The sequence below is a fragment of the Aeromonas molluscorum genome (assembly GCF_051376105.1).
Lineage (GTDB): Bacteria > Pseudomonadota > Gammaproteobacteria > Enterobacterales > Aeromonadaceae > Aeromonas > Aeromonas molluscorum.
Genome location: NZ_JBPQCY010000003.1, coordinates 252501 through 308684, shown reverse-complemented (window position 1 = coordinate 308684; position 56184 = coordinate 252501). Strand labels below are relative to the sequence as shown.

At 57.5% G+C, this 56184-nt stretch carries 56 protein-coding genes and 2 pseudogenes (2 of these 58 running past the window's edge); 37 read left to right on the top strand and 21 right to left on the bottom strand.

Translation table 11 applies throughout. The features are described 5' to 3' along the window. A pseudogene (locus ACSMDR_RS20735) lies at positions 1-472 on the bottom strand (MFS transporter); its annotated part reaches 11 nt to the left of the window's first position; the annotation flags it as partial. A 19-nt stretch (positions 473-491) separates the two neighbouring features. Here ACSMDR_RS20735 and ACSMDR_RS20730 point away from each other — a divergent pair. Next, positions 492-1070: pseudogene (locus ACSMDR_RS20730) on the top strand (AraC family transcriptional regulator); the annotation flags it as partial. Here the strand turns inward: ACSMDR_RS20730 and ACSMDR_RS20725 are convergent. Beyond that, positions 1036-1269 carry a hypothetical protein gene (locus ACSMDR_RS20725; protein ID WP_005906984.1) on the bottom strand — a complete coding sequence of 78 codons (234 nt, stop codon included), beginning with the start codon at positions 1267-1269 and terminating at the stop codon, positions 1036-1038. The pseudogene ACSMDR_RS20730 and the gene ACSMDR_RS20725 sit on opposite strands and share 35 nt — an antisense overlap. Positions 1270-1550: 281 nt before the next feature. Between ACSMDR_RS20725 and ACSMDR_RS20720 the strand changes: the two genes are divergently transcribed. After that, the gene (locus tag ACSMDR_RS20720) at positions 1551-2822 is read left to right on the top strand and encodes a valine--pyruvate transaminase (protein WP_005906983.1); all 1272 of its coding nucleotides are present in this window, start codon (positions 1551-1553) and stop codon (positions 2820-2822) included. A 62-nt stretch (positions 2823-2884) separates the two neighbouring features. Here ACSMDR_RS20720 and ACSMDR_RS20715 read toward each other — a convergent pair whose 3' ends face one another. Then, entirely contained in the window at positions 2885-3325 is a 441-nt protein-coding gene (locus ACSMDR_RS20715; RefSeq protein WP_436469540.1) for an Hsp20 family protein, read from the bottom strand. Positions 3326-3399: 74 nt separating this feature from the next. After that, complete coding sequence (locus ACSMDR_RS20710) at positions 3400-3813, bottom strand: Hsp20 family protein (RefSeq protein ID WP_436469538.1); 414 nt, start codon at positions 3811-3813, stop codon at positions 3400-3402. A gap of 278 nt (positions 3814-4091) precedes the next feature. Here ACSMDR_RS20710 and ACSMDR_RS20705 point away from each other — a divergent pair, with 278 nt between their 5' ends. Together ACSMDR_RS20705 and ACSMDR_RS20700 are read left to right on the top strand one after the other, a co-directional pair. Then, positions 4092-4796, top strand: a complete 705-nt coding sequence (locus tag ACSMDR_RS20705; RefSeq protein WP_436469536.1) for a helix-turn-helix transcriptional regulator — start codon at positions 4092-4094, stop codon at positions 4794-4796. 70 nt (positions 4797-4866) lie between these two features. Continuing rightward, positions 4867-5244 (top strand): VOC family protein, encoded by a 378-nt coding sequence (locus ACSMDR_RS20700; RefSeq protein ID WP_436469604.1) that lies wholly within the window; start codon positions 4867-4869, stop codon positions 5242-5244. 190 nt (positions 5245-5434) lie between these two features. On the opposite strand, the gene gyrB is transcribed toward ACSMDR_RS20700, so the two are convergent. Genes gyrB through dnaA form a run of 4 tightly spaced genes read right to left on the bottom strand, consistent with a single transcriptional unit; the run spans position 5435 to position 11441 of the window. Further along, the gene (gene gyrB, locus ACSMDR_RS20695; RefSeq protein WP_005893126.1) at positions 5435-7849 is read right to left on the bottom strand and encodes a DNA topoisomerase (ATP-hydrolyzing) subunit B; all 2415 of its coding nucleotides are present in this window, start codon (positions 7847-7849) and stop codon (positions 5435-5437) included. Then, positions 7846-8949: a DNA replication/repair protein RecF gene (recF, locus tag ACSMDR_RS20690; RefSeq protein ID WP_005893129.1), complete on the bottom strand. Its 1104-nt coding sequence runs from the start codon at positions 8947-8949 to the stop codon at positions 7846-7848. Before recF ends, gyrB begins: the two co-directional genes overlap by 4 nt. A 2-nt stretch (positions 8950-8951) precedes the next feature. Beyond that, positions 8952-10055, bottom strand: coding sequence for a DNA polymerase III subunit beta (gene dnaN / locus ACSMDR_RS20685; RefSeq protein WP_005893132.1), 1104 nt, complete (start codon positions 10053-10055; stop codon positions 8952-8954). A 15-nt stretch (positions 10056-10070) separates the two neighbouring features. After that, a complete protein-coding gene (gene dnaA, locus ACSMDR_RS20680) occupies positions 10071-11441 on the bottom strand; it encodes a chromosomal replication initiator protein DnaA (protein ID WP_005893135.1) in 1371 nt (456 codons plus the stop codon). Positions 11442-11741: 300 nt separating this feature from the next. Between dnaA and ACSMDR_RS20675 the strand changes: the two genes are divergently transcribed. The 9 genes from ACSMDR_RS20675 (at position 11742) to ACSMDR_RS20635 (ending at position 18470) form a co-directional block, all read left to right on the top strand. After that, positions 11742-12500 carry an amino acid ABC transporter substrate-binding protein gene (locus tag ACSMDR_RS20675; protein WP_005893137.1) on the top strand — a complete coding sequence of 253 codons (759 nt, stop codon included), beginning with the start codon at positions 11742-11744 and terminating at the stop codon, positions 12498-12500. Further along, complete coding sequence (locus tag ACSMDR_RS20670; RefSeq protein ID WP_152435930.1) at positions 12501-13169, top strand: amino acid ABC transporter permease; 669 nt, start codon at positions 12501-12503, stop codon at positions 13167-13169. It begins immediately after the preceding gene. A 14-nt stretch (positions 13170-13183) separates the two neighbouring features. Continuing rightward, a complete protein-coding gene (locus tag ACSMDR_RS20665; RefSeq protein WP_005893141.1) occupies positions 13184-13918 on the top strand; it encodes an amino acid ABC transporter ATP-binding protein in 735 nt (244 codons plus the stop codon). Positions 13919-14185: 267 nt separating this feature from the next. Further along, positions 14186-14323, top strand: a complete 138-nt coding sequence (gene rpmH, locus ACSMDR_RS20660) for a 50S ribosomal protein L34 (RefSeq protein WP_005893143.1) — start codon at positions 14186-14188, stop codon at positions 14321-14323. Then, on the top strand, positions 14323-14682 hold the full coding sequence (gene rnpA, locus ACSMDR_RS20655; protein ID WP_005893145.1) for a ribonuclease P protein component: 360 nt from the start codon (positions 14323-14325) through the stop codon (positions 14680-14682). The genes rpmH and rnpA overlap by 1 nt, the downstream gene beginning before the upstream one ends. Next, positions 14649-14897 (top strand): membrane protein insertion efficiency factor YidD, encoded by a 249-nt coding sequence (yidD, locus tag ACSMDR_RS20650; RefSeq protein WP_005893148.1) that lies wholly within the window; start codon positions 14649-14651, stop codon positions 14895-14897. The genes rnpA and yidD overlap by 34 nt, the downstream gene beginning before the upstream one ends. 5 nt (positions 14898-14902) lie before the next feature. Further along, a complete protein-coding gene (gene yidC, locus ACSMDR_RS20645) occupies positions 14903-16546 on the top strand; it encodes a membrane protein insertase YidC (RefSeq protein ID WP_005893151.1) in 1644 nt (547 codons plus the stop codon). Positions 16547-16645: 99 nt separating this feature from the next. Beyond that, complete coding sequence (gene mnmE, locus ACSMDR_RS20640) at positions 16646-18007, top strand: tRNA uridine-5-carboxymethylaminomethyl(34) synthesis GTPase MnmE (RefSeq protein ID WP_436469535.1); 1362 nt, start codon at positions 16646-16648, stop codon at positions 18005-18007. Between the two features lie 163 nt (positions 18008-18170). Next, the gene (locus ACSMDR_RS20635) at positions 18171-18470 is read left to right on the top strand and encodes a hypothetical protein (RefSeq protein WP_436469534.1); all 300 of its coding nucleotides are present in this window, start codon (positions 18171-18173) and stop codon (positions 18468-18470) included. A 144-nt stretch (positions 18471-18614) separates the two neighbouring features. On the opposite strand, the gene ACSMDR_RS20630 is transcribed toward ACSMDR_RS20635, so the two are convergent. Together ACSMDR_RS20630 and ACSMDR_RS20625 are read right to left on the bottom strand one after the other, a co-directional pair. Next, entirely contained in the window at positions 18615-18860 is a 246-nt protein-coding gene (locus ACSMDR_RS20630; protein WP_436469533.1) for a DUF4124 domain-containing protein, read from the bottom strand. Positions 18861-18941: 81 nt separating this feature from the next. Further along, a complete protein-coding gene (locus ACSMDR_RS20625) occupies positions 18942-20387 on the bottom strand; it encodes an OmpA family protein (protein WP_436469532.1) in 1446 nt (481 codons plus the stop codon). A 671-nt stretch (positions 20388-21058) separates the two neighbouring features. On the opposite strand from ACSMDR_RS20625, the gene ACSMDR_RS20620 reads away from it, so the two are divergent. The 3 genes from ACSMDR_RS20620 to ACSMDR_RS20610 all read left to right on the top strand — a co-directional run bounded on the left by ACSMDR_RS20620 (position 21059) and on the right by ACSMDR_RS20610 (position 22317). Continuing rightward, complete coding sequence (locus ACSMDR_RS20620; protein ID WP_436469531.1) at positions 21059-21631, top strand: hypothetical protein; 573 nt, start codon at positions 21059-21061, stop codon at positions 21629-21631. Positions 21632-21642: 11 nt separating this feature from the next. Then, the gene (locus ACSMDR_RS20615) at positions 21643-21789 is read left to right on the top strand and encodes a hypothetical protein (RefSeq protein WP_436469530.1); all 147 of its coding nucleotides are present in this window, start codon (positions 21643-21645) and stop codon (positions 21787-21789) included. Between the two features lie 69 nt (positions 21790-21858). Further along, positions 21859-22317, top strand: coding sequence for a hypothetical protein (locus tag ACSMDR_RS20610; RefSeq protein ID WP_436469529.1), 459 nt, complete (start codon positions 21859-21861; stop codon positions 22315-22317). A 407-nt stretch (positions 22318-22724) separates the two neighbouring features. Here the strand turns inward: ACSMDR_RS20610 and ACSMDR_RS20605 are convergent, their stop codons facing one another. From ACSMDR_RS20605 to ACSMDR_RS20580, 6 genes are all read right to left on the bottom strand, one after another. Then, on the bottom strand, positions 22725-23009 hold the full coding sequence (locus tag ACSMDR_RS20605) for a hypothetical protein (protein ID WP_436469528.1): 285 nt from the start codon (positions 23007-23009) through the stop codon (positions 22725-22727). A gap of 61 nt (positions 23010-23070) precedes the next feature. Then, positions 23071-25077: a Fe(3+)-hydroxamate ABC transporter permease FhuB gene (fhuB, locus tag ACSMDR_RS20600; RefSeq protein ID WP_436469527.1), complete on the bottom strand. Its 2007-nt coding sequence runs from the start codon at positions 25075-25077 to the stop codon at positions 23071-23073. Further along, positions 25070-25921, bottom strand: coding sequence for an ABC transporter substrate-binding protein (locus tag ACSMDR_RS20595; RefSeq protein ID WP_436469603.1), 852 nt, complete (start codon positions 25919-25921; stop codon positions 25070-25072). Before ACSMDR_RS20595 ends, fhuB begins: the two co-directional genes overlap by 8 nt. A 37-nt stretch (positions 25922-25958) precedes the next feature. Beyond that, positions 25959-26723, bottom strand: a complete 765-nt coding sequence (locus tag ACSMDR_RS20590) for an ATP-binding cassette domain-containing protein (protein ID WP_436469526.1) — start codon at positions 26721-26723, stop codon at positions 25959-25961. Positions 26724-26841: 118 nt separating this feature from the next. Further along, positions 26842-28521, bottom strand: coding sequence for a multidrug ABC transporter permease/ATP-binding protein (locus ACSMDR_RS20585; RefSeq protein ID WP_436469525.1), 1680 nt, complete (start codon positions 28519-28521; stop codon positions 26842-26844). Positions 28522-28581: 60 nt separating this feature from the next. Next, the gene (locus tag ACSMDR_RS20580) at positions 28582-30675 is read right to left on the bottom strand and encodes a TonB-dependent siderophore receptor (RefSeq protein ID WP_040318847.1); all 2094 of its coding nucleotides are present in this window, start codon (positions 30673-30675) and stop codon (positions 28582-28584) included. Between the two features lie 382 nt (positions 30676-31057). Here ACSMDR_RS20580 and mioC point away from each other — a divergent pair, with 382 nt between their 5' ends. The 15 genes from mioC to glmU all read left to right on the top strand — a co-directional run bounded on the left by mioC (position 31058) and on the right by glmU (position 44834). Continuing rightward, the gene (gene mioC / locus ACSMDR_RS20575) at positions 31058-31507 is read left to right on the top strand and encodes an FMN-binding protein MioC (protein ID WP_005893164.1); all 450 of its coding nucleotides are present in this window, start codon (positions 31058-31060) and stop codon (positions 31505-31507) included. Positions 31508-32025: 518 nt separating this feature from the next. Next, positions 32026-33915, top strand: coding sequence for a tRNA uridine-5-carboxymethylaminomethyl(34) synthesis enzyme MnmG (mnmG, locus tag ACSMDR_RS20570; RefSeq protein ID WP_005893167.1), 1890 nt, complete (start codon positions 32026-32028; stop codon positions 33913-33915). Positions 33916-33924: 9 nt separating this feature from the next. Then, complete coding sequence (gene rsmG / locus ACSMDR_RS20565) at positions 33925-34542, top strand: 16S rRNA (guanine(527)-N(7))-methyltransferase RsmG (RefSeq protein WP_436469524.1); 618 nt, start codon at positions 33925-33927, stop codon at positions 34540-34542. A gap of 35 nt (positions 34543-34577) precedes the next feature. Beyond that, on the top strand, positions 34578-35381 hold the full coding sequence (locus ACSMDR_RS20560) for a ParA family protein (protein WP_436469523.1): 804 nt from the start codon (positions 34578-34580) through the stop codon (positions 35379-35381). Beyond that, positions 35378-36283 (top strand): ParB/RepB/Spo0J family partition protein, encoded by a 906-nt coding sequence (locus ACSMDR_RS20555; RefSeq protein ID WP_005893174.1) that lies wholly within the window; start codon positions 35378-35380, stop codon positions 36281-36283. The genes ACSMDR_RS20560 and ACSMDR_RS20555 overlap by 4 nt, the downstream gene beginning before the upstream one ends. A gap of 193 nt (positions 36284-36476) precedes the next feature. Then, entirely contained in the window at positions 36477-36887 is a 411-nt protein-coding gene (locus ACSMDR_RS20550; RefSeq protein WP_005893175.1) for an ATP synthase subunit I, read from the top strand. 8 nt (positions 36888-36895) lie between these two features. Next, positions 36896-37675, top strand: a complete 780-nt coding sequence (gene atpB / locus ACSMDR_RS20545) for a F0F1 ATP synthase subunit A (RefSeq protein ID WP_005893177.1) — start codon at positions 36896-36898, stop codon at positions 37673-37675. 62 nt (positions 37676-37737) lie between these two features. Further along, complete coding sequence (gene atpE, locus ACSMDR_RS20540; RefSeq protein WP_005893179.1) at positions 37738-37977, top strand: F0F1 ATP synthase subunit C; 240 nt, start codon at positions 37738-37740, stop codon at positions 37975-37977. 51 nt (positions 37978-38028) lie between these two features. Beyond that, positions 38029-38499: a F0F1 ATP synthase subunit B gene (gene atpF / locus ACSMDR_RS20535; RefSeq protein ID WP_005893182.1), complete on the top strand. Its 471-nt coding sequence runs from the start codon at positions 38029-38031 to the stop codon at positions 38497-38499. Between the two features lie 13 nt (positions 38500-38512). Beyond that, the gene (atpH, locus tag ACSMDR_RS20530; RefSeq protein ID WP_005893184.1) at positions 38513-39046 is read left to right on the top strand and encodes a F0F1 ATP synthase subunit delta; all 534 of its coding nucleotides are present in this window, start codon (positions 38513-38515) and stop codon (positions 39044-39046) included. Positions 39047-39061: 15 nt separating this feature from the next. Beyond that, complete coding sequence (atpA, locus tag ACSMDR_RS20525; protein ID WP_005893188.1) at positions 39062-40603, top strand: F0F1 ATP synthase subunit alpha; 1542 nt, start codon at positions 39062-39064, stop codon at positions 40601-40603. 43 nt (positions 40604-40646) lie between these two features. Next, positions 40647-41513 (top strand): F0F1 ATP synthase subunit gamma, encoded by an 867-nt coding sequence (gene atpG, locus ACSMDR_RS20520; protein WP_005893190.1) that lies wholly within the window; start codon positions 40647-40649, stop codon positions 41511-41513. A gap of 33 nt (positions 41514-41546) precedes the next feature. Further along, positions 41547-42935: a F0F1 ATP synthase subunit beta gene (gene atpD, locus ACSMDR_RS20515; protein WP_005893192.1), complete on the top strand. Its 1389-nt coding sequence runs from the start codon at positions 41547-41549 to the stop codon at positions 42933-42935. An 18-nt stretch (positions 42936-42953) separates the two neighbouring features. Beyond that, positions 42954-43379, top strand: coding sequence for a F0F1 ATP synthase subunit epsilon (locus ACSMDR_RS20510; RefSeq protein ID WP_005893194.1), 426 nt, complete (start codon positions 42954-42956; stop codon positions 43377-43379). Between the two features lie 93 nt (positions 43380-43472). After that, positions 43473-44834 (top strand): bifunctional UDP-N-acetylglucosamine diphosphorylase/glucosamine-1-phosphate N-acetyltransferase GlmU, encoded by a 1362-nt coding sequence (gene glmU / locus ACSMDR_RS20505; RefSeq protein WP_436469522.1) that lies wholly within the window; start codon positions 43473-43475, stop codon positions 44832-44834. A 60-nt stretch (positions 44835-44894) separates the two neighbouring features. Here glmU and creD read toward each other — a convergent pair whose 3' ends face one another. The 4 genes from creD to blrA all read right to left on the bottom strand — a co-directional run bounded on the left by creD (position 44895) and on the right by blrA (position 49505). Beyond that, the gene (gene creD / locus ACSMDR_RS20500; protein ID WP_436469521.1) at positions 44895-46238 is read right to left on the bottom strand and encodes a cell envelope integrity protein CreD; all 1344 of its coding nucleotides are present in this window, start codon (positions 46236-46238) and stop codon (positions 44895-44897) included. A 179-nt stretch (positions 46239-46417) separates the two neighbouring features. Further along, positions 46418-47206 (bottom strand): class D beta-lactamase, encoded by a 789-nt coding sequence (gene blaOXA / locus ACSMDR_RS20495; protein WP_005893202.1) that lies wholly within the window; start codon positions 47204-47206, stop codon positions 46418-46420. Positions 47207-47313: 107 nt separating this feature from the next. Next, positions 47314-48744 carry a beta-lactam sensor histidine kinase BlrB gene (gene blrB, locus ACSMDR_RS20490; RefSeq protein WP_436469519.1) on the bottom strand — a complete coding sequence of 477 codons (1431 nt, stop codon included), beginning with the start codon at positions 48742-48744 and terminating at the stop codon, positions 47314-47316. Positions 48745-48830: 86 nt separating this feature from the next. Continuing rightward, positions 48831-49505 (bottom strand): beta-lactam response regulator transcription factor BlrA, encoded by a 675-nt coding sequence (blrA, locus tag ACSMDR_RS20485; RefSeq protein ID WP_436469518.1) that lies wholly within the window; start codon positions 49503-49505, stop codon positions 48831-48833. 123 nt (positions 49506-49628) lie between these two features. Between blrA and ACSMDR_RS20480 the strand changes: the two genes are divergently transcribed. Together ACSMDR_RS20480 and glmS are read left to right on the top strand one after the other, a co-directional pair. Further along, on the top strand, positions 49629-50402 hold the full coding sequence (locus tag ACSMDR_RS20480) for a DeoR/GlpR family DNA-binding transcription regulator (protein ID WP_005893207.1): 774 nt from the start codon (positions 49629-49631) through the stop codon (positions 50400-50402). 50 nt (positions 50403-50452) lie between these two features. After that, a complete protein-coding gene (glmS, locus tag ACSMDR_RS20475) occupies positions 50453-52285 on the top strand; it encodes a glutamine--fructose-6-phosphate transaminase (isomerizing) (protein WP_436469517.1) in 1833 nt (610 codons plus the stop codon). Positions 52286-52342: 57 nt separating this feature from the next. On the opposite strand, the gene ACSMDR_RS20470 is transcribed toward glmS, so the two are convergent. Further along, a complete protein-coding gene (locus ACSMDR_RS20470; RefSeq protein ID WP_436469516.1) occupies positions 52343-53119 on the bottom strand; it encodes a helix-turn-helix transcriptional regulator in 777 nt (258 codons plus the stop codon). 209 nt (positions 53120-53328) lie between these two features. Here ACSMDR_RS20470 and ACSMDR_RS20465 point away from each other — a divergent pair, with 209 nt between their 5' ends. The 4 genes in view from ACSMDR_RS20465 to ACSMDR_RS20450 are tightly spaced (each overlapping or abutting the next) and all read left to right on the top strand, a layout consistent with a single transcriptional unit that may run on beyond the window. Beyond that, positions 53329-54087, top strand: a complete 759-nt coding sequence (locus ACSMDR_RS20465; RefSeq protein ID WP_436469515.1) for a DUF3450 domain-containing protein — start codon at positions 53329-53331, stop codon at positions 54085-54087. Then, positions 54084-55379 carry a MotA/TolQ/ExbB proton channel family protein gene (locus ACSMDR_RS20460; RefSeq protein ID WP_436469514.1) on the top strand — a complete coding sequence of 432 codons (1296 nt, stop codon included), beginning with the start codon at positions 54084-54086 and terminating at the stop codon, positions 55377-55379. Before ACSMDR_RS20465 ends, ACSMDR_RS20460 begins: the two co-directional genes overlap by 4 nt. Further along, positions 55376-55906 carry a MotA/TolQ/ExbB proton channel family protein gene (locus ACSMDR_RS20455; protein ID WP_436469513.1) on the top strand — a complete coding sequence of 177 codons (531 nt, stop codon included), beginning with the start codon at positions 55376-55378 and terminating at the stop codon, positions 55904-55906. The genes ACSMDR_RS20460 and ACSMDR_RS20455 overlap by 4 nt, the downstream gene beginning before the upstream one ends. Then, positions 55903-56184, top strand: partial view of an ExbD/TolR family protein gene (locus ACSMDR_RS20450; protein ID WP_005893222.1) — the 5' portion only. Its footprint extends 120 nt past the window's final position; 282 of the gene's 402 nt are visible here — the first part of the coding sequence; the start codon lies at positions 55903-55905; its stop codon lies beyond the right edge, outside the window. Before ACSMDR_RS20455 ends, ACSMDR_RS20450 begins: the two co-directional genes overlap by 4 nt.

The following is a 56184-nucleotide window of genomic DNA, read 5'->3' as shown; positions in this document are numbered from 1 at the left end:
GTCGCTCGCTACACAGAACGGCCAACACGCCACAGCCTGCGAGCAACAACCCCAGATCCTGCACGAGCGCGGCCATCGCCAACCCCAGGCTGAGCAACAGATAGTAAGCCAGCCCGAACAGGGCGCCAGCACTGCCTGCCACCTCGCGATAGGCCAGTAAGGCCTGACTGAGCACATTGGGAATGGCGATACCAAAGGCCACCACGACCCCCATCATGGGCAGCAGGAACCAGAGCGAGCCCTGGCTCGCCCACACAGCAACCCCCGCCCCCAGCGCCAGCGACGCGGCCAGGCGGATAAGCGATAGCGACTGCCGCCCCTTGCCCAGCAGATGCTTGTTCAGCAAACTGCCGAGCAGGGTCGCCACTGCCAACACGGCGCCGGAATAACCAAACTCGCTGACACTCAAACCCAATCCAGCAAACAGGAATGGCGCCAAGCTGTAGTAACCAAACAGCATGGTATTGAGCAGTCAGCACCGGGCTGTAGATGGTCCACCCCATAGAGTTTTGATGCGTGGGGTGGTGGCTTATCGCTCCCTCTACTTCACGCCACAGCCAGCGCTGCCAGTCAGTGTGCAGGTGATTGCGGTCAATCCGCTGCTGCGGGAGATCATAGAACGCATGGCGTTCTGGTCATGGGATAAACCGGAAGAGGAACAGTGCAGGATGCTGGCACTCTTCATGGAGGAGTTGGCGCAAGCACCACGAGAATCCTGGCAGTTACCTCTGCCGACAGACCCGCGCCTGACAGCATGGTTGCAGGAGATAACGCAGGGTGACACCCTGCCCGATCGGCTCAACCGGCTGGCCGAACGGGTGGGTGCCAGCGACAAGACAATTGGCCGAATCTTCATGCGGGACACCGGCATGAGCTATCAGGCCTGGCGTCAGCAGTGGCGTCTGCTACGCGCTATGGAGCTGTTGGCCGAGGCCGTACCCAACAGCCGGGTGGCTGCTGCGCTGGAATTCTCCAGCGACAGCGCCTTCATCAGCTTCTTCAAACAGCACATGGGGCAGACCCCCATGCAGTATCTCAACTGCGGGGAGCGGTCGACACGGCCGGGCTGATCTCTGTCACCAGGGTATCGAGGGGGAGCTGTCTCAGATTGACCATGGCATCGGCCACCACAGACCGGGAGGCCTGCTGCTGCTGTTCGTGGATCTCTTGCTGCAAACTCGCCAGATCCAGTTCGGGTCTGGCGGCATCATCGGCCATGACAGACAGGCTCAGGGTGCTCAGCATCAAGGTGGTGATCAGGCTCTTCATGTTCATTTCTCCGGTATGAGTCGCTATGACAGCCTGACTATTCCAATTCTTGTGCCAAAATCACAACATATTGATATTTAAGTTTTTTATCTAAAAATCGCCTTACCATTGCCAAGCGAAACTCATCATTAGTTCAAATTCAAACCAATTAATGGCGATTTTTACCACCAGTTAAACGGCCTGTTTTGTTCCACGTGGAACAAGGGATTTTTTCATCGACACCCGCTTTTAAACTGAGCTAAGGTCTACATCTTCGCAACAGACTCTGGAAGCGTTACCGAATGGAATTTTCTGTATTCGGCGAGAAGTTCACTCGCCACGCAGGTATCACCCAACTCATGGATGATCTCAATCAGGGGCTGACCAACCCGAATGCCATCATGCTGGGGGGAGGCAATCCGGCCCCCATACCGGCCATGCTGGAGCGTTTTCAGCAACAGGCGCAGACACTGCTCGACAGTGGTGAGCTGATCAGAGCAATGGCCAACTATGATGGCCCCCAGGGCAAAGACAGATTCACCCAGGCGCTGGCCAAGTTACTCAAGGCTGAATTGGGCTGGGATATTTCGGCTCGCAACATTGCCCTTACCAATGGCAGTCAGACCGCCTTCTTCTATCTGTTCAATCTGCTGGCCGGCGAGTTCAGCGATGGCCGCAAGAAGAAAATCCTCTTTCCGCTGGCCCCCGAATACATTGGCTACGGCGATTCTGCCCTGACTGAAGAGCAGTTCGTCGCCTACAAGCCCACCATAGAGAAACTGCCTGAGGGCCAATTCAAATACCATGTGGACTTCGAGCGCCTGGAAGTCGGAGATGACATTGGCGCTATCTGCGTCTCTCGTCCTACCAATCCGACCGGCAACGTGCTGACCGATGAGGAAATTGAGCACCTGGATCAGATAGCCCGCGACAAGGGCATCCCCCTTATCCTCGACAATGCCTATGGTGTGCCCTTCCCCGGCATCATCTTCAGTGAGGCCAAACCCTTCTGGAACAGCAACACCATTCTCTGTATGAGCCTCTCCAAGCTGGGGCTGCCGGGCACCCGCTGTGGTATCGTCATCGCCAACGAGCAGGTCATCCAAGCCATGACCAACCTGAGCGGCATCATCAACCTGGCACCGGGTAGCCTGGGGCCTGCGCTGACCATTCCCTTGATCGAGAGCGGAGAGATCATCGAGCTGAGCGAACAGGTAGTGAAGCCCTTCTATCGCCAGCGTGCCGATCTGGCCGTCCGCCTGCTGCGCGATGCCATCCCGGATCCGCGCTTCCATATCCACAAGCCGGAAGGTGCGCTGTTCCTCTGGCTCTGGTTCGAGGACTTGCCGATCCATTGCCAGGAACTCTACGAACGTCTCAAGCAGAAGAACCTGCTGATAGTTCCTGGCCACTACTTCTTCCCGGGCATAGAGGATCAGAACTGGCGCCACAGTCAGGAGTGCATTCGCCTCAACTATGCCCAGAATGAAGACCTGGTGCGCCGTGGTGTCGCCATTCTGGCCGAGGAGATCAATGCCCTCTATGGCACCGAGACCCGGGCCCGGGTCGGTTGAAAAATCTCGACAGACAAATACAAAAAGGCCTGCAAATGCAGGCCTTTTTCACGACGATATGCTTAGCTCGGCAATGCCAGCGAGTCTGACTTACCAATGGGGATGGTGCGTGGCTTGAGCGCCTCTGGCATGTCACGGGCCAGTTCTATAGTGAGCAAGCCATGCTCGAGCTTGGCACCCTGCACTTCGACATGCTGGCTCAGCTTGAAGGCCAATTCGAAGTCACGCTCGGCGATCCCCTGGTGGAGGAAGTGACGCTCCCCTTCAGCGGGGACCTTGCGTCCTTTTACCTTGAGGGTGCCCTGTTCGGTTTCCAGCTCCAGCTCATCTCGCTCAAACCCAGCCACGGCGATGGTGATACTGTAGCTGTTCTCTCCCCGCTTCTCGATATTGTAGGGGGGATAGGCCGAGTTCTTCTGTGCAAACGCGCCTTCCAGTTCACGGGCCATCCGCTCGAAGCCGACGGCATTGGAATAGAGATGAGAAAAATCGAGGTTCTGCATAATCCTATCCTTCTAATAAGCAACAGGTTTCAATCAAGCGGGCCCATGGATCGGCACCCTGCAATTCATAAGGTTCAGCCGTTGATGGCAATCTTGCGTGGCTTCATGGCCTCGGGCACTTCGCGCATCAACTCGATGTGGAGCAAGCCGTTCTTCAGGTCAGCACCCTTGACTCGCACATAGTCAGCAAGCTGGAAGCGACGCTCGAAGCCACGCTCGGCGATGCCCTGATAGAGATAGTTGCGATCGGTTTCGGCCTGCTTGCTGCCCTTCACGGTCAAGAGGTTCTCCTGGAAGCTCAGCTCCAGCTCCTCTTGAGTAAAGCCAGCCACCGCCATACTGATGCGATAGTCATTCTCGCCCAGCTGTTCGATGTTGTAGGGGGGGTAACCGGCATTGCCATTGCTGGCCGCAGATTCGATGAGATTGGCCAGACGATCGAAACCGATGGCAGAACGATAGAGCGGGGAAAAATCGATAGAACGCATAGTATTACCCTCTTGTGAGCGATAACGGATTATTTGCCCTCCTGTCGGACGGGCTCCTGGTCGAAACCTCTGTCGAGCGTTTCGGCCTTGTTACCTATATAGGGGCCAGCTTTTTGCTTTCAAGGGCGAAAAATGAAAAATTTTGTGAAACATCAGATGTGGCTCTTAGCTTCCCTTGGCATCTTCTAGTGATAATAAAAGAGGTGAGCATAATCCCCCACCTTGTTCCGGCTCGCCCAAACATGGCACCCTAACCGCAGATCCCAAGGAGCCATGCCATGTCCCGTTCCGAACGCCTGCTGGCCCTGCTCCAGCTGTTGCGCGGTCACCGTTACGCCATCACAGGCACAGAGCTGGCCAGCCAGCTTGGCATCAGTCTGCGCACCCTCTATCGGGATATCGCCACCCTGCAGGCTCAAGGTGCCCATATCGAGGGTGAGCCCGGTATCGGCTATGTGCTGCGCCCCGGCTTCATGCTGCCACCGCTGATGTTCAGCGAAGAGGAGCTGGAAGCCCTGGTGCTGGGTTCACGCTGGGTCGTCGCGCACTGTGATGAAGCCTTGAGTGCATCTGCCAGCAGTGCACTGGCCAAGATAGAGGCCGTGCTGCCCGCCGAATACCGCCAACAGCTCCAGGCCAATGCCCTGCTGATCGGCACCTCCCGCAGCGACACCCCTGTCGATGAGGCTCCGCTGCGCAGCGCCATCCGCCAGCAGCGCAAGGTGACCCTGAACTATCGCGATCTGAAAGAGGATCTATCTGAGCGCACCGTCTGGCCATTTGCTCTCGGCTACTTCGAGCAGGTGCGGGTACTGGTCACCTGGTGCGAACTGCGGCAGGGCTTTCGTCACTTTCGAGTAGATCGCATCGCCCGGATGCAGCAGGAAGATAACTGCTATCCCAAGAGCAGAGAGACCCTGCTGAAAGAGTGGCGTGCTACCCAGCAGATCCCGCAACCAAAATTCATTGCTGACAGAAACTGACAGCAGGTAGCGCCATGCTGACCGGGTCGGCGCAAATGCGCCCTCCACCGAATCAAGGAGCGTTACCATGTTGTTAGTCCCGCAGTTCACCATTCTCTATGTCGCCAATCCGGCTCGCAGCGCCCTCTTCTATCGCGAGCTGTTTGGCCACCCGCCAGTCGAAGAGTCTCCCACCTTTGTCATGTTCGTGTTCGAGTCAGGCGCCAGGCTGGCGCTCTGGTCCAGTGCCACAGTAGAACCCGCCGTTACCCAGAGTGCAGGCGCCATGGAGCTGGCCTTCCCTCTACCAGATGATGCCAGCGTCGATACCGAGTTTGCGAAATGGCAGGCTCGCGGCCTGACCATACTCCAGCAGCCAACCAAGATGGAGTTTGGCTATACCGGCATGGCGCTCGATCCGGATGGCCACCGCCTGCGCCTCTACTGCCCGGCACCCGAACTGGGCTGATGATAAACAGCCACAAATGTTTAGCTGGCAATGGTCAGCACTGTGTTTCACGTGGAACATCCATGACGAGCCGAAGTAATCCAAGGCTGGCCGTCATCCCACAATGGGGAACGGATAGCGCGATCCCGTTGACTACAGATGTAAAAAAGCCGCTCACAAGGAGCGGCTTTTTGCTGTCTGACTGCGTCGATTAGACGTCGAGGTTAGCCACCCGCAGGGCGTTGTTCTCGATGAATTCACGACGCGGCTCGACAGCATCCCCCATCAGGGTAGAGAAGAGCTGATCGGCACCGACCGCATCTTCGATGGTGACGCGCAACATGCGACGCGCTTCCGGATCCATGGTGGTTTCCCACAACTGCTCCGGGTTCATCTCACCCAGTCCTTTATAGCGCTGGATGTAGATGCCACGCTTGCCTTCGCCCATCAGCCAGTCGACGGCTTCCACGAAGTTGTCGACAGGCTTTATCTTCTCGCCCCGCTTGATGAAACCACCCTCCTCGATCAGATTGGCGATCTCCTTGCCCAGAGAGACCAACTGACGGTACTCATTGGACTGCAGGAAGTCATAACTGATCGAGTATTCGCGGTCGACACCGTGCTGACGCACGACGGCATGCGGCACGAACAGGCGACGCTCTTCGTCACGACGCACCTGCATCTGGTACTGGATACCGTGGTTGCTCTCGTTGAGCACGAGTTCCATGGTTTGGCACCAAGCCAGCAGATCGCTCTCGCTGGCCAGCAGGGTTTCGTTCAACTCAGGCTGATAGATAAGCTGAGTCAGCACGGCATCCGGAGCGCGACGGGACATGCGAGTGATCAGGTGAGACACGGCGCGGTGCTGGTTGACCAGTCGCTCCAGCGCCTCGCCACCGATGGCCGGTGCAGACTCATTGACGTGCAGGGTAGCACCATCCAGCGCCATGGCAGTCTGGTACTGCAGCAGGGCATTTTCGTCTTTCAGATACTGCTCCTGCTTGCCCTTCTTGACCTTGTAGAGCGGCGGCTGGGCGATATAGACATAGCCACGCTCGATGATCTCCGGCATCTGACGATAGAAGAAGGTCAGCAGCAGGGTACGGATGTGCGCACCATCGACGTCCGCATCCGTCATGATGATGATGTTGTGATAGCGCAGCTTGTCCGGGTTGTACTCGTCGCGACCTATGCCACAGCCCAGGGCCGTGATCAGGGTACCTACCTCTTGGGAGGAGATCATGCGATCGAAACGAGCCCGCTCTACGTTCAGGATCTTGCCCTTGAGCGGCAAAATGGCCTGGTTCTTGCGGTTGCGACCCTGCTTGGCGGAGCCGCCAGCAGAGTCCCCTTCCACTATGTAGAGTTCGGACAGGGCCGGGTCTTTCTCCTGGCAGTCTGCCAGCTTGCCGGGCAGGCCGGCGATATCCAGCGCGCCCTTGCGGCGGGTCATCTCGCGCGCTTTACGGGCCGCTTCACGGGCACGGGCCGCATCGATGATCTTGTTGACCACGATCTTGGCATCGCCCGGGTTCTCCAGCAGGAACTCTCCCAGCTTCTCACCCATCGCCTGCTCAACGGCAGTCTTCACTTCGGAAGAGACCAGCTTGTCCTTGGTCTGGGAGGAGAACTTGGGATCCGGTACCTTGACCGAGATGACGGCAATCAGGCCTTCACGGACGTCATCACCGCTGGCGGCAGACATCTTGGCCTTCTTGCTGTAATCCTCACGATCCATATAGGTGTTGAGGGTACGGGTCAGCGCGGTACGGAAGCCCACCAGGTGGGTACCGCCATCGCGCTGGGGAATGTTGTTGGTGAAGCAGTAAACCCCTTCCTGATAGGCGTCGTTCCACTGCATGGCGACTTCCACGCCAATGCCGTCCTGCTCAGTGGAGAAGTGGAACACCTTCTGGTGGATCGGGGTCTTGTTCTGGTTCAGATATTCGACGAAGGCCTTGATGCCCCCCTCGTAGCAGAAGTGCACCTCACGGCCATCGCGCTCATCTTCGAGGCGAATAGAAACGCCAGAGTTGAGGAAGGAGAGTTCGCGCAGGCGCTTGGCCAGGATATCGTAGTGATACAGGGTATCGGTGAAGATGGTCGCGCTCGGCCAGAAGCGGACTTCAGTCCCAGTGCCGTTGCTGTCACCAATCTGTTTGAGCGGAGCCTGTGGCTCACCCATGTGATAGGTCTGCTCATAGACGTGGCCATTACGACGAATGGTCAGCAGCAGCTTCTCGGACAGGGCATTGACGACTGAGACGCCCACGCCATGCAGACCGCCGGACACCTTGTAGGAGTTGTCATCGAACTTACCGCCGGCGTGCAGCACAGTCATGATGACTTCGGCAGCGGAGCGGCCCTCTTCCTCGTGCATGTCGACCGGAATCCCCCGGCCATTATCACGCACTGAGACGGAACCGTCGGAATGGATCTTGACCTGGATATCGGAACAGTAGCCAGCCAGAGCTTCGTCAATGGAGTTATCGACGACCTCGAACACCATATGGTGCAGACCCGAGCCATCGTCCGTATCGCCGATATACATCCCCGGGCGCTTACGGACTGCATCCAGCCCTTTCAGCACCTTGATATTCGAGGAGTCGTAAGTATTTTCACTCATAGCTTACTCTCTGCCTTCTCTAGCGTTTCGGAGATCTTGCCTTGTTCCACGTGGAACAACTTGCAGTCATTCGCATCCATCATGTCTGCGAGCTGGCTGGTATCGATGGCGGTGATAAACACCTGAGTCGCACACTGCTTCAGCCTTGCGGCCAACAGACGGCGCTTGTCGATGTCCAGTTCAGAGGCAAAATCGTCAATTAAAAAAATACAGCCACGGCTGCTATGTTGATTCAAATAGAGCCCCTGGGCCAGTCGCATGGCACAAACCAGCAACTTCAACTGACCCCGGGACAAAATATCCTGAGCGGGCACCCCGTTCGCCTTGAGGCGCACATCGGCTTTCTGGGGGCCGACACCGGTATAACCCAAGTTTTGATCCCGCTCGAATCCCGCCTCCAGCAGTTCGCCGAGGGGGGTATCCTTCTCCCAGCCGCGATAAAAGCCGAGGCTGATATCGAACTCCGGCAGAAAATCCGCCGTCATCTCCTGGATGAGCGGCGTGATAGCCTGACAATAGCTGGCGCGAAAGCCTGCCAATTCATCACCGAGCCGTGCCAGTTCCTGATCCCAGAATGCCAGCTGGCGATACTGGGTCGCGCTGCGCAGCAGGGCATTGCGCTGCTTGAGCAGCCGCCGCACTCGCCCCCACAAGGAGAAGAATCCAGGTTGCTGGTGAAACACGCCCCAGTCGAGCCAGGCACGTCGTGGCTGGGGACCGCCGGTCAACAGATCGAAGCCATCGGGATGGATCAACTGCACCGGCAACAACTCAGCCAGGTCAGCCAACCGCTGGGCCTGGGCCCCGGCTATCTTGAGCTGGGTATCACCGTTCTTCTCCTTGGCGAGGCCGATGGGCACGGTGCGCCCCTCTAGCTCGCACTGGGCGAACAAGACAAACCCCTTCTCGCCCTGACGGACAACGCGCCCGGTTAGGTGAGTGCGAAAGGAGCGGCCAAGGCCAAGGTAGTGAATAGCCTCCAGCACGCTGGTCTTGCCGCTGCCATTGTTGCCGACCAGAATATTGAGTCCTGGGGACAGCTGGAGACTGGCTTGCTGGATATTGCGAAAGTCATTGAGCTGGAGCTTGACCAGGGACACGACTAGATCCGCATCGGCATGACCACGTATTGAGCGTCCTGACTGTCAAAATCCTCAATAATGGCACTGCTGATGGAGTCACTCAGGCTGACCCGGATCTGGTCACATTTTAACGTATTCAGCACGTCCAGCACATAGGAGACGTTGAAACCGATCTCCAGCTCGCTGGCGTCATATTGTACGTCAAGCAGCTCCTCGGCTTCTTCCTGTTCCGGGTTATTGGCGGTGATCCGCAGCAAATGCTGCTGCAAATTGAGACGCACGCCACGGAATTTTTCGTTGGAGAGGATGGCTGCCCGGGAAAATGCCTGGCGCAAATCCTCTCGCCCGGCGATCAGGGCCTTGTCGCTGCCACGGGGGATGACACGGCGCCAATCGGGGAAGCGGCCATCCACCAGTTTGGAGGTAAAGATGAAACCATCGAGGGCGGCGCGCAGGTTGCTGCGACCGATTTGCAGCCGGACCGGCTTGTCTTCCGCTTCCAGCAGGCGCACCAGCTCCAGCACCCCCTTACGGGGCAGAATGACCTGATGATCGGGCAGCGAATCTTCAACCACCTCCCGGCGGCAAGTCGCCAGCCGGTGGCCATCGGTCGCGACGGTGCGCAAACCATGGCCCTCACTCTCGAACAGCATGCCGTTCAGGTAATAACGCACGTCCTGGCTCGCCATGGAGAACTGGGTCGCCTCAATCAGCCTCTTCAGCTCCAACTGGCTGATATCGAACTCGAGAACGGATTCCCAATCTTCGATGTTGGGGTACTCGGTCGCTGGCAGGGTCGACAGGTTGAAGCGGGAGCGACCGGAACGAATGATGAGTCGCTCACCCTCGGTATTGAAACGTATCTCAGCTCCTTCCGGCAGGCCACGGCAGATGTCCAGCAGCTTGCGGGCAGGCACAGTAGTACGACCATCCTGGCTTGCGCCCTCGAGATGGACCTGACCTATCATCTCGACTTCGAGATCGGTGCCGGTCAGCGACAGCAAGCCATGGCTCACATCGAGCAGGACGTTGCCGAGGATGGGCAGTGTCGGTCGGCCACCCAGGGCGCCGGACACCAGTTGCAGGGGACGTAACAGGGCCTCGCGGCTAATTTCGAGCTGCATCTGTGCTCTCCGTTATCAGGACGAAAGGGTACGGATCAGGTTGGAATAGTCTTCCTTGATGTCGTGACTCTCCTCCTTCAGCTGCTCTATCTTGCGACAGGCATGAAGGACGGTAGTGTGGTCACGGCCACCGAAGGCATCCCCTATTTCCGGCAAACTGTGGTTGGTCAGCTCCTTGGCCAGGGCCATGGCGAGCTGACGAGGGCGGGCCACCGAGCGGGAACGCCGCTTGGAGAGCAGGTCAGCCAGCTTGATCTTGTAGTACTCGGCCACCGTCTTCTGGATGTTGTCTATGGTCACCAGCTTCTCTTGCAGCGCCAGCAAGTCGCGCAGCGCTTCGCGCACGAAGTCGATGTTGATGGCCCGGCCGGTGAAGTTGGCGTTGGCGATGACCCGGTTGAGGGCCCCTTCCAGTTCACGGACGTTGGATCTCAACCGCTTGGCAATGAAGAAGGCGACTTCGTCCGGCAGATGAACCTGGTTCTCGTCCGCCTTGCGCATCAGAATGGCGACACGAGTCTCCAGCTCCGGCGGCTCGATAGCCACCGTCAATCCCCAGCCAAAGCGGGATTTGAGACGATCTTCAACGCCGTTGATCTCCTTAGGATAACGATCCGAGGTCAGGATGATCTGTTGATTACCTTCCAGCAACGCATTGAAGGTATGGAAGAACTCCTCCTGGGAGCGCTCCTTGTTGGCGAAGAACTGGATGTCATCGATGAGCAGGGCATCGACGCTACGGTAATAACGCTTGAACTCTTCAATGGCGTTATTCTGCAGCGCCTTCACCATGTCCTGGACGAAACGCTCGGAGTGCATGTAGATGACTTTGGCATCTTTCTTGCGTTCTTTGATGGCATTGCCGACCGCATGCAACAGGTGGGTCTTGCCCAAACCGGTACCGCCATAGAGGAACAGGGGGTTATAGGCCCCGCCCGGGTTATCGGCAACCTGACGGGCTGCCGCACGGGCCAACTGGTTCGACTTACCCTCGACGAAATTCTCGAAGGTGTAGTTTACGTTGGTGTTGCTCTTGTGGTTTGGCTCGGGCTTGGCGGCGTCCTTGCTTTCCCAGCTTTTCTGCAAGTTATTCACAGGCGCGGCGCCGCGCACCGGAGCTCTCGCAACGGCAACCGGGTGGGGACGATTTCCTATATCAAAACGCAGGGTGGGGCCATCAACACCACAGATCTCGGTGATGATGCCATTGACTCTAAGCAGGTACTTGTCACGTACCCAGTCCAGGACGAAGCGATTCGGTGCATACAGGGTCAGAGTATTGTCACTCAACTCCGCTTGAAGCGGCCGGATCCACATGCTGAATTCTGCCGAGGGCAATTCATCTTGCAGCCGGTGAAGGCACTGCTGCCATAGCGAAGCAGTCACTCTGGACTCCCGTTTATTGATTAACTAAAGACCGGCTATTCTACGTTTTTAGCCGCTGGATCTCTAGCCGCCAGCTCGCGGATCCAGCAAATAAGATCCTTGACTTTCAAGGATCCAACGGCTCAGGATCCCATTTCATCCCCAAACTTACCCACAGCATGGATGAGGCAGGATCCGGGGTGATTCAGGGTTATTTGATATAACCAAATATGATTTATTTTTCAGCATTTATTCCAATAACATTCACTCACTTTCAGTCATTACAACTAGAAACACAGAACAACAGAGAGAGGTATACCCATGTCTTCATCTATCAAGCTGGTGTCCGGCGCCGCCATACTGTTGGCCATGCTCTGTGGCCAGGCCGTCGCCCAGGAGACCATCAAGGTCGGCATGTCTGGCAAATATTTCCCCTTCACCTTCGTCAAGCAGGACAAGCTGCAGGGCTTTGAAGTCGACATGTGGAATCAGATCGGTGAGCGTACTGGCTACAAGGTAGAGTTCGTGACCGCCAGCTTCTCCGGCCTGTTTGGCATGCTGGAAACCGGTCGGGTCGATACCATCTCCAACCAGATAACCATCACTGACGAGCGCAAGGCCAAGTACGACTTCTCCCAGCCTTATGTCTATGACGGTGCCCAGATAGTGGTCCGCAAGGGCAACAATACCATCCAGGGTATCAAGGATCTGGAAGGCAAGAAGGTCGCCGTCAACCTGGGCTCCAACTTCGAAGAGCTGCTGCGCAAAAACGATCCGGACCACAAGATGGATATCCGCACCTACGACTCCGCCTTCGAGCAGGATGTCGCCCTGGGTCGGATCGATGCTTTCGTGATGGACCGCGTCTCCACCGCTCAGCTGATCAAAGAGTCCAAGCTGCCGCTGCAACAGGCTGGCAAGCCGTTCGAGACCATCGAAAACGCCCTGCCCTTCCTGAAGACTCCCAAGCAGCAAGCCCTGCTGGCCAAGGTCGATGAAGCGCTGACGGCCATGCGCAAAGAGGGTGCTCTCAAGCAGATCTCCGAGAAGTGGTTCGCGGCGGACATCACCAATAAATAAATGATGGAATTCGATCTCGATTACACGCTAGGGCTGTTTCCTATTCTGCTCAAATACTTGGGCACGACCATGGAAATGGCCCTGTGGGGATTCGTACTGGCACTCGTCCTGTCGCTGATGTTGGCGATAGTGCGGGTGTTTCGCGTTCCCGTCATTCACTGGTTGGCCATGCTCTATATCTCGTTCTTCCGAGGTACCCCGCTGCTGGTTCAACTGTTCCTGCTCTATTACGGCCTGCCGCAACTCTTCCCTGTCTTCGTGGGGATGGATGCCTTTACCGCCGCCATCGTCGGCCTGACCCTGCACTTTGCAGCTTACATGGCAGAGTCGATCCGCGCCGCCATCCTGGGTATCCACAAGAGCCAGATGGAAGCCGCGCTCAGCATCGGCATGAGCAAGTTGCAGGCCATGCAGCGCATCATATTGCCGCAAGCGGCCCGCATCGCCACTCCCTCGCTGATGAACTACTTCATCGACATGATCAAGAGTACCTCCCTGGCCTTCACCCTGGGTGTTGCTGAGATAATGGGCAAGGCACAAATGGAAGCCGCTTCGTCGTTCAAGTTCTTCGAGAGCTTCATGGCGGTGGCCCTGGTCTACTGGGTAGTGGTCATCTTCTTCACTCGCATACAGCATCTGCTGGAAGTGCGCCTCAACCGCGCCTATTAAGGGAGGGACAACTCATGATCACACTGAGCGGCCTCACCAAGGCATTCGATGGCAATGTTGTGCTCAACAACATCGATTTGGAGATAAAGAAGGGCGAGATAGTGGTTGTCATCGGGCCGTCAGGCACAGGCAAGTCGACCCTGCTACGCTGTCTCAATCTGCTGGAAACTCCGGATGCTGGCACCCTGGCCATTGACGACATCCAACTCGATCTGGCCAAGGCAAGCGAGAAGGAAGCGATAGAACTGCGCAAGCGCGCCTCCTTTGTATTCCAGAACTATGCCCTGTTTGCCAACAAGACGGCGCTGGACAACATCGCCGAGGGGCTGGTGACCGTCTGGAAACAGCCCAGGGCGGAGGCTCGTGCCACGGCGCTGGCCATTCTCAAGGAGATAGGCCTCACCGATAAGCAGGATGCCTACCCGGCGTCGCTGTCCGGCGGCCAGCAACAGCGAGTCGGCATCGCACGGGCCATGGCAGCCCACTCCAAGGTCATCCTGTTTGACGAGCCCACCTCGGCGCTCGATCCCGAATGGGTTGATGAGGTGCTGGGTCTGATGAAGCAACTCGCCCGCCGACACCAGACCATGGTGGTGGTGACCCATGAGATAGAGTTTGCCCGGGACGTAGCGGATCGAGTGATCTTCATGGAGGGAGGGCGGATCGTCGAGCAAGGTCCACCGGATCAGATACTGGTCGATCCCAAGGATCCCCGCACCCGGGAATTCTTGCGCAAGGTGCTGAAATAGCGCTTCACTGGCGGCCTGGCCGCCTTTTTTAATGAAGGATCCTTGTTTAACCCCGGCATGCCAGTATAATTCGGGCCCTTGATCCTTCGGATCCTGTCAACTTTCGCTGCCTCTTCACGAGTTAGAGCAAGATGAGGGGGTACGGCGGATTGACTGGAAGCCGAACTCTGTTTAGAATTCGGCCTCTTTTGCTAGTCGTCACACGCTATAGCTGGCGCGTCGGCTCAGTGTGACAATCAAAACTGTACAGAAATACGGAATCTAATCATGAGTAAACGTACTTTTCAGCCGTCCAACCTGAAGCGCAAGCGCTCTCACGGTTTCCGCGCCCGCATGGCTACTGCCAACGGTCGTAAAGTTTTGGCCGCTCGTCGTGCCAAGGGTCGTGCCCGTCTGGCAGCTTAATGCCTACGCCGCACACCTTCGCTCGGGAGTTACGTCTGTTAACTCCCGAACACTTCAAACGCGTTTTCGCAGAGCCTGTCCGGGCCGCTTCCCCGCAAATAACGCTTCTCGCCTGTCCTAATACTCTCGAACATCCCCGTCTTGGTCTCGCTGTGCCCAAAAAAGCACTCAAGCGCGCCGTGTGGCGTAATCGTGTCAAACGAGTGGTACGGGAAAGCTTTCGTCTCAATCAAACCAACCTGCCCGCTATCGACATCGTCGTGATCGCCAAGGCCGGTGTGAAAGAGATGGATAACGAGGAACTCTTCAAGTTACTGGAAAAGCTATGGCGCACCCTGTCACGCCGTTGCAATGGGTAGCTATCAAACTGATACGCCTGTATCAGCTAATCATTAGTCCCCTGCTGGGGCCGCGCTGCCGTTTTACTCCAACTTGTTCCCAATTTGCGATAGAAGCTCTCCGACTTCACGGTTTCATAAAAGGCGTTTGGTTAGCCAGCAAACGTCTATTAAAATGCCATCCCTTATCCGAGGGTGGTTATGACCCGGTTCCGCAACCAAAGCGAAGAAACTGAAGACTATGCAATCACAACGCAATCTAATTCTGATCGGTTTGCTGTTCGTGAGCTTTCTGCTCTGGCAACAGTGGGAGTCCGACAAGGCTCCGAAGCCGGCCCCTGTGGCCCAAACTGAACATTTCGTGCCTGAAGCCGGTCAGACCGGTGATATTCCTCAGGTTTCCGAGCAAGCCCCCGATGCCAGCGCTGCCCGCAAGCTGATCACCGTCTCCTCTGACGTGCTCAAATTGACCCTGGATACCCAGGGTGGCGATATCGTCTCTGCCCAACTGCTGGCCCACAAGCTGCAAGAAGGCATGGATGAGCCGTTCACACTGCTGACCAGCCAACCCCAGTTCATCTATGTCGCCCAGAGTGGTCTGGTCGGTCGTGATGGTCCGGATAGCCGTACCGAAGGCCGTCCCACCTATGAAGCCGCCCAGACCAGCTTCCAGCTGGCCGAGGGTCAGGATCAGATAGTGGTGCCGATGACCTGGACCGACAGCAAAGGTGTGGTCTTCACCAAGCGCTTCGTGCTCAAGCGTGGTGACTATGCCGTTGGCGTCGATTACCAGATCGACAACAAATCCGCCGAACCGGTGCAGGTGCAGTTCTACGGTCAGCTCAAGCAGACCGTGACCACGCCCAAGGATCAGGAAGGTCATGCTCTGGTGGCAAGTGCCTACCGTGGTGGTGCCTTCTCCAGCGAAGAGAGCCGCTACAAGAAGTACACCTTCGACGAGATGAAGGATGCCGACCTGAACAAGACCACCAAGGGTGGTTGGGTCGCCATGCTGCAGCACTACTTCGTCTCCGCCTGGGCACCGAATGCCAGCGATACCAACAGCTTCTATAGCCGCACCATCCCAGGCAAAGACCAGGCGATCATCGGCTACAAGGCGCCTATGGTTGACGTAGCTGCCGGCCAGCAGACCGAATTGACCAGCAAACTGTGGGTCGGTCCGAAACTGCAGGACAAGATGGCCACGGTCGCCGAGCACCTGGACCTGTCCGTCGATTACGGCTGGCTCTGGTTCATCGCTCAGCCGCTGCACTGGTTGCTGACCGTGTTCCACGGTTTCGTGGGTAACTGGGGTGTTGCGATCATCATGCTGACCCTGCTGGTGCGCGGCATCATGTTCCCGCTGACCAAGGCCCAGTACACCTCCATGGCCAAGATGCGCATGCTGCAGCCCAAGCTGGCCGCGCTCAAGGAACGCTTCGGTGACGATCGCCAGAAGATGTCCCAGGGCATGATGGAGCTGTACAAGAAGGAGAAGGTCAACCCGCTCGGCGGCTGTCTGCCCATCCTGGTCCAGATGCCGATCTTCATCTCCCTTTACTGGGCACTGATGGAATCGGTCGAGCTGCGCCACGCGCCGTTTGCCCTCTGGATCACTGACTTGTCGGTCAAGGATCCCTTCTTCGTACTGCCAATCCTCATGGGCGCCTCCATGTGGTATCTGCAGAAGATGAGCCCGACCACCATCACGGACCCCATGCAGCAGAAGGTGATGCAGTTCATGCCGATCATCTTTACCTTCATGTTCCTCTGGTTCCCGGCTGGCCTGACCCTGTACTGGTTGGTGAGTAACGTCATCTCCATTACCCAGCAGACCATCATCTACCGTCAACTGGAGAAGAAAGGGCTGCACACTCGCAGCTGATCTTCACAGCGATGACAAAAGAGGCGGCCTTCGGGCCGCCTTTTTTATTACAATGTCCGCAATGACAGAACCCATTCCCGGATGAGTGAGCCAAGCAAGATGACAACAGATACGATCGTGGCCCAGGCCACCGCCCCCGGCCGTGGTGGCGTCGGCATAGTACGGGTTTCGGGCCCAGCTGCCGAACAGGTCGCCGAGATAGTGCTCGGCAGGCTACCCCGGGTGCGCTATGCCGAATACCTGCCGTTCAAGGATGAGCAAGGCCAGCCGCTGGATCAGGGCATCGCCCTGCTGTTCAAGGCGCCGAACAGCTTCACCGGTGAAGATGTGCTGGAGCTGCAGGGTCATGGCGGCCCCGTCATCATGGACATGCTGGTGCGCCGCATTCTGCAGATAAAGGGACTGCGCCCCGCTCGTCCCGGCGAGTTCAGCGAGCGCGCCTTCATGAACGACAAGCTGGATCTGGCCCAGGCCGAGGCCATCGCCGATCTGATTGAAGCCTCCAGCGAGCAGGCCGCCCGCAGCGCCATGCACTCCCTGCAGGGTCAGTTCTCCAGCAAGATACAGCATCTGGTCGAAAGCCTGATCCATCTGCGCATCTATGTGGAAGCCGCCATCGACTTCCCGGACGAGGAGATAGACTTCCTCTCCGATGGCAAGGTGTCGGGGGACTTGCACGCCATCATGGCCGAGCTGGACGGAGTGCGCGCAGAAGCCAAACAGGGCGCCCTGCTGCGAGAAGGGATGAAGGTAGTGATCGCCGGTCGTCCCAACGCCGGTAAATCTAGCCTGCTCAACGCCCTGGCCGGGCGTGAATCTGCAATCGTCACCGAGATCGCCGGCACCACGCGCGACGTGCTGCGCGAGCACATCCACCTGGATGGTATGCCGCTGCACATCATCGACACCGCGGGCCTGCGCGACACCCAGGATCAGGTAGAAAAGATAGGTATAGAGCGAGCCTGGGCCGAGATAGCGCAGGCCGACCGGGTGCTCTTCATGGTGGATGGCACAACGACCGATGCGATAGACCCGCGGGAGATCTGGCCGGACTTCGTCGATCGCCTGCCAAAAAACATCGGTCTTACCGTGGTGCGCAACAAGGCAGACCTGACCGGCGAAGACTTGGCCCCGAGCCAGGAACTGGGTCACGCCGTCTATCGCATCTCCGCCAAGACAGAGCTGGGGCTGCCCGCCCTGCGGGATCACCTCAAGGCCTGCATGGGCTTCCAGGGTAATACCGAGGGAGGCTTCATGGCTCGCCGTCGCCACCTGGATGCCCTGGAACGCGCCGCCGAGCGGCTGGTGGTGGCCAAGGAGCAACTCGAGATCTATGTTGCCGGCGAGCTGGTGGCCGAAGAGCTGCGCCTGGCACAGGAGTCTCTGTCCGAGATCACCGGCGAGTTCAGCTCCGACGATCTGCTGGGCCGCATCTTCTCCAGCTTCTGCATCGGGAAGTAAAAGAGTAAAACGCATCAAACCAAATCAAAGCAAAATTATGATTTTAAAATAATTTTGTTTTATTGGGTGGGAAGCAATTTGAAGGGTTTTGTCGATTCTTGCTCCACGTGTGCTCCGAAGATAAATTCTGGAGCACATGCGGAGCACAAGATGAGAAAAATCGATGAAAATCAATATACAAAAACGAGAACCAGATAAGAATGGCCTGCGAGCTATCGGGCTTGTGTACTATTACGGCTCAAAGACCTCGGAAGACGGTTCAAGAGCTCAAAAGCGCTCTTACGAACCGCTGAATCTATTCCTTTACAACAAGCCAAAAAACGCCGTTGAGCGCGAGCATAATAAAATCACATTGCAAAAAGCTGAGGCCATTCGTGCCAAGCGTCTACTGGAAATGGAATCAGCCAAACATGGATTGGATGACCGCACAAAACTTATTATGCCAGCTTCTTTGACTACTTAGATCAAATAACAGTTTTGCCGTAACCCGACGATGTGATCATCTTGCGGTTGCCATTGCATTGAGTCCAGCGGCCGTGCACTCAACCTTTACCCCGATAATGCTGGTCCATCTAACTGCCATCGCCGCCGAAGTATTCGTCCATGTCTACATCATAGCTATCGATCCTGCGGCCAAGGATTTGGCTTTTTCAACCGAGACTCTTTTGCTGAAGCGCGGTTCATCGGCTTTGATGCTGTTTTTGGGCTTTACTACCTCGGCGTTATCGCCGGTTCTGACACTAAAATGTACCTTGCCATCTTTATCGACCCACTTATAAATCTCTTCGACAGCTAGCGATGGTACAAAGACCAGTCCGAGCAACAGCCCCTGTAAAGCAATCTGCAACTTCATGGCCAATTTCCCTATGTAACCAACTGGTTACCCTCGCAGCTGATGGCCGTACAAAGTAACCGGCTGCGAAGGTTCTGTGGGTTACTTTTTGTCAGAGCGAAGCACCAACTCCACACGGCGATTCAACCGCTGGCCTGCTTCGTTAGCATTGCTGGCAACGGGGCTGTACTCGCCATTGCCATGGGCTGCTAATTGGCTGGCGGGGATCTGGTATTGCTCGGTGAGCTGTTTTATTACTGCCGCCGCCCGACGCTGTGACAGGCTCTGGTTATAGCGGTTGTCGCCCTTATCGTCGGTATGGCCGACCACATAAAAATCCAGCTTCGGATGCTGCTTAAGGTAGCTTGCCAGTACTTCCAGCACTGGCTTGGACTCTGACAGCATCTGGTCACTGTCGTAATCGAACAGCAGGCCTTCCAAGGTAGCCTTGCCGGATTGGGTAATGGCCTTGGTGAGCGCATCGAGGTCAATGACAACCCTGTCATCTTTCAGTGCCGAGAGCTCCATCACTCGCACAGTGGTGTCTGCCGGCGTGCCATCGTAGCGGCTCTGGACATAGATATCGAAATACACATCACCACCAGGGCGGCTCAGTTTAAATAGCTGATAGTCTTGCCATTCATCGGTATTATCATCCTGATGTAACCCCATAGACTTTATCAGTTCGGCATCGTCACCACAGGCTTTACCCTTGCAATGGAATACGGACTCAGCGGCCAGCTTTTTGGCAGCGGCGGCGTAGTTACTGCTGATTTCAAACAGCGAGTATTCCTCTGGCATCCGATAACGTATCTCGGTGAGTTTGGCATCGAGTGGCTTGGTCTGATAACCGGCTGCTGATATGCCGACGATCACAGGGACTTGGGTAAAATTGGTTTGCTTGTAGCGACTGATGAAACTGCCTGGCATGCGGCCAAGCAGCGGATGATCTGCCGAGTCCTGATTATCTTCACTGCGCCTATCTTGTATCTCCACCTCTTGTGGAGCCTGCTGTAAAAACGCCGGGTTTGCCTCAATCAGCCCCAGTGGCTCGGGAATACTCTCAAGGGTAACAAGCTGTACCTTGGTGTAACGGTCATCACGGTGAAAGGCATAGATGACGCTGTAAACATCCCCACTGGCGCCAGTGAGCTTTGCCGCCACGTATGCGCCGGGATAACTGGTATCTACGGTTATCCTCGGTGCCAACTGGTCCCTTAGAACATAGGGATCACCGCAGGCTTCCTGCTGACATTGAAACACTATCTCAGCATTTAGTTTTTTTAATTGTGCCAAATAGTTATTGATAACCAGCTCCAGCGTATAGCTGTCTGGCAGTTCGAAGCTGTGTTGGGTAAGTTTGCCTGACATAGGCAAAACGGAGAGCTTGTCTCCATCAACGGCAGTAATGAGATCGAATGGCGTAAAATGAATGCGTTTTTCTGCGGGATATTCGGCATCCGGAAAGGTGTTGAAAAGCGTACTGGCAGAGGTACTGAAGGCAGTAACAACCAAAAACACTGCACTCAATAAAGTATTTTGTCCCATAAAAAATCCTTTTCAGCGGGCGAATCTTACTTTAGCGTATTAATTAAGAGGGCAGGATGATACGACAAAACAAGTAAAGTGTCAGCCTCCGTATTTTTTAAGCTGAAAAATACCCGAGAACTATATGGATATACGAACTCGCGCCAATATACACATGAAGGGAGAGGATTTTGACTTACTACCTGAGTTAAAGCAGCTTTACCTTGCGAATGGTCGGTGTTTGCGCAAAGCATTATCATACACGGATGAACAACATATCAATCGCGTAATTTTTGTAGATTGTACACAAAAGCCTGAGCCCTGCGTTGTCACCGCTGGCAAGATTGTAAAACAGCGGGTGCTAATGCGAGTCGGTTTACTGACGGTTTTTTCAAGCACCATAAAACGGGGGAGAAAATTCCTCAGCAGTGGAAAGACGATGGCGAAGACTTGGCCAAGAATGACGCAGAATTTGGTGGCGGTTCGGGGCATTCGTATAACCATGCCTTGAAGTTTGCCGAAAAAATTGGCGCTTGTTTGAAGGGCGCAGTGCTGGCGAAGCCGACAAACTCGTTAAAAAGCAATTCAGGTAATGGTGCGCGGTCGAACCTTCTTCTATTTGGAAAAGTAAATTAGATGATTAGGATTGGCATGTATTTCAACTTCATATCAACAGTGACTTAGGTGTAACAATGCGATTCAGAACAAGGTTATTTCTGACAAAATTTTTACTTTGTGTCTCGCTGCTCAGCGCCGCCTCTATTTCCATTGCAGAGGAAAAATCCGGCTATGACTTGTTATTGGAGATGCTTCCCAAGCCCCATGAGATTGAGCTGGCGCGCAAAGGTATAGCCGAAACCAATATCGATAAGCCTTGGGAACGAGCTTGCCCCTACAGTGAATTAAGTGGCACAGCTGAGGCAGAGGACGAGTATTTCTTTCGCTGCCAACGTTGGAACGACTGTGTGTCGGCAGGCGCTTCGGCCAGTATCTACAGCGAGGCGTTCTTCCAGAATCATCAACGACAACCTAAAGATCAGATGCCTTGGGAGTATTTCAGGGATGGCAGCATGTTTCTTCTTGAGCCATCCGATTTCGAGACTGTCTCCGGTCACTTGAGACAGTATGCCCTGAAATCTGCAGAGGAAAATTGGCGCTTGTTTGAGGGGCGGGATGCTGCCACGGCAAGTGACATGGTGGAAACGAAATTCTGGCAATGGTGCTCCGCCGAACCTTTGACTTTATGGAAGGCAGAGTATCAATAGCAGGCGTCACCATGATTACCCGCGATATGAATGTTATCGCCATCACCAATCGGGCTAGGGTTGCTAATCAAATTGCCATCGGCCAGGTCGTAGCGCTCGCGTCATGGACAAATATGATCCACGAGTTCACCGGAAATCTTGAAACCATCGCTGACTGAATCCAATAGATCCCCTATGTCGAACCTATCATAGAAAAGCTGACCGAAGTCATGCACAAAGGTACCACAGTGCTGAGAAATACCATCAAGACTGGCGGTGACCCCTTTATCTTTGCCCAAGACCAGCTCATTACATTGATGGCAGGGCTGCAGCGCGTTAACCATGAGGCGACGCTGGCATCAGGGATCAGTTTATATAATGAAGCCATCAAGCTTAACGACCCGGATGTTCAGGCCAGCCCCTTGGTCAACGCATACAACGTTGGCAAGTTCATTCAAGCCTATCGCGGTTCAACCCATTACTTCGAGCGCCGACAGATCCACAATGAATCTTTGACTGCTCAGCGGTTTGCGGAGTTTGGCAACGTGGTAAACGACTCCCGCGATCGCATGATGGCGAATCGTGGCTATAAGGTGGGGCCGCGCATTCCTGTACCAATCGGATGTGATGGTCCTATTACCGGAAGAATTTGGGCGGAAAAATACGGCGGCACCGAACAAGCCACAGACCGATGTATCCTTCACTGACAGACTGAAAATCGCCGAACAAGCCTACACAGAAGCCCGTTTCACCGACGCCGAAACCCTTAACTTAGACTAATCCAGCGTATAAAGAGTCCTGGTTTAAGCTTGGGAATATCTATACCCGTCAGGTTGTAAATGTAACGGGCGCCGTTGACTCTATATGACCTTGAGATGAATTCTATTTCCAGAGTCTTATTTTTAGCTTTTGTATTATTTACTTAGAATTAACGCGCCCGCGCAGTACATGGAGGTGTGTTAAATGAATAGTGTTAAATGAATCAAATCCTCAAAGGGGCTTTCTTTAGTCCCTTACCTACCAGCCTTGACTTAAGGGCATCTAAGGCTGTTTTGGTCCGGAGCTCACGTTTATTCCCTGTTTCCAATGTAGGAGTGTCTCGGCGAGAAAATGCTTAATCTCGCTGACTGGCGACTCTGTCTTTAAATGTATGGGCTGTGACAAACGACCAAACGCTGCCTGAAGCTTTAAGCCCCATTGCGAACAGGTGATACTTGATCTTAAAAACAAGAACAAGCAGGCCTAATATCGTCCCACTTTTAACGTACTGAAAATCTTCTAAATGGGTACTTCCATGATAAAACCTGACAAAAAGTTGCACTCCACATGTGCGCCAATAGCTTTCTAACACTTTGAGTGGTTTTACATTTTTAGTTTCTGTATCGGCAAATAGTTCCATAGGGCAGACAATGAAAAGCCCGGGGTCACCCGGGCTTTTTTTGTGCATTTTTTTAGCGACCCTAAAGGCGACGCAGGCACCACATGAAGTAAGCACCCCCTAACAAGGTGGATACCAGACCGGCGGGGATCTCCATGGGGAAGAGCAGCTGCTGACCCGCCCAGTCAGCCAGCACCATCAACAGCGCGCCGCACAGGCTGGCACCGAGCAGATGGGCACGCGCGCGTACCAAGCCCATCAGCTTGGCCATGTGGGGGGCGAGCAAGCCGACGAAAGAGAGCGGTCCTATCACCAGGGTGGCACTGGCGGTGAGCAGGGCCACCAGCAGCAGGATCAGCAGCTGGACACGGCGGGTATTCAATCCGAGCGCCCCGGCCGCCGCGCTGCCCAGGGGCAGGATATCGAGCCAGCGTCCCAGAGCCAGGATGCCACTCAACATGATGCCCGCCAACAAGGCGAGTCCCAGTGCCATGGGGCCAGTCACGTAATAGGTGGAGCCCGAGATCCAGGCCAGCAACAGCTGAACCCTGGGATCGCCATTGGCCAGGGCGATGCTCTGCACGGGGTCCAGCATGGCGGTGATGGCGATGCCACACAGCAAGATTCGTTCGGGCTGAAAGCCGCTGCACCTGTTCAACGCCAGCAGCAGCAAGAGCACCAGCACTGCCCCCGCTACCCCCGCCAACAGCATCAACGGCAGTGGCAAGGCGGGTAGCAGAAAGGCCGCCAGCAGCAGACCCATGACTGTGCCACCACTCACCCCCAGCAGCTCGGGGCTCGCCATGGGATTGCGGCTGACCCGTTGCAGCAGCGTTCCCGCCAGCGCCAACAAGATACCGGCTGCGGCGGCCGCCAGGGTACGGGGTAATCGCCACTCCCATTGCGCCTGCCAGCGAGCCAGCGATGGCCAGCTCCAACCATTGACGCCCTGCCCCAGTGCCAGTGAGCCTATCAGGGTGAGCAGCAACGCCAATCCCAGTCCCCACAACAGTCTGGACGGGTGGCTATGCCGTTGTATGGTCAAGGTGGCAGCCATCTTGGGTTGCTGTTTGTGCAGGGCGAGACGGGGGATGAGCCAGAGCAACAGCGGGGCGCCAAGCAGTGCCGTCATGGCCCCTGTCGGTATCATCAGTGGCCAGAAGCGGCTCGCGCCCTGCAGTAACAGATCGGTGAGACTGAGCAGCAGGGCCCCAAGCAACGGGGCCCACAGCAGACGCTGGCCGAGGGATCGAGCCCCTAGCAATCTGACCATGATGGGAGCAGCCAGACCGATAAAGCCGATGATGCCGACCACGCTCACCACACAGGCGGTGACAAATACCGCGACGCCCAGCCCGGCAAACCGCAGTTTCTTGAGGGCGATCCCCAGACTGCGGGCACTGGCATCGTCCAGCTCCAGCACCGCCAGGGGACGAAGCAAGACGGCGGCCAATCCCAGCCCCAGCAGCAGACGGGGCAACAGATAACTCACCCCCTCCCAGCTATCCTGAGCCAGGGCACCACTGCCCCACACCAGCATGCCCTTGAGCTCTTCTTGATGGAACAACAGCAGCGCCAGACTGATGGCTCCCAGATAGAGGTTGATCACCAGGCCCGCAAAAACGATGACCAGGGGATTGAGATCCCGGCGCCAGGTGAGCATGAATACCAGGGCCATGGCTCCCGTGCCACCCGCCATGGCGATCCACTCCCGCGCCACCAGCAGACCCGGTGCCAGCAAGGTCGCCAGCAACAACGCAAGCTGGGCCCCAGAGGCGACTCCCAGGGTGGTGGGCGACGCGAGCGGATTACGCAGCACCTGTTGCATCAAGACGCCGGCCAGCGCCAGTCCGGCCCCCGCCAGCAGCGTGACGGCGAGTCGCGGCAGCAGGCTAAAGTGCATCACCGCCTGACGGGCATCCCCGTAATCCGGGGCCAGTATAGCCTGGGCCCAGAGGGAAAAAGGTAACCAGTGGCTCAATACCCACCCTGCGACCGCGCAGGTCAGCAGCAACAATACCAGGCAGAGCAAGGCCGCGGGGCCTGGTAGTACGCCCCGGTTCAGGGGCCGTTGTGACAGGCTATTCATGGGGAACTCCGGCATCGGCTTGCAAGGCCTGGCTCAGTTGCTGGGCGAAACGGCGAGCCGACAGCACGCCGCCGAAACTCCACACGGGAGGAAGATGCAGCGGCTTGGCGTTTTGCACCAGGGGCAGATGTTGCCACAGACCGGGGGCAGCCAGTTTGGCAGCCACGCCGCTTGGCAAGGGGTCGACGATGACAAGCCGGGCTTCATCCATGGTCGCGAAGCTCTCTATGCTGACCGAGGCGAATCCCCAGTAGTTGGTCGGCGCCTGCCAGGCATTGCGCAGCCCCAGCTTGCCCATCACAGAGTCATACATGCTGTGCTGCCCGAACACCCGCACGTGGCGCTCATCGATAAACTGCACCAGCAATAGCGGGGGCAGGTGTTTGGGCAACCCTGCCTTGAGTTCAGCCAGCTCCTCATCCAGCCCGCTCAGCAGCGTGTCCGCCTCCGCTGACTTGTCGACCAGAGCGGCAATGCCCCGGGTCGCACTGGCGAGCTGAGTCCAGTAGTCCCCGTCGGGAGAGTAGAGGGTGATGGATTTGACCGGCGCTATCTTGCTCAACGCGGGGGCCAGGGGGGCAGCCAGAGGAGAAATGAGGATGAGATCTGGGTTGAGTTCGGCCAGCAGCTCGCGATTCGGCTGAGCCCGCAGACCAAGATCGACCACGGACGGTGGCATCGCTGGCGCCTTTACCCAGGCCCGGTAAGAGCTCATGTCGCCCATACCAGCCGGGGTCACGCCCAGGGCGAGCAGGGTCTCGGCTATGGTCCAATCCACGGTGGCGATACGCGGCTCGGCCTGAACGGCAACCAACAAGGTCGGCAGACAGATCAGACCCAGCAAGACGGTGCGCAACGATTTTAATCTGTTCACTATGCCCTCACAGTATGGCGATGGAGTGAGTCTGCGCCGGATGACGCATCACGGCCATGGGGATGCCGTAGACAGACTCCAGGGTCTCGCTGGTCATGATGGTGTCAGGCTCCCCCTGCACCAGCACGGACCCCGAGTGCAGCGCCACCAGATGATCGCAAAAACGGGCCGCCATGTTGATGTCGTGGATGACGATGATGACCCCCAGACCCAGCTGCTGGCAGAGGGTGCGGATCAGGGTCAACACCTCCACCTGATGGGCCACATCCAGCGCGGCCAAGGGCTCATCCAACAGAATGAAGCGGCTCTCCTGGGCCAGCAGCATGGCGAGCCAGACCCGCCCCCGCTCACCACCGGAGAGGGTATCCACCAGCCGATCGGCAAAGCCCTGGGTGTGGGTCAGGGCGATGGCCTGCTCGACCTTGTCCTTGTCCTGCTGGCGATGACGGCCAAAGAGTCCGCGCCAGGGATAACGGCCAAACTCGACCAACTCGCGGCCCAGCAGGTTATCGGTACTCGGCAGGTGCTGGGGCAGATAGGCGACCTGACGGGCAAACGCCTGATGGCTCCAGTCGCCCAGGGGGCGCCCATCAAAGCAGATCTCGCCGCCATGGCAATCCTGCTGGCGAGCCAGCAGCTTGATCAGGGTCGATTTGCCAGAACCGTTATGGCCGATAAGGCCATAAACCTTGCCCTGCTTGAAGCTCAGGCTGGTGGGTTGCAGCAGCGTCTTGCCCTGAATGGCAAAACCTGCGGATTTCATCTCAAACATCAGCAGTCCCGTGGGTGATGGCGCCCCATGGCAGAGGCGCCCTTGGCATGTCGTGGGACAAGCCCGGCTCGGCACGTCCGGCATCCCCGGACACAGCGCGAGCCAGGCGCCCTTCCCTTTAGCTCTCTTGCGGCTCGGCCAGGCGGCCCACTACATCAAGGCTGACACGATCGCGCTCGGCACCGGTCAGTTCGCTGAGCTGGCCATGGCGCATCTCCAACAGGCGATCGGCCAGCGGGAAGTAGTGATCGTCATGGCTGATGGCGATCACCGTCTTGCCCATGGCGTTGAGACGCGGCAGCAGCTCACGGTAGAAAATGCGTCTGAATTCCGGATCCTGATCCGCCGCCCACTCATCGAACAGCATGATGTCGCGCTGTTCGGCGACCGCCAGCAGCAGGGCAACCCGTTTGCGCTGGCCCTGGGATAGCTGGATATTGGTAATCCGGGCTCCATCGAGCACCAGCTTGCTCTCCATCTGCAACAGGTGCAGCCATTGCTGGACCCGCTCGGGATCCGGCGCTTGGCCATCAGGCCCCAGCAGGCGATCGAACAGGTGATAATCGGTAAAGATGGCGGAGAAGAGTCCGAGATAGGCTTCCCTGTCGGTGACAGGCTCGCCATCAAGCAAGATCTCGCCGCTGACCGGCCGATAGAGCCCGGTCAGCAGCATGGCCAGGGTCGACTTGCCCGAGCCATTGCCGCCGATGACAAACAGCTGCTCGCCACGACGGATCTCGAGGTCGATGGGGCCGACGCTGAAACCGGCCCGATCGCCCTGACCATCATGATGGAACACCACCTGCCTCAGGCTGAGGATCTGCCACTGCACCAGCCCATCCGTCGGCGAGGCTGAACGGGCCGCGAACTCGGGTTCATGGTCGGCCAGCGCCAGGGCCCTGAGTTTGTTGAAGGCGACCTGAGCCGCCAGCAGGGTTGGCAGGGCGCCGATCGCCTGCAACAGAGGGGTACGCAGGAACAGCAGGGTCAGGGCATAGGTGGCGGCCACATTGGTATTGGCCCAGCCCAGCCCGTTGGCGAGGAAGAAGGCGAGGCCGATGGCACCCAGCATCATGATATTCGACCAGTTCACCGCACTGAGGTGGAAGGTGTCGGCCCTGATGATGTGATGGCGATAGTCGAGGGCATTGGGTTGGTATTGCTGCTGATAGAGGTCACGGGCTCGGTCCCGGTTCAGGGCCAGCTCCTTGTTGCCCTCTATCATGGCCTGGTAATCCTGATAGAGGCGATCCTCTGCGGCGCGCATCAAGCCCAGATGGCTATAAACCCGCTTGACCAGCAACCAGCCGATCACCATGGTGGCACCGACCCAGAGCGCGGTCCACAGCAGCATGCCGGGAGAGAGCCAGCCGAGATAAATGGCCGATCCCAGAGTCAGAATGGTGCCCTGGATAAGCTCGGGCAGGCGCACGAAGGCGATGGTGATACTGCCGATGTCACTGGAAAGGGAGGCGAGCAGCGGCCCCTGGCCGATGCGTTTGACCTGGGCGACATCGGTGTCGAGCAGTTGCTTGAGCAGCTTGCCACGCAGGTGGTAAACAAAATGGTGCCCTAGGGTGGTCAGCGCCAGTTGTGAACTGAGCGTGACGACCATGAGCGCCAGAATAAGCCCGATCAGCTGGAAGATGACGGAAACAGGATCGCCAACTGATTCGATCAGATAGCTGTTGATAAAGGCGATAACCCCGATGCCGAGCAGGGCGGAACCCATACTGAGCAGGGTGATGGCGATGAATGGCCAGCGATAGTGGCGATAGACGAGGTACAACAGCTCCATGGAAATCTCTGTCGGGGTATGAAAGGAAAACGGGTTGCCCAGCGGGCAACCCGTGTCTGATTACCAGCGGTAGTTGACGCTACCTACCACACTGCGGGGTTCACCGTAGTAGCAGTAGTAGTCACAGCTGGCGACATAGGTGTCATCCAGCAGGTTGTTGACGTTGAGCTGGGCACGCCAGTTCTTGGCAAAGTCATACCCGATCATCGCATCCCACACCGTCTGGGCTGGCACCTTGGCCGAACCATAGACGGGGTTGTAATTGGCATCCACGGCACCTATGCCGACGCTGGAGCCGATATAGCGCACACCAGTACCGACTTCCAGTCCGGAGACAGGGCCTTGCTGCACCTGGTAGTTACCCCAGAAGGAGGCCTGGTGGCGCGGGATCAGGCTGGCGCGACGATCGCCATCACCGGTGTCATTGGTCTTGGCATCGGTATAGGTATAAGCCCCGGTCAGGCGCAGAGCCGCTGTCGCTTGCACGCTGCCTTCCAGCTCTATGCCCTGGGAGGTCACCTCACCGGCCTGGGTCTGCTGGCCGGAACCGGTGGAGACCAGCGAGTTGGTCTGTTCCAGGTTGAACAGCGCCAGGTTGATGTAACCATCGAGGAAGCCGGGGGCATACTTGATACCGGTCTCGTACAACTTGCCTTCCAGCGGCTTATAGGCGTTTTTGGTATTGGGGTCGATGCCCGGCAGCACTTCAAACGACTCGGCATAAGTGAAGTAGGGGGAGAGTCCGTTATCGGCCAGGTACATCAGGCTGCCGGAGAGCGAGAGGTTGTCATCGTACTGTCTCTCGTTCTTGCTGGTCGCTTCGCTGATATTGTGGGTCTCCACATAGTCGAAGCGGCCACCTGCGGTCAGCAACCAGCGATCATCCCAGCGGATCTGATGCTGGGCATAGAGGCCGCTCTGGCCCTTGGTGCTCTTCTGGTAGGTGGCCGTTGACTCATCAAAGCCCGGGAAGTTGCCGTGATCCGGGTGCATGGTATCGATGGATCCCATGCCGTAGTTGTCAGCCTCATTCCCTTCATTGACGTGGCGCTGCAGATCGACCCCCAGCAGCAGGGTCTGCTCGGTGCGCTCACTACTCCAGTAACCCACCATCTGGTTGTCCATGTTGACACTCTTGGTGTCGCCATCACGGTAGATCAGACCACGGTAAGCGGTCGTGCTGTCGTAGGTTGGGAAAATATAGGTCTGACGCAGCAGCAGATCGTTGTAGTTGAAGCGGACGTTCTGCTTGAACTCCCAGGTCTGGTTGATCTGGTGGGAGAGCTCATAACCGGCGGAAATCTGGGTGTTGCGGTTGCGATCGTAATCCGGCTGGCTCAGGTTGGTGCTGGGATCTATCTGGCCCGGCGCAGTGTTGAGGGTGCCATAGACCGGGAAGAAACCGTTGGTAGGCACCCCTTCGTCATGCTGAAAACTGGCCAGCAGGGTGAGACTGGTGCTATCGGAGATATCCAGAGTCACGCTTGGCGCCACATAGGCTCGCTCATTGTAGGTACCATCCAGCACGCCATCACGCTCGTTGTAGAGCGCGACGAAACGATAGCGGCTGTCATCGCTCAGCTGATCGGAGACATCCACCCCGACCTGACGATGATCCCGGTCACCCAGTTGCAGATTCACCAGCCCCTGAGGCGTAGCGGTAGGACGCTTGCTGAGCGCATTGACCACGCCGCCAGGAGGCGCCTCACCATAAAGAATGGAAGCGGGTCCTTTCAATAACTCCACGTTTTCCAGACCGAAGGGCTCCGGCGTCCACACATAGTAGCCGGTGCTGAACAAGCGGTTGCCATCCAGATAAGAGGCGGCATCGAAGCCGCGTACCTTGAACCAGTTGGTGTTGTTATCTGAACCATAGAGGCCGGAGAGGACGCCAGATCGATAACGCAGGGATTCGTCGAGCTGCAGCACGGCATGCTGATCCAGCTCCTCGCGATTGACCACGGAAACGGCGCGAGGCGTCTCGGCCATCGGCACCTCAATCTTCATGGCGGTACCGGTCACGACCATGGTCTCACTCGCCTTGGGCAGAGCATCTTCAGCAACGGCTGGCACTGCCCCGAACAAGCAGGCAAGGGGGATCAAGCGACCGAAAATGGATCGTTGAGGAGTAAAAGGAACGGCTGGTAGTGTCATGTTTAAGTCTCAAATTTAATATGAGTCAGGCTTTGTTTTTATGGGTCGAGTCTGGGCTCGCTCTGCCGCCAAAGCGGCGAATAATGCGGCGTCATGCTACTACATGAAGATTGTTGAATCGATTTAATAATTGCCAATCATTTGCATCCGCATTGAGATTAAACAAAGAGATCTTCCCAATTATTGATAAACAGGACACATAAGGGTCTAGGTGAGTTCTCCCTATATAAAGGAAGAAGTCGTGATGAGCCGTCTTTGATGATCCGGATCCGGATCCCGCCAAAAAATAAATCCCACCAATATCGCCAGTTCTTATCCATTTTTATCCACATGCTTTGGCGGTAGAATCCGGATCCTTAATGCATCCAGGAGGCATATCCCCATGGCCAAATTCAACCTCATTGTCGGCTCGATGTTAGGTGCTGCCGAGTACGTCGCCGACCATGTCGCCGATCTGCTCAATCAGGCCGGTCACCAAAGCGAGATCCATAATCCCGCCCGGCTTGCCAAGATAGTCGCCGAGCCAGACGCCATAGTGCTGGTGGTCACCTCCACCCATGGCGCCGGGGAGGTACCGGACAACCTCCAGCCCTTCGTTAAAGATCTTTATGAACAAAAACCGGATCTTGGCGCATTTCGCTATGGTGTGATCGCACTGGGCGACCGTAGTTACGACACCTTTTGTGCCGGCGGCAAGACCCTGGATCAACGGCTGGCCGAGTGCGGTGCCAGCCGGATCGGTGAGCGGCTCGAGATAGACGTGACCCAGTATGAGATACCGGAAGATGCCGCCGAAGCCTGGATCCAGCCCTGGATGGCTTCGATCTCCTGATCAACCAGGGAGATCCCTTTCCAGAGCAAGATCTCCCCTGCCCCGCCTTGATTTACTATCCACCAGGTTATTCACAATCCGATCCCATTGACTTGTTCTACATGGTTACCCACAAGAACTGGGGGTAATGTGGATAACTATGCTTAAAACCTATGTAAAACCTATAGTTATCCTATGTATCAGATCCGGTCGGTTTAGGGCCTGTGCATAAAAGCACTGGTTGTCCCCCGGTTCACCGGGCCAGGATCCAAGCTTTTCCACAGGCTGAGATCGTCTTTAAGGTAATGATCTTTATGATCAAAAAGTGCTTATCAACAGAAACCCTGGATCCTAATAAAAGATCTAATAAGAGATCGATCTAAAGATCCTTAAGATCTACTAACGGATCCGGATCCCAGAAAGGCCGTTAACTAGACGTTTCACTGATCACGGGAAACAGATAGAATGTTTGCCCCCTTAACTCGGGGATGAAGACGGCAAACAAAACGATCTCAGGCGTGCAGATCAAGGTGATCCCAATGCAATACCATGAACAATTTGATGTGATCGTCGTCGGTGGCGGTCATGCAGGAACCGAGGCCGCAGCAGCGTCTGCCCGTATGGGTATGAATACGTTGTTGCTGACTCACAACATCGATACCCTGGGCCACATGTCGTGCAACCCGGCAATCGGTGGGATCGGTAAGGGACACCTGGTCAAGGAAATTGACGCCCTCGGTGGGATCATGGCGAGAGCCATCGATCTTGGCGGGATCCAGTTTAGAACGCTCAACTCTTCCAAAGGCCCAGCCGTACGAGCCACCCGTGCTCAAGCGGATCGTCTGCTCTACAAAGCAGCCGTACGAGAGATGTTGGAGAACCAACCGAATCTTAAGATCTTCCAGCAGGCTTGCGATGATCTGATCATGGACGGGGATCGTGTCGCCGGGGTCGTGACTCAGAGCGGGATCCGTTTCAGTGGCAAGACGGTGGTACTGACCGTCGGAACTTTCCTCAACGGCTTGATCCACATCGGCATGGATAATTACAAGGGCGGACGGGCAGGTGATCCTCCCTCGATCGCCCTGGCGCAACGTCTGCGTGAAATGCCGCTTCGCATCGACAGACTCAAGACCGGCACGCCGCCGCGTATCGATGCCCGCAGTGTCGATCTGTCCGTGATGCAGGAACAGGCGGGTGACACCCCGACTCCGGTGTTCTCCTTCATCGGCGAGGCGAGCCAGCATCCGCGCCAGATCTCCTGCTACATGACTCATACCAACGAGCGTACTCATGAGGTGATCCGCAATAATCTGGATCGCAGCCCCATGTACGCCGGGGTAATCGAGGGGATAGGGCCACGCTACTGCCCGTCGATCGAGGACAAGATCACCCGCTTTGCCGACAAGACGGCGCACCAGATCTTCGTCGAGCCTGAGGGCTTGACCACCCACGAACTCTATCCGAACGGCATCTCGACCAGCCTGCCATTCGATGTGCAGATCCAGATCGTGCGTTCGATCCGGGGCTTTGAGAATGCCCATATCACTCGACCCGGCTACGCCATCGAATATGACTTTTTCGATCCCCGGGATCTCAAGGCGAACATGGAGAGCAAGTGCATCCCCAATCTGTTCTTCGCCGGCCAGATCAACGGCACCACTGGCTACGAAGAGGCCGGAGCGCAAGGTTTGCTGGCCGGCCTGAACGCGGCTCTGCGCGCTCAGGGCAAGGATGCCTGGCATCCCCGTCGTGATCAGGCTTACCTCGGCGTCATGATGGACGATCTCTCCACCCTGGGTACCCGCGAGCCGTACCGTATGTTCACCAGTCGTGCCGAATATCGCTTGCTGCTGCGTGAAGACAATGCGGATCTGCGTCTGACCTCGGCCGGTCGCGAACTGGGTCTGGTCGATGACGAGCGCTGGGCCAAATTCAATACCAAGCTGGAGCAGGTGGAGCTGGAGCGCCAACGACTGCGTTCGACCTGGATCCATCCCCAGCATGCCGCCGTACCCGGCATCAATGCCCTGGTTAATACCCCGATCAGCCGTGAGCACAGTCTGGAAGAGCTGATGCGTCGCCCCGAGGTGACCTACGATGCGCTGATGGCGATCGAAGGGGTTGGACCTGCCCTCGAGGATCCGGCTGCCGCCGATCAGGTTGAGATCCAGATCAAGTACGCCGGTTACATCGATCGTCAGCAGGACGAAGTGGAGAAACAGCTTCGCAACGAGAGCACCCTGCTGCCGCTCGACATGAATTACCGCGATGTGAACGGCCTCTCCAACGAGGTGATCGCCAAGCTGAGCGATGCCAAGCCGCAGACCATAGGTCAGGCCTCCCGCATCTCCGGCATCACACCGGCGGCCATCTCCATCCTGCTGGTCCATCTCAAGAAAAACGGCCTGCTGCGTAAAACCGCCTAGAGGATCCCCATGCTGGAAAGATTGAACGGCCTGCTCGCGCAGGCCGATATCGTTATAACAGAGACTCAAAAGACCCAGCTTATCAAGCTGGTTGAGTTGCTGCACAAGTGGAACAAGGCTTACAATCTCACCTCGGTGCGTGATCCCGATGCGATGCTGGTCAAGCACATCCTCGATAGTCTGGTGGTTAGCGAGCACTTGCACGGTGAGCGGTTCATCGATGTCGGCACAGGCCCGGGCCTGCCAGGCTTGCCGCTGGCCATCATCAACCCGGACAAGCAGTTCGTGTTGCTCGACAGCCTTGGCAAACGGATCAACTTCATCCGCCAGGTGATCCAGGAGCTTGGCCTCACCAATGTGACCCCTGTACTGAGCCGGGTGGAAGAGTTTCGACCCGAACAAGGCTTCGATGGCGTGTTGAGCCGGGCATTTGCCTCGCTGGAAGACATGCTGCGCTGGTGTGATCATCTGCCTGCTGAACAGGGCAGCTTCCTGGCACTCAAGGGACAGTATCCCGAGCAGGAGCTGGCCCAGTTGCCGGCCAATATCCGTCTGGTGGCCTCCCATCAACTGGTGGTGCCTGAGCTGGAAGGTGAGCGTCACCTGCTGGAGTTTAAAACTATCTAGGCCCGCTTGGGCTGCCGTTTCATTGAGGGGATCTTGTGGGAAAAGTCATTGCCATCGCCAACCAGAAGGGGGGGGTCGGAAAAACCACCACCTGCGTGAACCTGGCGGCTTCCATGGCAGCCACCCGCCGCAAGGTGCTGGTGATCGATCTGGATCCCCAGGGTAATGCCACCATGGGCAGCGGCGTTGACAAGTACGATGTCGAGCGCACCGCCTATGAGCTGCTCATCGAAGATACCCCGGTGCGGGACGTCATCGTCACCGAGACCTCGGGGGGCTATCACCTTATCGCCGCCAACGCCGACGTGACGGCGGCGGAGATCCGGCTGATGGAATTCTTCGCCCGCGAGCTCCGCTTGCGCAACGCCATCGCCTCGGTGCGCGACCAATACGATTACATCTTCATCGACTGCCCCCCCTCACTCAACATGCTGACCGTCAATGCCATGGCTGCCGCCGATTCGGTGCTGGTGCCCATGCAGTGCGAGTACTATGCCCTTGAGGGGTTGACGGCGCTGGTTGATACCATCAGCAAGCTGGCGGCCGTGGTCAATCCGGATCTCAAGATCGAAGGGGTGCTGCGCACTATGTTCGATCACCGTAACCGATTGGCCAATGATGTGTCCGATCAGCTGAAACAGCACTTCGGGGACAAGGTCTATCGCACCATCATCCCCCGCAACGTGAGATTGGCGGAGGCGCCCAGCTTTGGCGCTCCGGCCATGCACTATGACAAATCATCGGTGGGCGCCAAGGCCTATCTGGCGCTGGCAGGCGAGATACTGCGCCGCCAGGAGCAGGAAGCCCAACTGACCACCGCAGATCGAGAGAGCATATGACCCTGAAAAAACGTGGACTGGGCAAGGGGCTGGACGCCCTGCTCAGCACCAGCACGGCTGCGCGCCAGAAACAGGTGATGAGCGATCAGCGCACCGAACAGGCCATGGCTCCCGCCCCCCAGGGCGAGCTACGCAAGCTGCCGCTGGAGTGGCTGCGCTCCGGCAAGTACCAGCCGCGCAAGGACATGTCGCAGGACGCACTGGAAGACCTGGCCAACTCCATTCGTGCCCAGGGGGTGATCCAGCCCATAGTGGTCCGCCCCCTCGGTGAGCAATCCTTTGAAATCATCGCCGGTGAACGACGCTGGCGCGCCTCCCAGCTGGCCCGTCTCGAGGTGGTGCCCTGCATCATCAAGGACGTGCCCGACGAAGCAGCAGTCGCCATCGCTCTGATTGAGAACATCCAGCGCGAAGACCTCAATGCCATCGAGGAGGCGGTCGCCCTGCAGCGACTGCTGACCGAATTTGAACTCACCCACCAGCAGGTGGCCGAGGCTGTGGGCAAGTCGCGCACCACTGTCACCAACTTGCTGCGTCTTAACCAGCTCAACGACGACGTGAAGCGTTTCGTGGAGCATGGCGACCTCGACATGGGCCATGCCCGAGCCCTGCTGGCCCTGAGTGGCCCGGCCCAGTCCGAACTGGCCAAGCAGGTGGCGCAAAAAGGGCTGACCGTGCGCGATACCGAGCGCTTGGTGCAAAAATCACTGGAACCGGCAAAAACCAAAGCCGAACCGGTTCGCGATCCACAATTTGCTTACATTGAACGCCAGATTGCAGAAAAAATTGGCAACAAGGTACAACTGCAGCAAGGCAAGCAGAATAGTGGCAAGTTAGTAATAAGTTACGAGAACTTGGCGGAATTGGACCGAGTATTGGGCTATTTTGGCCTATCAGAATAGTAATTTTTACGCTTTTTGTAGTAATAAAACATCCATTCCTTTCGATATGAACATAACCTTAATTTTGTGCGGAAAGCCGCAAAAATTAAGGGTTTTTGCCATGTTGCAATAGCCGTCTTCACGGGTATAATTTGACCGGCTTTTAGAGCTGTGAATTCGGGGTCTTCGGAACCCGATTTTTTACAGTTCTGTAATGTTCAGAGGTGAGTTGGTGAAACAGAAAATAGCCTTGGAAGGTTTAACACTGGCCTTGGCGATGCTCGTTTGTCAGCTCGTCCTGATCCTGGCGATAGCGTCAGTCTGGTTTTATCAGGCGGGGGCTAACGCCGGATATTCCTCCCTCTACGGGGGGGGAATGTATTGGGTTCCTCAGGCCTTGTTCACACTCTGGGTTCTGCGCCGCAAGGTGACGAAAGAGAGTGTGGGACTGGTGTTGCGGGACTTTTATGGTGGGGCAGGGATTAAGCTCATTGCTACAACAGGACTCTTCGCCCTGATGTTTGGTGCAGGGATCGAGATAAACACCATCTCCTTCTTCGCCACTTATATCCTCGCCCTCGTTGTACAGTGGATAGTCTCATTCACGCTTAACAACCACTATTAGGAAAACTCATGGCTGCAACCGGAGAAGTCCTGACTCCTCAGGAATATATCTCCCACCATCTGACCCATCTGCAAGTAGGGTCTGGGTTCTGGACAGTGAATATCGACTCTATGATATTTTCTGTTCTGTTGGGCACCCTGTTTATCTGGTCGTTCCGTCGAGTCGCCGTCAAGGCCACCAGCGGCGTACCGGGTAAACTTCAGTGCTTCGTGGAGATGCTGGTCGAGTTTGTGAATAGTAACGTCAAGGACATCTTTCACGGTCGCAACAAGGTCATCGCACCTTTGGGGCTGACGGTGTTTGTGTGGATCTTCCTGATGAACTTCATGGATCTGATCCCCGTTGACTTTATCCCTCACGCTGCACAATTGATGGGTGTTCCCTATCTGCGTGTGGTTCCCTCTGCTGACGTTAACATCACCATGTCCATGGCTTTGGGCGTGTTCTTCTTGATCCTGTATTACAGCATCAAGGTCAAGGGTATCAAAGGGTTTGTGAAGGAGCTGACACTTCAGCCTTTCAATCATCCTGCGGCCATCCCTGTTAACTTCATCCTTGAAACCGTCACGTTGATTTCCAAGCCAGTCTCTCTGGGTCTGCGACTGTTCGGCAACATGTATGCTGGCGAACTGATCTTTATCCTGATTGCGGGTTTGTTACCCTGGTGGTCACAGTGGATCCTGTCCGTGCCTTGGGCAATTTTCCACATACTGATCATCACCTTGCAGGCATTCATCTTCATGGTTCTGACCATCGTCTATCTGTCGATGGCGCAGGAAGACCATTGATGATGCAACTCAAATAACACCTTTTTAAACAACCAATTACCAAAAAATAAATGGAGATCCTCATGGAAAACTTGAACATGGACCTGCTGTACATGGCTGCTGCTTTGATGATGGGCCTGGCCGCGATCGGCGCCTCCATCGGTATCGGTATCCTGGGTGGTAAATTCTTGGAAGGCGCTGCTCGTCAGCCGGATCTGATCCCTGTGCTGCGTACCCAGTTCTTCATCGTGATGGGTCTGGTTGATGCGATCCCGATGATCGCCGTTGGTCTGGGTCTGTATGTGATGTTTGCGGTTGCCTAAGTCGTTACGACTCACGCAGAACCCATTAACTAACTTAAGAGGAAATCGGCTGTGAATATCAACGCCACCCTCCTCGGCCAAGCAATCGCTTTTTTCTTCTTCGTAGTATTTTGCATGAAGTACGTATGGCCGCCGCTGATTGCAGCCATTGAAGCCCGCCAGAAAGAAATTGCTGACGGCTTGTCTTCCGCAGAACGCGCCAAGAAAGATCTGGATTTGGCCAAGGCCAATGCCACCGATCAGCTGAAAGAAGCCAAGCGCCAGGCTGCTGAAATCGTTGAACAGGCTAACAAACGTAAAGCCCAGATCATCGATGAAGCGGCAGTTGGTGCCCAGGCAGAGCGGGAGAAAATCCTGGCTCAAGGCCGTGCCGAGCTTGAAGCTGAACGTCATCGTGCCACAGAAGAACTGCGCAAGCAGGTTGCTGCTCTTGCCGTCGCCGGCGCAGAGAAGATCCTGGCACGTCACATCGACCAGGCTGCCAACAGCGACATCGTCGACAAACTGGTAGCAGAACTGTAACGGGAACGGGGCTATGTCTGAACTGACTACAATCGCTCGCCCCTACGCCAAGGCTGCTTTCGAGTTTGCCGTTGAGCACAAGGCGGTTGACCAGTGGCTCGGGATGCTCGGTTTCGCGGCGCAAGTCGTGGAGAACGAGACAATCCACTCCCTGGTAAACGGCTCTGTGGCTGCCGAAGAACTCGCAAATCTGTTTGTGAGTGTCTGTGGTGAGCAACTCGACGAGCATGGCCAGAACCTGATGCGGGTGATGGCTGAGAATGGTCGCTTGGGTGTGCTGCCGGCGGTCGTGACCGAATATGTATTGCTCAAGGCTGAACTCGACAAAGAGATTCAGGCTGACGTCATTTCGGCCCATGTACTGACCGACCAGCAGAAGGCCGCTATTCAGGCTTCTCTGGAGCAACGTCTCGCACGCAAAGTGAAGCTGAATTGCAGCATGGATGCGTCCTTGATGGCCGGAGTGCTCATCAAGGCCGGAGATCTGGTTATCGACGGTACTGTCCGCGGTAAGCTGGATCGCATGGCCGACGCGCTGCAATCTTGATTGGGGTATTAGAGCATGCAACTGAATTCCACTGAAATCGCCGAGCTTATCAAGCAGCGCATCGCGCAGTTTGATGTTAAGAGCGAAGCGCGCAACGAAGGCACCATCGTCTCTGTGAGCGACGGTATCATTCGTATCCACGGTCTGGCCGATGCCATGCAGGGTGAAATGATCGAGCTGCCGGGTAACCGCTTCGCTCTGGCATTGAACCTGGAGCGTGACTCCGTTGGTGCCGTGGTCATGGGTCCCTACGCCGATCTGGCCGAAGGGATGAAAGTAAAAGGGACTGGCCGCATTCTGGAAGTGCCGGTTGGTCGTGGTCTGTTGGGCCGGGTGGTCAACACCCTGGGTCAGCCTATCGACGGTAAAGGTCCTATCGACAACGACGGCTTCTCGCCGATCGAAGTTATCGCACCGGGCGTTATCGAGCGTAAGTCTGTTGACCAGCCTGTCCAGACCGGCCTGAAAGCCATCGATGCCATGATCCCTATCGGTCGCGGCCAGCGTGAGCTGATCATCGGTGACCGCCAGGTAGGTAAGACCGCCATCGCCATCGACACCATCATCAACCAGAAAGACTCTGGCATTAAATGTGTGTACGTCGCGATTGGCCAGAAGGCCTCCACCATTGCCAACGTGGTGCGCAAGCTGGAAGAGCACGGTGCTCTGGCCAACACCATAGTGGTGGTTGCCTCTGCCTCCGAAGCTGCCGCCCTGCAATACCTGGCGCCTTATGCCGGTTGCTCCATGGGTGAGTACTTCCGTGACCGCGGTGAAGACGCGCTCATCATTTATGATGACCTGTCCAAGCAAGCGGTGGCCTACCGTCAGATCTCCCTGCTGCTGCGCCGTCCGCCAGGACGCGAAGCTTACCCAGGCGACGTCTTCTATCTGCACTCCCGTCTGCTCGAACGCGCTTCCCGCGTCAACGTCGAGTACGTCGAGAAGTTCACCAAGGGTGCCGTGACTGGCCGGACCGGTTCTTTGACCGCGTTGCCGATCATCGAAACCCAGGCCGGTGACGTGTCAGCCTTCGTTCCGACCAACGTGATCTCCATCACCGATGGTCAGATCTTCCTGACCACTCAGCTGTTCAACTCCGGTATTCGTCCGGCGGTTGACCCGGGTATCTCCGTATCCCGAGTGGGTGGCGCGGCTCAGACCAAGATCGTCAAGAAATTGTCCGGTGGTATCCGTACCGCGCTGGCCCAGTACCGCGAGCTGGCGGCCTTCGCCCAGTTCTCCTCCGATCTGGATGAGGCGACCCGCAAGCAGCTGGACCACGGCCAGAAGGTAACTGAGCTGATGAAGCAGCAGCAATACTCCCCGATGAGTGTGGCTGCCCAGGCTCTGGTGCTGTTCGCCGCCGAGAAGGGCTATCTCTCCGACGTCGAAATCGCCAAGATCGTCGATTTCGAAGCCGCTCTGCTCTCCTACGCCAATAACCAGCATGCTGAGCTGATGGCAGACATCAACGCCACAGCCGACTACAACGACGCGATCGTTGGCAAGCTGACTGCGTTGCTGGATGACTTCAAAGCAACCCAGACCTGGTAAGCGAGTGTGGCAGCGCAAGCTGCCACCTGAAGGAGAGTAAGAGATGGCCGGCGCAAAAGAGATACGTACCAAGATCGGGAGTGTGAAGAACACTCAGAAGATCACCGGCGCTATGGAAATGGTGGCAGCAAGCAAGATGCGCCGTGCGCAGGAACGCATGTCTGCCAGCCGTCCGTACGCTGAAACCATGCGCAAGGTGATCGGCCATATCGCCCAGGGGAACTTGGAATACAAGCACCCCTACCTCATGGAACGTGAGGTCAAGCGAGTGGGTTACATCGTCGTCTCCACCGACCGTGGCCTGTGTGGGGGTCTGAACATCAACCTGTTCAAGGCTGCCCTCAATGAGATGAAGGATTGGAGCGCGAAAGGTGCCAAGGTTGACCTGGCACTGATCGGTAACAAAGCTTCCGGCTTCTTCCAGCGGCATGGTGCCAAGGTGCAAGCCCACGTCTCCGGACTGGGTGACAACCCGAGCGTCAATGACCTGATTGGTTCAGTCAAGGTCATGCTGAAGGCTTACGACAACGGTGAGATTGACCGTCTGTACCTGGTGTACAACAAGTTTGTAAACACCATGGTGCAACAACCCCGAGTCGATCAATTGCTGCCTTTGCCCGTAACAGAAGACAGCAAGCTCGCCAAGAAACACCATTGGGATTACCTCTATGAGCCGGATCCCAAGCAGCTGCTGAACACCTTGTTGATTCGCTATGTCGAATCCCAGGTGTACCAGGGCGTGGTGGAAAACTTGGCCAGCGAACAGGCGGCCCGAATGGTTGCCATGCAAGCCGCGACTGACAACGCCGGTAACCTGATTAACGATCTGCAACTGGTGTATAACAAGGCCCGTCAGGCCAGTATTACCCAAGAGCTGACAGAGATCGTATCAGGCGCTGCTGCGGTGTAAGGCAAGGGTTATCAAAGGTTTAGAGGATTTGACATGAGTAATGGTTTCATCGTCCAAATCATCGGCGCTGTGGTGGACATCGAGTTCCCGCAGAATGCCGTACCCAAGGTGTACGACGCAGTTAAAGTCGTCAGCGAAGGTCAAGGCCAGGGTCTGGTGCTGGAAGTTCAGCAGCAGATCGGTGGCGGTGTCGTACGCTGCATCACCATGGGTTCCTCCGACGGTCTGCGTCGTGGGTTGGAAGTAGTTAATACCGGCAAGGCAATCCAGGTACCGGTTGGTACCTCGACCCTGGGCCGCATCATGAACGTACTGGGCGAACCCATCGATGAGAAGGGTCCGATCGGCGAAGAAGAGCGTTGGTCCATCCACCGCGAAGCCCCCAGCTACGAAGAACAGTCCAACAGCAACGATCTGCTGGAGACCGGCATCAAGGTTATCGACCTGGTTTGCCCGTTCGCCAAGGGTGGTAAAGTGGGTCTGTTCGGCGGCGCCGGTGTCGGCAAGACCGTCAACATGATGGAACTGATCCGTAACATCGCGATCGAGCACAGCGGCTACTCAGTATTTGCCGGTGTGGGCGAGCGTACCCGTGAGGGTAATGACTTCTACCACGAGATGATGGAGTCCAACGTACTGGACAAAGTCTCCCTGGTTTACGGTCAGATGAACGAGCCGCCCGGAAACCGTCTGCGCGTGGCGCTGACCGGTCTGACCATGGCCGAGAAGTTCCGTGACGAAGGTCGTGACGTGTTGTTCTTCGTGGATAACATCTACCGTTACACCTTGGCCGGTACCGAAGTATCCGCACTGCTGGGCCGTATGCCGTCCGCAGTAGGCTACCAGCCGACCCTGGCCGAGGAGATGGGTGTTCTGCAAGAACGTATCACCTCCACCCGGACCGGTTCCATCACCTCCGTACAGGCCGTTTACGTCCCTGCGGATGACTTGACTGACCCGTCTCCGGCGACCACCTTCGCCCACTTGGATGCGACCGTCGTTCTGTCCCGTCAGATCGCGGCGCTGGGTATCTACCCGGCCGTTGACCCGCTGGACTCCACCTCCCGTCAGCTGGATCCGCTGGTGGTTGGCAAGGAGCACTACGACACCGCTCGTGGCGTTCAGACCGTACTGCAGCGCTACAAAGAGCTGAAGGACATCATCGCCATCCTGGGTATGGATGAACTGTCAGAAGAAGACAAACTGACTGTATCCCGTGCCCGTAAGATCGAGCGTTACTTGTCCCAGCCGTTCTTCGTGGCAGAAGTATTTACCGGTTCCCCGGGCAAATACGTGCCGCTGAAAGAGACCATTCGTGGTTTCCAGGGCATCCTGAAAGGCGAGTATGACGATCTGCCTGAGCAGGCGTTCTACATGGTTGGCGGTATCGACGAAGTCGTCGAGAAAGCCAAGAAACTGTAAGCCTCGATAGGAGGACCCATGGCTGAGATATCCTTTCACCTGGATGTGGTGAGCGCAGAGGGCAAACTGTTTGCCGGCCGTGTTCAGACCGTACAGGTTTCAGGCTCCGAAGGTGAGCTGGGTATCCACCACGGTCACGCGCCGCTGCTGACTGCCATCAAGCCGGGCCTGGTCCGCTTGATCAAGCAAAATGGTGGCGAAGAGGTGATGTACGTCTCCGGCGGCATGCTGGAAGTACAACCCGAAGCCGTGACTGTGCTGGCCGATACCGCAATTCGTGCCGACGACCTGGATGAGGCGAAAGCCCAGGAAGCCAAGCGTCGTGCCGAGGAGCGGATCAACAGCTCCCATGGTGACATCGATTACGCCCAGGCCGCTACCGAGCTGGCCAAGGCGATGGCCCAACTGCGGGTTATCGATATCGTCAAAAAGAATTACCGTTAATAGCGGTGATGCAAAAAGCGACCTTCGGGTCGCTTTTTTTTTATCCGTTCGATAGACTCCGCCGAGTATTTTCTCAAGTTTCAAAGGCTAGCTATGTCCCTCAATGTCGTGATCCTGGCTGCGGGTAAAGGCACCCGCATGCGCTCCGTACTGCCCAAGGTGTTGCACCCTGTCGCCAACAAACCCATGGTGTCCCATGTCATCGAGACCGCCCGCCAGATAGGTGCCGAGCAGTTGCATCTGGTCTATGGCCACGGCGCCGAGTTGTTGAAGGAGCGGATTGCCGCCCCGGACTTGAATTGGGTGCTTCAGGCCCAGCAGCTGGGTACCGGCCACGCCGTCGCCCAGGCCATCCCGTTCTGGCAGGATGAAGACGACGTGCTGGTGCTCTACGGCGATACCCCGCTGATCCAGCCAGAGACCCTGCAACGGCTGCTGGCCGCCAAGGCCGATGACGGCATGGCGCTGCTGACCGTGGTGCTGGACAACCCGACCGGCTATGGCCGCATCGTGCGCGAGCAGGGTCAGGTAGTCGGTATCGTCGAGCAGAAGGATGCCAACGCCGAGCAGCTCGCCATCCGCGAGGTGAACACCGGCGTACTGGTGGCCAATGGCGCCCAGCTGAGGGGCTGGCTCTCCCGCCTGGACAACAAGAACGCCCAAGGGGAGTTCTATCTGACCGACGTCATCGCCATGGCCCATGGGGATGGCTGCCCCATCGCCGCCGTCCACCCGGACAGCGCCATGGAAGTGGAAGGGGCCAACAACAGGGTGCAGCTGGCGGCATTGGAGCGCAGCTATCAGCAGATGCAGGCCGAGAAGCTGATGATCGCGGGCGTCACCCTGATCGATCCTGCTCGCTTCGATCTGCGCGGCACGCTGGAGATCGGCGAAGAGGTGGTGATTGACGTCAACGTCATCATCGAGGGCAAGGTGAAGCTCGGCAACCATGTGAGCATCGGGGCCGGCTGCGTGCTGAAAGATTGCGAGATTGGCGATCATACCGAAGTGAAGCCCTACTCCGTTATCGAGGGTGCGCAGGTGGCGGATCAGTGTTCGGTCGGCCCCTTTGCCCGTCTGCGACCAGGTGCCGTGCTGGAGCAAGATGCCCATGTCGGCAACTTCGTCGAGATGAAGAAGTCCCGGCTCGGCGTTGGTTCCAAGTGTGGTCATTTGACCTATCTGGGAGATGCCGACGTGGGGGCCAGGGTGAACATTGGCGCTGGCACCATTACTTGTAATTATGATGGGGTGAACAAGTTCCAGACCATCATAGAGGATGATGTCTTCGTCGGCTCCGATACCCAGCTGGTGGCGCCGGTGCGCATCGGCAAGGGCGCGACCCTGGGTGCTGGCTCCACCATCACCAAGAATGTGGCCGAGCACGAGCTGGTGATCACCCGGGTGCCCCAGCGCCATATTCAGAACTGGGCGCGCCCGGTCAAGAAGAAGTGATGCCCAATCAATCCCTATCTATGAAATAAAGGAAACCGGCGCCTTGTGGCGCCGGTTTTTTTATGGCTCGCGCCCGGAGTTGCCCATGACGCTATACCAATCCAGTTTGCGAGTGAGCACCATGAGCAGCGCCAATACGGCGAACAGCAACAGGGCACCGAGTAGTAACGCGCTCTGCTGTGCCTGCAACAGGCCATAGAGGGTGGCATAGACCATTCCCAGCAGGGCCGCGAAGCCGAGCCCTTGCTTCAGGCCCCTCAGCACATGGCTCAGGTAAAAGCCATTGAGCGCCACACTGGCCAGGCTCGCCAGCAGGTAAGCCAGGGCGAAGCCCAGGTGTTCGGTCAGTGCCAGCAGCAGCAGATAGAAGATAACCAGTCCCATGCCGACCAGGGCGTACTGGATCGGGTGCACCCGCAGCCCCTTGAGCAGCTCGAACATAAAGAAGCTGATGAAGGTGAGTCCGATGAACAGCAGGGCATATTTGGCGGCCCGCTCATTGAGCCGGTATTGATCCACTGATTGCACCAGATTGACACTGAAGGCGGGCAGGGTGTCTTCCCTGCCACTCATGCTGCGCAAGAAACGGGTCTCCATGTCGGTCGCGAACCAGCTCGTCTGCCAGCTGGCATTGAAGCCAGCCTCATCCAGTTTGCGACTGTCCGGCAGGAAGTCACCGACGAAGTTGGGATGCGGCCAGTTGCCGCTCAGTTGCAGTCTGCTCTCCCGACCGAGGGGCACCAGCTCCAGGCTGTTCATGCCCTGCAAGTGCAGCTCGATATGGAAGTTGCCCTGTTCGCCCGGCAAGGCGTCGAGCGGCGCGTGAATGCCAGCCTGACCCTCTGTGAGCAAGGCGCCGGGAACGAAGGGGATGCGGCGTTCTCCCAGTTGCAACACGGGGACGCTGTTGATGCCACGGGCGTCGGACAGCACTAGGCTCAGATAGGGTTTACCCGCCACCAGCGCCGGATCTGCGCCGTCAAAGAGCAGGTCCGGGTTGCTGGCCAGCAACGGCTTGTCCGCCAGGGTATCGGGCAGATGGCCGGAGAGGGTGAGCTTGGTGTGATAGAGCTGCGCCTGATAGATGCCGAGTTTGCGCGGGGTGACCACCATGCTGGCGCGCATCTCCAGCTGTTCCGGTAACAGATAGCGGTAGAGCCGCTCCTGGCGCACGAAGCGCTTGCCATCCTGCTCCACGGTGACGGCGCGGCTATAGGGTTGTACCAGAACAGGCCCCAGCAGCCGCTGCGGACCGCTGCTGCTGGCCATCATGCTGTCGATGGCTTGATGCTGATAGCGCTGGCGTTCGTGATTGAGATCCAGAATCGACTGCACCGGCAGCATCAACAGCAGGCCGAGCAGCAGTAGCAGGAAGAGCTTGTGGGTGATTATCTGTTTGACCATGACGGGCTCCTTGTTATCGGAGGTCAGTGTGTCCTGGCTGGGTGAAGGGGAGGTGAGCCTCTGTGAAGTGAGGGTGAAGGGCGATAAAAAAAACCGGCGCCCTGGCGCCGGCTGGAGTGAATGAGGCCGCGCTCAAGTGGACTGGGACAACCCCATTTGCCCGCCGCGAACCGCGCTTGTCATTGCTTGAGCTTGTCCGGCAGGGCGGCAAAGAGCTCCTCTTTGGCGCGGACTGAGGCGAACTGCTTGCCTGGTTTGTCCAGTACGGTATGGACGAAGATGCGGGTCTGATCTCCCTTGCTGGCCCAGCCGACGAACCAGCCAATGGGACGCTGTCGGTCCAGGCTCCCATCGGCCTGCTTGAAGTAACCCATACCGGTCTTGCCGTATACTTGCCAGCCGTCGATGTCGGGCTGACGCATGATGGCGCTGGTGTGGCGTACCGCGTCGGCGGCGACGGGCAGTTTGCCGCTCACCAGCTTGCCGAGGAAACTGGCCTGCTCGAGCGGGCTGATCCCCAGCGATGAACTGAGCCAAGCCTGGGTCAAACCATCCTGCTTGCCCGGATTGCCGGCGAGATCCCGGTTGCCGTAGTCGAAGTGGTCGACGTACTGCTGGAAGCGGGCTTCTCCCAGCCACTCGGTGAGACGCTGGGAGTACCAGATCACCGAATGGTCCATCCAGCGGCTCGGAGTGGTGGTCTCGCGCCAGGCGGGCAGGAAGTCTGCATCTCCGGCCTTGAACGGCAGGGCTGGCAGTTGTTCATCGACCAGAAAGCCACTGTCATAACCCATCAGTGCCAGCGGGATTTTGAAGGTGGAGGCGGGGGGCAGGCGCTGGCTGCACTCTCCCTGCTGGGACAAGGGCTGGCCGGTGCCATCGGCAAACAGCCAGCAGCCAGCCGCACTGGCGGGCACACTGAACAACAGGCTGGCGGCAATCAGGCCGGGCAACAGGATTCGGGACATTCGGGTCTCCTTGATTCGACAGGGCATGGCCCCATGTGCCCGGAATGGCGGCATGGGGGGCACCAGCTTAGCGCCGCTCTGTGTGGTCAGTGTGAAGTCCATATGAATCATGTTGTGCCGCTGGTGGGCAGCCAGAGTTCGGCCAGCACTCCGCCTTGTTTCCCGTTGTGCAGCGTCAGGCTGCCCCCATGTTGGCGCGCTACCTCGGCGGCGAAGCTGAGTCCTATGCCACTGCTCTTGGCGCCGTTTGGCCTGGGCAGAGAGTAGAAGCGCTCGAAGATGCGCGGCAGGGCGAAATCCGGGATACCCGGGCCCTGATCCTTGACCCGGAAACGGTAGCCATCCGGTGTCGGCTCTCCCTCTATCGCCAGCAGGCCAGCGGTTGGGCTGAAGTCGAGGGCATTGTCGATCAGGTTGCCCAGGGCCTGTCCCACCAGCAAGGGATCCCAGTGCTGTGGCCGGGCCGGTTTCAGGCTGCGGCTGAGAGTGATGTTCCGTCGATCGGCCACTATCTGGCGCGCCGCCGCGACCCCTTCGCCGAGTGATGATGGTTCCACCGCCTGCCGTTCACGATCCTGACCCGATTCGAGGCGAGCGAGCTGCAACATACGCTCGATCAGCTGCTGCATGCGGGTCGTCTCCTGATTGATGTTGCCAATGAAACGGGTCGCGACTTGCGGAGGGGGGGCCTCCGCCAGCAGCTCCCCCGCCCCACGAATGGCCGCCAGGGGGCTCTTGAGCTCATGGGTCAGGCTGTGGACGTATTGCTCTATGTAACTCTTGCCATCGAGCTGGCGGCGCATGGTCTCGAGGGAGCGCCCCAACCTGTCCAGCTCCAGGCTGTATAAATGGGGCAACTGGGCAGGCTCGCCCTGGCTGACGGCCTGGGCATAGGTTTCCAGCTTGCGGATTGACCTGTTTAGCCACCACACCAGCAAGCCGCCAATGAGCAGGGCGATGAGCAACATGAGGGCGGCAGCCTGCAAGAGCTGGCGCTCCCCACGCTCTATCATCGGCAGCAGGGTATGGTTGGGTTTGGCAACCGTAAGGGAACCGAGAATCTCATCCCCTTCGCGCAGCGGCGCCGCCACATGCATGACCGAGCTGGCGGGATCGTCCGGGGTGCTGCGGGTGCTGCGGGCGCCATATTGACCGCGCAGGGTCAGATGGACATCATTCCAGCGGGAGTAATCTTTGCCCAGATCCCGCCCCGAGGAGTCGTAGAGCACTTTTCCTTTTGCATCAACAACATAGATACGGTACTCGGTCTGCTGCTTGAGGTGGCCATCGATCACGGCATTGATGGGCCTCTGATTGAGGCGGGCGAAGGCATGAGCCAGTCGCCCATTGGCCATCTTGCCCTCCTGCAAATCAGCCAGCGCCAGGGGGGCCAGTATCTGTGCCATGTCGACCAGCGTATCTTCGGCGGCGCTGCGCACCCCCGGCTTGATCTCTTCGACGAAGATCTCCAGTACAAACCAGGCGGCCAGGGCGAAGATGAGCAGCAATCCGGCCAGCAGTTGCAATCCAATTCTCATGCTGGTTTCCGATGATCGGGTGCTATCCGATTAGGTCTCATATTTGTCCCAGATTGCACCGCTGTTGCCGTTCAATGGGTCATGTTTCATGCCAGCTCCAGGCTGTAGCCCAGCCCCCTGTGGGTCAGGATCAGATTGGCATCAGGGTCCCGCTCCCTCAGCTTGGCTCTCAGGGTCTTGATGTGGGTATCGACGGTGCGATCCAGGCTCTCTTCGGCCCCGCTCCACACCAGGTCCATCAGCTGCTGGCGGGAGTAGACCCGGCCCGGCGCCTGCATGAGCGTCTTGAGCAGCAGGTATTCGTAGCGGGTGAGCGCCAGCGCCTGACCCTGAAAGCTGATGCGGGCCCTATCCTCGTCCAGTTGCAAGCCGCTGGTCTGTGAGGGGGGCTGTCGCCCGCTGCGGCGCAATATGGTGCGAACCCTGGCACAGACTTCCCGTGGCGAGAAGGGCTTGGCCACATAGTCATCGGCGCCTATTTCCAGTCCAATCAGCCGGTCAATCTCCTCACTGCGAGCGGTGAGGAACATCAGCGGGGTATCGCAGCTGGCCCGGACCCGCTTGCACAACTCGAAGCCGTTGATGTCGGGCAGGCCCACATCCAGGATCAGAAAGTCAGGTTGGGTCTGTGCCAATCTCGCCAACATGGTCTCGCCCAAGTTGAACCAGGTTACTTCGAACCCCTCGGTCTGCAACGCATAGATCAGGGTGTCTGCTATGTTGGCCTCGTCTTCTACCAACCATATCAATCTCTTGTGCATGGGATCCTCTCACTCTCTGCCGGTCTATTTTGGCAGCTAAGTGATGGGGATCCTATGTTGCCCGCTTGTTTTTCCCGCAAAGCTTGTTAATATTCCGCCATTCTTTCGGATCGAAACTTTATAATGACAAAACGAAACACACAGCAGCGCCGCCACACCATAGTGACTCTGGTGCAAGAACAGGGTGAAGTGAGCGTCGATGCCCTGGCCAAGCACTTTGCCACCTCGGAAGTGACCATCCGCAAGGATCTGGCCGTGCTGGAGACCGGCGGTCTGTTGCTGCGTCGCTACGGGGGGGCGGTGCCGCTACCGAGCGAGATGGTAGTGACGGATAACCCGGAGCAAGTTTCGAAACGAAAGCTGGCCATCGCCCGCGCGGCCGCCGAACGGATCCGCGATCACAACCGCATCATCATCGACAGCGGCAGCACCACCAGTGCCATGATCCCCATGCTGAGCAACAAGCGCGGCCTGATCGTGATGACCAACTCCCTCAATGTGGCTGGTGCCCTGCGCGAGCTGGAAAACGAACCTACCCTGCTGATGACCGGCGGCACCTGGGATCCCCACTCCGAGTCCTTTCAGGGCCAGGTGGCGGAACAGGTGCTGCGCTCCTATGACTTCGACCAGCTGTTCATTGGTGCCGATGGCATAGATCCCGAGCGGGGTACCACCACCTTCAACGAGCTGGTGGGCCTGTCCCGGGTCATGGCCGAGGTCTCTCGGGAAGTCATCGTCATGGTCGAATCAGAAAAAATAGGCCGCAAGATCCCCAATCTGGAGTTGCCCTGGGCACAAATTCATACCCTGGTGACTGACGAAGACTTGGCCGATGAAACCCGGCAACTACTCGAATCCAAAGGGGTGACGCTGATCTGCGCTCCCCTCGCAGGCTGATGTTCGCCTGCCTACCCCATTGTTAACAATTCAAGTGTAAGGAGAAGTCTATGTGTGGCATCGTCGGGGCCGTGGCCCAACGTGATGTAGCGGAAATTCTGGTCGAGGGACTGCGTCGTCTCGAGTATCGCGGCTACGACTCCGCCGGTGTGGCTGTGTTCAGCAGCGAGCATCCGCTGCAGCGGGTGCGTCGTCTGGGCAAGGTCGCCGAGCTGGCCAAGGCGCTGGACGAACAATCCGTGCATGGCGGTACCGGCATAGCCCACACCCGCTGGGCGACTCATGGCGAGCCTTCCGAGCGCAATGCCCACCCCCACGTCTCCGAGCATATCGTGGTGGTGCACAACGGCATCATCGAGAACCACGAAGAGCTGCGCGCCGAGCTGCAGGGGCTGGGCTATGAGTTCACCTCGGACACCGACACCGAAGTGATCGCCCACCTGGTAAACCACGAACTGAAATCCGCCCCCAGCCTGCTGGTGGCCATGCAGGTGGCGGTGAAGCAGCTGCGCGGCGCCTATGGCACCGTGGTGATGGATAGCCGTGACGACAGCCGCGTGGTGGTGGCCCGCTCCGGTTCCCCCCTGGTTATCGGCCGCGGCATCGGCGAGAACTTTATCGCTTCCGATCAGATGGCGCTGCTGCCGGTGACCCGTCGTTTCATCTTCCTGGAAGAGGGCGATGTGGCCGAGGTGACCCGCCGTGACGTGCACATCTTCGATGCCAACGGCAATGCGGTGGTGCGCGAAGAGCTGGAATCCGAGCTCTCCCATGATGCCGGTGACAAGGGTGAGTATCGCCACTACATGCTCAAAGAGATTTATGAGCAGCCCAAGGCCATCACCAACACCCTCGAAGGCCGTCTTGGCAGCGATCATGTGGTGGTCGAGTCGTTCGGCAATGGTGCCCGTGCCATCTTCGATCGGGTCGAGCACATCCAGATCATTGCCTGCGGTACTTCCTACAACTCCGGCATGGTCGCCCGCTACTGGTTTGAAGAGATCGCTGGCGTGTCGTGCGATGTGGAGATCGCCTCCGAGTTCCGCTATCGCAAGTCGGTGGTGCGTCCCAACAGCCTGCTGGTGACCCTGTCCCAGAGCGGCGAGACCGCCGATACCCTGGCCGCCCTGCGTCTGGCCAAGGAGTCTGGTTACATGAGCTCGCTGGCCATCTGCAACGTGCCGGGTTCCTCCCTGGTGCGTGAATCGGATCTGGCTTTCATGACCCGGGCCGGTACCGAGATAGGGGTGGCCTCCACCAAGGCATTCACCACCCAACTGGCCGGACTGCTGATGCTGGTGACCGCCATCGGTCATTGCCGTGGCAACCTGAGCGCCGCCGCCGAGGCCGATCTGGTCAAGGCGCTGAAAACCCTGCCGCAGCGTATCAATGAGAGTCTGGCGCTGGCCAAGGAGATTGAAGTTCTGGCCGAAGAGTTTGCCGACAAGCACCACAGCCTGTTCCTCGGCCGTGGCAGCCAGTACCCCATCGCCATGGAAGGGGCGCTCAAGCTCAAGGAGATCTCCTACATCCATGCCGAAGCCTATGCCGCCGGTGAGTTGAAACATGGCCCGCTGGCGCTGGTCGATGCCGAGATGCCCATCATAGTGGTGGCACCGAACAACGATCTGCTGGAGAAGCTCAAGTCCAACGTTGAAGAAGTGCGCGCCCGTGGCGGCATTCTCTATGTGTTCGCCGATGCGGCTGCCGGTTTCAAGAGCGATGAGACCATGCGGGTGATGAACCTCAGCCATGTCGAGGAGGCTATCGCCCCCATCGTCTACACGGTGCCGTTGCAGCTGCTCTCCTACCATGTCGCCCTCATCAAGGGCACGGACGTGGATCAGCCTCGCAACCTGGCGAAATCTGTGACAGTGGAATAAGTCATGGTCTGGAATGAAAAAGAGCCGCATTGCGGCTCTTTTTGTTTTCCTGTCCGGCTAGGAGAGCCGCAGGTTGGTGATAGTCACATCGGTCAGGGAGGGCACTATGATGCCGCTGGAAATCCCCTTGGCGATGGCCTGGCTGCGGTTCTTGGAATCCGTCTTGTTGGTCACCTGGTTGAGGTGAAAATTGACGGTCCGTTCACTGATGCCGAGTATGGCGGCGATCTCCCAGGACGTTTTACCCTCGCTGGCCCAGAACAGGCACTCCTTCTCCCGATCCGACAGCTCGGTCAGATACTTCATCAGATCCGGTCTGGCCTTGATGAGGGTCAGGGCTGAATTGAAGATATAGCTGGCACAGAAGGAGAGCATGGGCACGTTGTCGAACATCAGCTCGGAGTCGGATTTTTCCTTGGTAATAAAGGAGAGGATGCCGTGTTCACCCTGCGGGGTGTGCAATGGAAAGGAGACACCGTTGCGAACGCCGAAGTCGGCGGCCAGGTTCATCACCTCCTGGCTGGCGCTGGGCAGCCAGGGTGAGGTGCAATCGAGCTGGTTCCAGAAGATGGGTTGGGTCTGCTTCAGGCCCAGGTGCACCACCGGATCCTGAGTCAGGAACTGCTTTTCCGTATAGGCATTGAACCAGCTGGTGGGACAGTTGTTGAACAAGGCGACGTGGGACTTTTGCATGCTGATGGGAAAAATAATCAGCAAACGAAAATAATCGAAGCCCATCTGGTGGCTGAACCGTTCCAGAAGCTGCTGGATGTCGCTTGTTTTCTTGGCCTTGGTGAACCTGTCTATGTGTTCCCATATGGCGTCGTTAAACATTTTCTTCTCCTTTTTCGACCTCTATCTTGCTGATCGAAAAGATATTTTTTAGTTATAAATTTGGTGTTGCTTCTACCAACGCCAGTAGATCCCGTGTTTGTCTAAAAATTATCCTGTTTTTTTCCCCCCAGGCCAAGGACTGATGTCGATTGCTACTGCTCCCATGATTTGAAATAATGAGAATAGTTATCATTGATAAGATTCATGTCATGAACAAGTTATGGTGTCTGGCCCTGTTGCCATTATCGATCTCCTTGTCAGTTTCAGCCGATGAACTGGTCAAGCCTGCCCTCAAGGCAAGCATTGCCGCCGGGCAAGCGTCCCAGCAGCGGGTTGAGAAAGCGGCCGATGCCGCCCTCGCCGCCCGCCAGGAGCTGCAGAGTGCCGAGCTGCAACTGCGCGATCTCGAGGCTTACAACAGCTATATGCACGCTCTGGTCGCCGATCAGCGCAAGGAGCTGGCTCGCCTCAATACCCAGCTTGGTGCGGTGGAAGAGACCCGTCAGGGCCTTATCCCCTTGATGCTGCAGATGCAGAGCGATCTGGCGGCGCTGGTAGCAGATGACATTCCGCTGCGCATCGATGAGCGGTTGTCACGGATACAGGGGTTGAAAGCGACCCTGGCCCGCAGTGACGTGAGCGAGGCGGAGAAGTTTCGCCAACTATTGCAGGCCTATCAGATAGAGGCTGAATACGGTAATCGGCTCGATGCCTATATGGCAGAGCTGACCCTGGATGGCGCGCCGCGCCGGGTAGAGGTGCTGGCCGTGGGCCGGGTGGCACTGCTCGCCATGACGGCGGATCACAGTTTGGCCTGGCGCTGGTCGGCGCAACAAAAAGCATGGCTGGCACTGGATGAGCGGTGGCTGAGCCCGCTCGGCGATGCCTTTGCCATGGCGAAAGACAAAGGCATCCCCCAGTTGTTGCAACTGCCGCTCTCCGTGGCCCTGCAGGAGACCCAATCATGAAACAGCTTCCCCTTTTTGTGGTGCTGGTGCTGGGCATGACGCAGCCGGCTCTGGCCAATGAAGATTGGCAGGCTCAGGAGCAGGCCCGTGAACAACAGGCGAGTCAGGCTCTGGGTGAGGTCAGCAAGACCCTGGCGAGCGCCCGTGCCCGGTTGAGTGCCGCCCAGCAGCAGAGCAAGCAACTGGCGGGCGAGTTTGCCGACAATGAGAAAAAACTGGGGGAATTGAAATCCCAGTGGCAACAGGCGGCCAGCGACATGGACGAGGTCTTTGCCGTGGCCCGCCAAGGTGCCAAGGACGCGACCAGGCTACTTGGTGGCTCGGCGCTTCAGGGTCAATATGGCGATCGTTTACAACCCTTGCAGCAGATGAGCAAGGAGCAGGATGTGCCGGATCGCACCGCCCTGGCCCAGTTGCCGGCCCTGCTGATGCAAGAGATTCAGGGATCTGGCCAGATTGCGCGCTTCGAGACCAATGTGTTGGACGGTCAGGGCGCCGCGAGTCGCCAGCCGGTGACCCGCATCGGCAGCTTCATGCTGCTGGGGCAAGCCGGTTTGCTACAGGTAGAGGCCGGTGGCCTGGCCCCTGTGCTCGACCTGCCCGTCAATCTCAATAGTGCCGCCAATGCTTACCAGGGGCAGGAGGGCGAGGCCGTACCGCTCGATCCCTCCCACGGTGTCTTGCTTGCCATGCAGGCCCAGGCACCCAGCTTCTGGCAGCAGTTGCAGCAGGGGGGCAAGGTGGGCGCCATCATAGTGCTGCTGGCCGTGATTGGCCTTGGCATCGCTGCGGTGCGACTCTGGAGCCTCTCTCGCGAGCTGGGCCGGGTGCGCCGTCAGTTGGCCAGCGGTGATTATCATGCGGACAATGCCCTCGGCCGGGTACTGCTGGTGGCGGACAAGCACCCGGAGATCCCCATGGAGACCCTGGAGCTGAGGCTGGACGAGGCCATCCTGCAAGAGACGCCACGGCTCGAGCGAGGCCTTGGCATGGTCAAGGTGATCGCCGCCCTGGCGCCCATGCTGGGGCTGCTCGGCACAGTGACCGGCATGATAGGCACCTTCCAGGCCATCACCCAGTTCGGTACCGGCGATCCCAAGATCATGGCGGGTGGCATCTCGATGGCCCTGATCACCACCGTCATGGGGCTGGTAGCCGCCATACCGCTCATCCTCTCCCATAGTCTGCTGCAGTCGCGCTTCGTCGAGCTCTCCAATGTGTTGGAGCAGCAAGTGGCCGGCATCTTGGCCGAGCGTGCCGAAGGAGAGATGCGGGAAGGGCGCGCGGCATGATGCTTGACATCTGGCATCAGTTGCAGAGCTTCATGGGCCGAGGTGGCCCAGTGCTCTGGGTCATACTGGCCATGCTGGCGCTGATGTGGGTCCTGATCATCGAACGGCTGCTTTACCTCAATCTGGGCTACGGCGTATTGCAGCGCCGCCTGCAAGCCGACTGGCAGGCCAGGGTGGAGCAAAGCAGCTGGCACGCCCGCGCCATCCGTGGTCGCTGGCTGGCTCAGGTCGAGCTGGAACTTGGCCGTCATCTGATCCTCATTCGCACCCTGGTCGTGCTCTGCCCCATGTTGGGGTTGCTTGGCACAGTGACCGGCATGATAGGGGTGTTCGACACCCTGGCGGCGGCCAACCGCTTTAATCCAGAGAGCATGGCGGGCGGCATTTCCCGCGCTACCATACCCACCATGGCGGGTATGGTGGTTGCCTTGCTCGGCGTATTGTTACTCAGTCGTCTCGACAGCAAGGCCAAACGTGCCTTGGCACAAACCCGGGACGGACTGCGCGAAGAGAAGGTATTACCATGAGACGCCAATCCAAGCGCGTGCGTGATGAAGTGCAGATCGACATGACCCCCATGCTCGACATTGTCTTCATCATGCTGATCTTCTTTATAGTGACTACCTCCTTCGTGCGTGAAGCCGGGCTTGAGGTCAATCGTCCCCAGGCGAGTCATGCCAAGGCCCAGAAGTCGTCCAGCATCATGCTGGCCATCGGCGAACAGGGTCAGATCTATCTTGATCGCAAGGCGGTTGACATAGAGCGGGTGCAAGCCAGTCTGGCACGGATGCTGGCCGAACAGCCC

Bases quoted from the DNA above. Each gene is read 5' to 3' on its own strand.
- ACSMDR_RS20725 (WP_005906984.1), bottom strand. From the start codon at position 1,269: ATGAAGAGCCTGATCACCACCTTGATGCTGAGCACCCTGAGCCTGTCT.
- ACSMDR_RS20720 (WP_005906983.1), top strand. From the start codon at position 1,551: ATGGAATTTTCTGTATTCGGCGAGAAGTTCACTCGCCACGCAGGTATC.
- ACSMDR_RS20715 (WP_436469540.1), bottom strand. From the start codon at position 3,325: ATGCAGAACCTCGATTTTTCTCATCTCTATTCCAATGCCGTCGGCTTC.
- ACSMDR_RS20710 (WP_436469538.1), bottom strand. From the start codon at position 3,813: ATGCGTTCTATCGATTTTTCCCCGCTCTATCGTTCTGCCATCGGTTTC.
- ACSMDR_RS20705 (WP_436469536.1), top strand. From the start codon at position 4,092: ATGTCCCGTTCCGAACGCCTGCTGGCCCTGCTCCAGCTGTTGCGCGGT.
- gyrB (WP_005893126.1), bottom strand. From the start codon at position 7,849: ATGAGTGAAAATACTTACGACTCCTCGAATATCAAGGTGCTGAAAGGG.
- dnaN (WP_005893132.1), bottom strand. From the start codon at position 10,055: ATGCAGCTCGAAATTAGCCGCGAGGCCCTGTTACGTCCCCTGCAACTG.
- ACSMDR_RS20675 (WP_005893137.1), top strand. From the start codon at position 11,742: ATGTCTTCATCTATCAAGCTGGTGTCCGGCGCCGCCATACTGTTGGCC.
- ACSMDR_RS20670 (WP_152435930.1), top strand. From the start codon at position 12,501: ATGATGGAATTCGATCTCGATTACACGCTAGGGCTGTTTCCTATTCTG.
- ACSMDR_RS20665 (WP_005893141.1), top strand. From the start codon at position 13,184: ATGATCACACTGAGCGGCCTCACCAAGGCATTCGATGGCAATGTTGTG.
- rpmH (WP_005893143.1), top strand. From the start codon at position 14,186: ATGAGTAAACGTACTTTTCAGCCGTCCAACCTGAAGCGCAAGCGCTCT.
- rnpA (WP_005893145.1), top strand. From the start codon at position 14,323: ATGCCTACGCCGCACACCTTCGCTCGGGAGTTACGTCTGTTAACTCCC.
- yidD (WP_005893148.1), top strand. From the start codon at position 14,649: ATGGCGCACCCTGTCACGCCGTTGCAATGGGTAGCTATCAAACTGATA.
- yidC (WP_005893151.1), top strand. From the start codon at position 14,903: ATGCAATCACAACGCAATCTAATTCTGATCGGTTTGCTGTTCGTGAGC.
- mnmE (WP_436469535.1), top strand. From the start codon at position 16,646: ATGACAACAGATACGATCGTGGCCCAGGCCACCGCCCCCGGCCGTGGT.
- ACSMDR_RS20635 (WP_436469534.1), top strand. From the start codon at position 18,171: ATGAAAATCAATATACAAAAACGAGAACCAGATAAGAATGGCCTGCGA.
- ACSMDR_RS20630 (WP_436469533.1), bottom strand. From the start codon at position 18,860: ATGAAGTTGCAGATTGCTTTACAGGGGCTGTTGCTCGGACTGGTCTTT.
- ACSMDR_RS20625 (WP_436469532.1), bottom strand. From the start codon at position 20,387: ATGGGACAAAATACTTTATTGAGTGCAGTGTTTTTGGTTGTTACTGCC.
- ACSMDR_RS20620 (WP_436469531.1), top strand. From the start codon at position 21,059: ATGCGATTCAGAACAAGGTTATTTCTGACAAAATTTTTACTTTGTGTC.
- ACSMDR_RS20615 (WP_436469530.1), top strand. From the start codon at position 21,643: ATGATTACCCGCGATATGAATGTTATCGCCATCACCAATCGGGCTAGG.
- ACSMDR_RS20605 (WP_436469528.1), bottom strand. From the start codon at position 23,009: ATGGAACTATTTGCCGATACAGAAACTAAAAATGTAAAACCACTCAAA.
- fhuB (WP_436469527.1), bottom strand. From the start codon at position 25,077: ATGAATAGCCTGTCACAACGGCCCCTGAACCGGGGCGTACTACCAGGC.
- ACSMDR_RS20590 (WP_436469526.1), bottom strand. From the start codon at position 26,723: ATGTTTGAGATGAAATCCGCAGGTTTTGCCATTCAGGGCAAGACGCTG.
- ACSMDR_RS20585 (WP_436469525.1), bottom strand. From the start codon at position 28,521: ATGGAGCTGTTGTACCTCGTCTATCGCCACTATCGCTGGCCATTCATC.
- ACSMDR_RS20580 (WP_040318847.1), bottom strand. From the start codon at position 30,675: ATGACACTACCAGCCGTTCCTTTTACTCCTCAACGATCCATTTTCGGT.
- mioC (WP_005893164.1), top strand. From the start codon at position 31,058: ATGGCCAAATTCAACCTCATTGTCGGCTCGATGTTAGGTGCTGCCGAG.
- mnmG (WP_005893167.1), top strand. From the start codon at position 32,026: ATGCAATACCATGAACAATTTGATGTGATCGTCGTCGGTGGCGGTCAT.
- rsmG (WP_436469524.1), top strand. From the start codon at position 33,925: ATGCTGGAAAGATTGAACGGCCTGCTCGCGCAGGCCGATATCGTTATA.
- ACSMDR_RS20555 (WP_005893174.1), top strand. From the start codon at position 35,378: ATGACCCTGAAAAAACGTGGACTGGGCAAGGGGCTGGACGCCCTGCTC.
- ACSMDR_RS20550 (WP_005893175.1), top strand. From the start codon at position 36,477: ATGTTCAGAGGTGAGTTGGTGAAACAGAAAATAGCCTTGGAAGGTTTA.
- atpB (WP_005893177.1), top strand. From the start codon at position 36,896: ATGGCTGCAACCGGAGAAGTCCTGACTCCTCAGGAATATATCTCCCAC.
- atpE (WP_005893179.1), top strand. From the start codon at position 37,738: ATGGAAAACTTGAACATGGACCTGCTGTACATGGCTGCTGCTTTGATG.
- atpH (WP_005893184.1), top strand. From the start codon at position 38,513: ATGTCTGAACTGACTACAATCGCTCGCCCCTACGCCAAGGCTGCTTTC.
- atpA (WP_005893188.1), top strand. From the start codon at position 39,062: ATGCAACTGAATTCCACTGAAATCGCCGAGCTTATCAAGCAGCGCATC.
- atpG (WP_005893190.1), top strand. From the start codon at position 40,647: ATGGCCGGCGCAAAAGAGATACGTACCAAGATCGGGAGTGTGAAGAAC.
- atpD (WP_005893192.1), top strand. From the start codon at position 41,547: ATGAGTAATGGTTTCATCGTCCAAATCATCGGCGCTGTGGTGGACATC.
- ACSMDR_RS20510 (WP_005893194.1), top strand. From the start codon at position 42,954: ATGGCTGAGATATCCTTTCACCTGGATGTGGTGAGCGCAGAGGGCAAA.
- glmU (WP_436469522.1), top strand. From the start codon at position 43,473: ATGTCCCTCAATGTCGTGATCCTGGCTGCGGGTAAAGGCACCCGCATG.
- creD (WP_436469521.1), bottom strand. From the start codon at position 46,238: ATGGTCAAACAGATAATCACCCACAAGCTCTTCCTGCTACTGCTGCTC.
- blaOXA (WP_005893202.1), bottom strand. From the start codon at position 47,206: ATGTCCCGAATCCTGTTGCCCGGCCTGATTGCCGCCAGCCTGTTGTTC.
- blrB (WP_436469519.1), bottom strand. From the start codon at position 48,744: ATGAGAATTGGATTGCAACTGCTGGCCGGATTGCTGCTCATCTTCGCC.
- blrA (WP_436469518.1), bottom strand. From the start codon at position 49,505: ATGCACAAGAGATTGATATGGTTGGTAGAAGACGAGGCCAACATAGCA.
- ACSMDR_RS20480 (WP_005893207.1), top strand. From the start codon at position 49,629: ATGACAAAACGAAACACACAGCAGCGCCGCCACACCATAGTGACTCTG.
- glmS (WP_436469517.1), top strand. From the start codon at position 50,453: ATGTGTGGCATCGTCGGGGCCGTGGCCCAACGTGATGTAGCGGAAATT.
- ACSMDR_RS20470 (WP_436469516.1), bottom strand. From the start codon at position 53,119: ATGTTTAACGACGCCATATGGGAACACATAGACAGGTTCACCAAGGCC.
- ACSMDR_RS20465 (WP_436469515.1), top strand. From the start codon at position 53,329: ATGAACAAGTTATGGTGTCTGGCCCTGTTGCCATTATCGATCTCCTTG.
- ACSMDR_RS20460 (WP_436469514.1), top strand. From the start codon at position 54,084: ATGAAACAGCTTCCCCTTTTTGTGGTGCTGGTGCTGGGCATGACGCAG.
- ACSMDR_RS20455 (WP_436469513.1), top strand. From the start codon at position 55,376: ATGATGCTTGACATCTGGCATCAGTTGCAGAGCTTCATGGGCCGAGGT.